General features: G+C 72.3%; 47 protein-coding genes (1 of these 47 running past the window's edge). 21 read left to right on the top strand and 26 right to left on the bottom strand.

The window, feature by feature from the left end; translation table 11 throughout:
- On the bottom strand, positions 1-3,092 hold the 5' portion of the coding sequence (locus ACFYO5_RS33345; protein WP_388716470.1) for a GH92 family glycosyl hydrolase. The gene continues 649 nt to the left of window position 1, outside the view; only the first 3,092 of its 3,741 coding nucleotides appear in the window; the start codon lies at positions 3,090-3,092; its stop codon lies off the left edge, out of view.
- Positions 3,093-3,706: 614 nt separating this feature from the next.
- On the opposite strand from ACFYO5_RS33345, the gene ngcE reads away from it, so the two are divergent.
- The 9 genes from ngcE to ACFYO5_RS33300 all read left to right on the top strand — a co-directional run bounded on the left by ngcE (position 3,707) and on the right by ACFYO5_RS33300 (position 15,975).
- Entirely contained in the window at positions 3,707-5,173 is a 1,467-nt protein-coding gene (gene ngcE, locus ACFYO5_RS33340) for an N-acetylglucosamine/diacetylchitobiose ABC transporter substrate-binding protein (RefSeq protein WP_388716072.1), read from the top strand.
- Positions 5,174-5,201: 28 nt separating this feature from the next.
- Complete coding sequence (locus ACFYO5_RS33335) at positions 5,202-6,128, top strand: sugar ABC transporter permease (RefSeq protein WP_356562320.1); 927 nt, start codon at positions 5,202-5,204, stop codon at positions 6,126-6,128.
- A 2-nt stretch (positions 6,129-6,130) separates the two neighbouring features.
- On the top strand, positions 6,131-7,048 hold the full coding sequence (locus tag ACFYO5_RS33330; protein ID WP_388716069.1) for a carbohydrate ABC transporter permease: 918 nt from the start codon (positions 6,131-6,133) through the stop codon (positions 7,046-7,048).
- A gap of 214 nt (positions 7,049-7,262) precedes the next feature.
- The gene (locus ACFYO5_RS33325; RefSeq protein WP_356562324.1) at positions 7,263-8,462 is read left to right on the top strand and encodes an ROK family transcriptional regulator; all 1,200 of its coding nucleotides are present in this window, start codon (positions 7,263-7,265) and stop codon (positions 8,460-8,462) included.
- A gap of 122 nt (positions 8,463-8,584) precedes the next feature.
- Positions 8,585-9,676, top strand: a complete 1,092-nt coding sequence (locus tag ACFYO5_RS33320) for a sugar ABC transporter substrate-binding protein (protein WP_388716066.1) — start codon at positions 8,585-8,587, stop codon at positions 9,674-9,676.
- A gap of 276 nt (positions 9,677-9,952) precedes the next feature.
- Positions 9,953-10,744 carry an ATP-binding cassette domain-containing protein gene (locus tag ACFYO5_RS33315; RefSeq protein WP_356562326.1) on the top strand — a complete coding sequence of 264 codons (792 nt, stop codon included), beginning with the start codon at positions 9,953-9,955 and terminating at the stop codon, positions 10,742-10,744.
- On the top strand, positions 10,741-12,087 hold the full coding sequence (locus ACFYO5_RS33310) for a sugar ABC transporter permease (RefSeq protein ID WP_388716063.1): 1,347 nt from the start codon (positions 10,741-10,743) through the stop codon (positions 12,085-12,087). Before ACFYO5_RS33315 ends, ACFYO5_RS33310 begins: the two co-directional genes overlap by 4 nt.
- 274 nt (positions 12,088-12,361) lie before the next feature.
- Entirely contained in the window at positions 12,362-14,281 is a 1,920-nt protein-coding gene (gene dxs / locus ACFYO5_RS33305; protein WP_356562330.1) for a 1-deoxy-D-xylulose-5-phosphate synthase, read from the top strand.
- Positions 14,282-14,451: 170 nt separating this feature from the next.
- Positions 14,452-15,975 (top strand): amino acid permease, encoded by a 1,524-nt coding sequence (locus ACFYO5_RS33300; RefSeq protein WP_388716060.1) that lies wholly within the window; start codon positions 14,452-14,454, stop codon positions 15,973-15,975.
- Between the two features lie 105 nt (positions 15,976-16,080).
- On the opposite strand, the gene ACFYO5_RS33295 is transcribed toward ACFYO5_RS33300, so the two are convergent.
- Positions 16,081-16,455 (bottom strand): NTP pyrophosphohydrolase, encoded by a 375-nt coding sequence (locus ACFYO5_RS33295; protein ID WP_356562334.1) that lies wholly within the window; start codon positions 16,453-16,455, stop codon positions 16,081-16,083.
- A gap of 551 nt (positions 16,456-17,006) precedes the next feature.
- Here ACFYO5_RS33295 and ACFYO5_RS33290 point away from each other — a divergent pair.
- A complete protein-coding gene (locus ACFYO5_RS33290) occupies positions 17,007-18,023 on the top strand; it encodes a hypothetical protein (RefSeq protein ID WP_388716056.1) in 1,017 nt (338 codons plus the stop codon).
- Between the two features lie 101 nt (positions 18,024-18,124).
- On the opposite strand, the gene ACFYO5_RS33285 is transcribed toward ACFYO5_RS33290, so the two are convergent.
- The 5 genes from ACFYO5_RS33285 to ACFYO5_RS33265 form a co-directional block, all read right to left on the bottom strand.
- Positions 18,125-20,263, bottom strand: a complete 2,139-nt coding sequence (locus ACFYO5_RS33285; protein WP_388716053.1) for a 3-hydroxyacyl-CoA dehydrogenase NAD-binding domain-containing protein — start codon at positions 20,261-20,263, stop codon at positions 18,125-18,127.
- Positions 20,260-21,477: an acetyl-CoA C-acyltransferase gene (locus ACFYO5_RS33280; RefSeq protein ID WP_356562339.1), complete on the bottom strand. Its 1,218-nt coding sequence runs from the start codon at positions 21,475-21,477 to the stop codon at positions 20,260-20,262. Before ACFYO5_RS33280 ends, ACFYO5_RS33285 begins: the two co-directional genes overlap by 4 nt.
- Positions 21,478-22,207: 730 nt before the next feature.
- Positions 22,208-23,596, bottom strand: a complete 1,389-nt coding sequence (locus tag ACFYO5_RS33275; RefSeq protein ID WP_388716050.1) for an HRDC domain-containing protein — start codon at positions 23,594-23,596, stop codon at positions 22,208-22,210.
- A gap of 205 nt (positions 23,597-23,801) precedes the next feature.
- Positions 23,802-24,464 (bottom strand): response regulator transcription factor, encoded by a 663-nt coding sequence (locus ACFYO5_RS33270; RefSeq protein ID WP_356562343.1) that lies wholly within the window; start codon positions 24,462-24,464, stop codon positions 23,802-23,804.
- A gap of 642 nt (positions 24,465-25,106) precedes the next feature.
- Positions 25,107-25,775 carry a DUF3000 domain-containing protein gene (locus ACFYO5_RS33265; protein WP_388716046.1) on the bottom strand — a complete coding sequence of 223 codons (669 nt, stop codon included), beginning with the start codon at positions 25,773-25,775 and terminating at the stop codon, positions 25,107-25,109.
- A gap of 186 nt (positions 25,776-25,961) precedes the next feature.
- Between ACFYO5_RS33265 and hemE the strand changes: the two genes are divergently transcribed.
- Positions 25,962-27,029, top strand: a complete 1,068-nt coding sequence (gene hemE, locus ACFYO5_RS33260; protein WP_388716043.1) for a uroporphyrinogen decarboxylase — start codon at positions 25,962-25,964, stop codon at positions 27,027-27,029.
- Positions 27,030-27,226: 197 nt separating this feature from the next.
- Here the strand turns inward: hemE and ACFYO5_RS33255 are convergent, their stop codons facing one another.
- On the bottom strand, positions 27,227-28,033 hold the full coding sequence (locus ACFYO5_RS33255; RefSeq protein WP_356562348.1) for a rhomboid family intramembrane serine protease: 807 nt from the start codon (positions 28,031-28,033) through the stop codon (positions 27,227-27,229).
- Between the two features lie 125 nt (positions 28,034-28,158).
- On the opposite strand from ACFYO5_RS33255, the gene ACFYO5_RS33250 reads away from it, so the two are divergent.
- Positions 28,159-28,428: a hypothetical protein gene (locus ACFYO5_RS33250; RefSeq protein ID WP_356562350.1), complete on the top strand. Its 270-nt coding sequence runs from the start codon at positions 28,159-28,161 to the stop codon at positions 28,426-28,428.
- Positions 28,429-28,668: 240 nt separating this feature from the next.
- Here the strand turns inward: ACFYO5_RS33250 and ACFYO5_RS33245 are convergent, their stop codons facing one another.
- Together ACFYO5_RS33245 and ACFYO5_RS33240 are read right to left on the bottom strand one after the other, a co-directional pair.
- The gene (locus tag ACFYO5_RS33245; RefSeq protein WP_388716467.1) at positions 28,669-30,075 is read right to left on the bottom strand and encodes an FAD-dependent oxidoreductase; all 1,407 of its coding nucleotides are present in this window, start codon (positions 30,073-30,075) and stop codon (positions 28,669-28,671) included.
- A 203-nt stretch (positions 30,076-30,278) separates the two neighbouring features.
- The gene (locus ACFYO5_RS33240; RefSeq protein WP_388716039.1) at positions 30,279-31,211 is read right to left on the bottom strand and encodes a DUF4349 domain-containing protein; all 933 of its coding nucleotides are present in this window, start codon (positions 31,209-31,211) and stop codon (positions 30,279-30,281) included.
- A 182-nt stretch (positions 31,212-31,393) separates the two neighbouring features.
- Between ACFYO5_RS33240 and hemG the strand changes: the two genes are divergently transcribed.
- Positions 31,394-32,848, top strand: coding sequence for a protoporphyrinogen oxidase (gene hemG, locus ACFYO5_RS33235; RefSeq protein WP_388716036.1), 1,455 nt, complete (start codon positions 31,394-31,396; stop codon positions 32,846-32,848).
- A 5-nt stretch (positions 32,849-32,853) separates the two neighbouring features.
- The gene (gene hemQ / locus ACFYO5_RS33230) at positions 32,854-33,585 is read left to right on the top strand and encodes a hydrogen peroxide-dependent heme synthase (RefSeq protein ID WP_388716033.1); all 732 of its coding nucleotides are present in this window, start codon (positions 32,854-32,856) and stop codon (positions 33,583-33,585) included.
- Here the strand turns inward: hemQ and ACFYO5_RS33225 are convergent, their stop codons facing one another.
- The 13 genes from ACFYO5_RS33225 to zapE form a co-directional block, all read right to left on the bottom strand.
- Positions 33,586-35,199, bottom strand: coding sequence for an alpha/beta hydrolase (locus tag ACFYO5_RS33225; RefSeq protein WP_388716030.1), 1,614 nt, complete (start codon positions 35,197-35,199; stop codon positions 33,586-33,588). It abuts the gene before it with no gap.
- 227 nt (positions 35,200-35,426) lie between these two features.
- On the bottom strand, positions 35,427-36,215 hold the full coding sequence (locus ACFYO5_RS33220; RefSeq protein WP_388716027.1) for a TIGR04222 domain-containing membrane protein: 789 nt from the start codon (positions 36,213-36,215) through the stop codon (positions 35,427-35,429).
- Between the two features lie 104 nt (positions 36,216-36,319).
- The gene (locus tag ACFYO5_RS33215; protein WP_388716024.1) at positions 36,320-37,102 is read right to left on the bottom strand and encodes a DUF4142 domain-containing protein; all 783 of its coding nucleotides are present in this window, start codon (positions 37,100-37,102) and stop codon (positions 36,320-36,322) included.
- Between the two features lie 254 nt (positions 37,103-37,356).
- Complete coding sequence (locus tag ACFYO5_RS33210; protein ID WP_388716021.1) at positions 37,357-38,778, bottom strand: DUF692 family multinuclear iron-containing protein; 1,422 nt, start codon at positions 38,776-38,778, stop codon at positions 37,357-37,359.
- A gap of 276 nt (positions 38,779-39,054) precedes the next feature.
- Positions 39,055-39,756 carry a peptidyl-tRNA hydrolase gene (locus ACFYO5_RS33205; protein ID WP_356562366.1) on the bottom strand — a complete coding sequence of 234 codons (702 nt, stop codon included), beginning with the start codon at positions 39,754-39,756 and terminating at the stop codon, positions 39,055-39,057.
- 136 nt (positions 39,757-39,892) lie between these two features.
- Positions 39,893-40,081: a hypothetical protein gene (locus tag ACFYO5_RS33200; RefSeq protein ID WP_388716018.1), complete on the bottom strand. Its 189-nt coding sequence runs from the start codon at positions 40,079-40,081 to the stop codon at positions 39,893-39,895.
- Positions 40,082-40,109: 28 nt separating this feature from the next.
- Positions 40,110-41,027: a polysaccharide deacetylase family protein gene (locus ACFYO5_RS33195; protein WP_388716015.1), complete on the bottom strand. Its 918-nt coding sequence runs from the start codon at positions 41,025-41,027 to the stop codon at positions 40,110-40,112.
- Between the two features lie 95 nt (positions 41,028-41,122).
- Positions 41,123-42,493: an alkaline phosphatase PhoX gene (locus tag ACFYO5_RS33190; protein WP_388716012.1), complete on the bottom strand. Its 1,371-nt coding sequence runs from the start codon at positions 42,491-42,493 to the stop codon at positions 41,123-41,125.
- 90 nt (positions 42,494-42,583) lie between these two features.
- Positions 42,584-43,441: a slipin family protein gene (locus tag ACFYO5_RS33185; RefSeq protein ID WP_388716009.1), complete on the bottom strand. Its 858-nt coding sequence runs from the start codon at positions 43,439-43,441 to the stop codon at positions 42,584-42,586.
- A gap of 170 nt (positions 43,442-43,611) precedes the next feature.
- Positions 43,612-45,069 (bottom strand): SulP family inorganic anion transporter, encoded by a 1,458-nt coding sequence (locus tag ACFYO5_RS33180; protein WP_388716006.1) that lies wholly within the window; start codon positions 45,067-45,069, stop codon positions 43,612-43,614.
- Between the two features lie 8 nt (positions 45,070-45,077).
- On the bottom strand, positions 45,078-45,659 hold the full coding sequence (locus ACFYO5_RS33175) for a carbonic anhydrase (protein ID WP_388716003.1): 582 nt from the start codon (positions 45,657-45,659) through the stop codon (positions 45,078-45,080).
- Between the two features lie 83 nt (positions 45,660-45,742).
- Positions 45,743-46,168, bottom strand: a complete 426-nt coding sequence (locus ACFYO5_RS33170; protein WP_388716000.1) for a hypothetical protein — start codon at positions 46,166-46,168, stop codon at positions 45,743-45,745.
- Positions 46,169-46,369: 201 nt separating this feature from the next.
- A complete protein-coding gene (zapE, locus tag ACFYO5_RS33165; protein ID WP_388715997.1) occupies positions 46,370-47,476 on the bottom strand; it encodes a cell division protein ZapE in 1,107 nt (368 codons plus the stop codon).
- 36 nt (positions 47,477-47,512) lie between these two features.
- Between zapE and ACFYO5_RS33160 the strand changes: the two genes are divergently transcribed.
- The 4 genes from ACFYO5_RS33160 (at position 47,513) to msrB (ending at position 51,278) form a co-directional block, all read left to right on the top strand.
- Positions 47,513-48,358 (top strand): pyrimidine reductase family protein, encoded by an 846-nt coding sequence (locus ACFYO5_RS33160; protein ID WP_388715994.1) that lies wholly within the window; start codon positions 47,513-47,515, stop codon positions 48,356-48,358.
- A gap of 223 nt (positions 48,359-48,581) precedes the next feature.
- On the top strand, positions 48,582-49,055 hold the full coding sequence (locus ACFYO5_RS33155) for an indole-3-glycerol phosphate synthase (protein ID WP_356562386.1): 474 nt from the start codon (positions 48,582-48,584) through the stop codon (positions 49,053-49,055).
- 412 nt (positions 49,056-49,467) lie between these two features.
- Entirely contained in the window at positions 49,468-50,856 is a 1,389-nt protein-coding gene (gene murC / locus ACFYO5_RS33150; RefSeq protein WP_388715990.1) for a UDP-N-acetylmuramate--L-alanine ligase, read from the top strand.
- Positions 50,857-50,870: 14 nt separating this feature from the next.
- Positions 50,871-51,278 carry a peptide-methionine (R)-S-oxide reductase MsrB gene (gene msrB, locus ACFYO5_RS33145; protein ID WP_388715987.1) on the top strand — a complete coding sequence of 136 codons (408 nt, stop codon included), beginning with the start codon at positions 50,871-50,873 and terminating at the stop codon, positions 51,276-51,278.
- A gap of 60 nt (positions 51,279-51,338) precedes the next feature.
- On the opposite strand, the gene ACFYO5_RS33140 is transcribed toward msrB, so the two are convergent.
- The 3 genes from ACFYO5_RS33140 to ACFYO5_RS33130 form a co-directional block, all read right to left on the bottom strand.
- A complete protein-coding gene (locus ACFYO5_RS33140; RefSeq protein WP_388715984.1) occupies positions 51,339-52,364 on the bottom strand; it encodes a YbhN family protein in 1,026 nt (341 codons plus the stop codon).
- A 385-nt stretch (positions 52,365-52,749) separates the two neighbouring features.
- Positions 52,750-54,186, bottom strand: a complete 1,437-nt coding sequence (locus ACFYO5_RS33135) for a sensor histidine kinase (protein WP_388715981.1) — start codon at positions 54,184-54,186, stop codon at positions 52,750-52,752.
- Positions 54,183-54,872: a response regulator transcription factor gene (locus ACFYO5_RS33130; RefSeq protein WP_356562395.1), complete on the bottom strand. Its 690-nt coding sequence runs from the start codon at positions 54,870-54,872 to the stop codon at positions 54,183-54,185. Before ACFYO5_RS33130 ends, ACFYO5_RS33135 begins: the two co-directional genes overlap by 4 nt.
- Positions 54,873-55,023: 151 nt before the next feature.
- Here ACFYO5_RS33130 and ACFYO5_RS33125 point away from each other — a divergent pair, with 151 nt between their 5' ends.
- Genes ACFYO5_RS33125 through ACFYO5_RS33115 form a run of 3 tightly spaced genes read left to right on the top strand, consistent with a single transcriptional unit; the run spans position 55,024 to position 57,542 of the window.
- Positions 55,024-56,361, top strand: coding sequence for a ferredoxin reductase family protein (locus ACFYO5_RS33125; RefSeq protein WP_356562397.1), 1,338 nt, complete (start codon positions 55,024-55,026; stop codon positions 56,359-56,361).
- Positions 56,362-56,371: 10 nt separating this feature from the next.
- On the top strand, positions 56,372-56,788 hold the full coding sequence (locus tag ACFYO5_RS33120) for an FMN-binding protein (RefSeq protein WP_388715977.1): 417 nt from the start codon (positions 56,372-56,374) through the stop codon (positions 56,786-56,788).
- Position 56,789: 1 nt separating this feature from the next.
- A complete protein-coding gene (locus tag ACFYO5_RS33115) occupies positions 56,790-57,542 on the top strand; it encodes an FAD:protein FMN transferase (RefSeq protein ID WP_388715974.1) in 753 nt (250 codons plus the stop codon).
- Positions 57,543-57,671: the final 129 nt, after the last annotated feature.

Below are 57,671 nucleotides of genomic sequence, written 5' to 3'. Positions count from 1 at the left end.
AGGGCGGAGAAGAGGTACCAGGCCGACTGCTCGCCGTTGTCCTCGTCACCGTGGTACCCCTGCCCGATCGCGCTGCCGGTGTACAGCCGGGCCAGCGCCTCGCGCACCCTGGCCTGCGCCTTCCAGGGCTGCCCGGCCGCGTCGTACATGTAGATCGCGTGGTGGGCCACCTGGTTGGAGTGCCCGTACATGCCCATCCGGACATCCCGCGCCTCCGTCATCTCGTGGATCACGCCGCCGTAGGAGCCGACGAAGTCGGGGGAGGCGGTTTCCGGGGTCGTGAAGTAGGTGTCGAGCTTGTCGGCCAGGCCGGCGCGGCCGCCGTAGAGGTTGGCCAGGCCCCGGCTGTCCTGCGGGGCGGTGAAGGCGTACCCCCAGCCGTTGGTCTCGGTGTAGTCGTGACCCCACACGCGAGGGTCGTAGGCCGACGACTTCACCCGCCAGTCGCCCTCGGCGTCCCGGCCCTGGAAGAAGCCCGCCGTCGAATCGAACAGGTGCACATAGCCCTGTGCGCGGTTGAGGAAGTACGCCGACTCGTCCCTGTAGCGCTTCTCGCCCGTCCTGCGGAACAGTTCCTGGCCCATCCGGGCGATTCCGTAGTCGTTGAGGTAACCCTCCAGGGCCCAGGACAGGCCCTCATGGGTGTCCGTGGCGGTGTAGCCGAGGAAGGGCGAGGTCGCCATGCCCTTGCGGCCCACGCCCGACGAGGGGGGCACGACCGTCGCGTTCTTCACCGCCGCGTCGTACGCCGACTCCGCGTCCAGGCCGACTCCCTTGACGTACGCGTCCGCGAAGGCGACGTCCGAGGAGGTGCCGGTCATCAGATCGGCGTACCCCGGAGACGACCAGCGCGAGGTCCAGCCGCCGTCCCTGTACTGCTGCACGAACCCGTCCGCCAGCTCGGCCGCCCGGGTCGGCGTCAGCAGCGAGTACGCCGGCCAGGTCGTCCGATAGGTGTCCCAGAAGCCGTTGTTGACGTAGACCTTGCCGTCCACGATCTTCGCGCCGGTGTGCGTCGGGGTGTCCGGGCCCGGCATCGGCGAGAAGGGCGAGGCGTATCTGTCCGTCGAACCGACCCTCTCGAAGCCCGAGTTGGGATACAGGTACAGCCGATAGAGGTTGGAGTACAGCGTCGTGAGCTGGTCCGGGGTGGCGCCCTCGACCTCCACCGTGCCCAGCAGCTCGTCCCACTGCCGCTGGGCACGCCGCTGGACCGTCTCGAAGGCGGTTCCCTCCGGGATCTCCCGGCGCAGGTTGTCGCGGGCCTGGTCGACGCCGATCAGGGAGGTCGCCAGCCGCAGGGTCACCGAGCGGTCCGCGCCCGCGTCGAACCGCAGATAGCCCTTCACCCCGCTCGACGATCCGTCTGTCACCGGCGCGTCGAACTCGCCGTACACGAACAGCCGGGTGGCGCCCGTGGACAGCCCCGACTTCACGTCGGAGTAGCCCGTCACGACGCCGTTCCCGGTGTCGAGCGTCAGGCCGGCCTGGTCGGTCACGTTGTCGAAGACGACGCCGGCGTCGTCGCCCGGATAGGTGAAACGCAGAGCGGCCGCGTGATCGGTCGGCGTCATCTCCGCCTTCAGGCCGTTCTCGAACCGCACCCCGTAGTAGTACGGCCGGGCCGTCTCGTTCGCGTGCCGGAACGGCAGCGCCCGCGCCGTCCGCCCGGTGTCCGGAACACCGGCCGCCGCCGACGGCATGACCTGGAACGTCTGACGGTCGCCCATCCAGGGACTCGGCTCGTGGCTCGCGCTGAACGCCTGGATCGTGGGCAGGTTGCCGGCGTCGTTCGCGCGGGCGTAGTCGTAGAGCCAGCCCAGCGTGGACGCGTTGGTCACCGGGGTCCAGAAGTTGAAGCCGTGCGGCACGGCGGTCGCCGGGAAGGTGTTGCCGCGCGAGAAGCTCCCGCTGGAGTTGGTGCCGCGGGTGGTCACCGCGTAGTCCGACACATGCGCCTTCGGGGCCTCGGGCGCTGCCGTGCGCAACGCGATGTCGTCCACCCAGCCCCGGAACCGCGCGGGCCCGCCGGGGGAGTCGTACCCGACGAGGATCCGGTCGACCGTCTTCCCGGCCGCGACCGAACCGATCCCCGCCACCACGTCGTTCCACTGGTTGACGTACAGCGACTTGGCCGCGCCCTGTCCGCGCGGCGACAGGGCGAAGCCGTACTGGTCGGTCGCCCCCAGCCCGCTCAGATACGTCCCGTCGGTGAACGCCAGATCCACCGACACGTGCGTCGCCGCGTAGTCCGTGTCCCCCTCGGCCATCGCCGGGAAGATCTGGTACGCGAGCCGGGTGCGCGAGGAGACCCGCACGTTCACGTCGAAGACCTTGTTGTAGGAGTAGCCGCGCCCCTCGGCGGTGTGGCGCCCGGCGTAGCGCAGGGCCCGCAGCCCGGTGAAACCGGCGCGCGCCTTGGCGGTGGGCGAGCCGCTCGGACCGCGGTCGACGACGGTCAGCATGTCCGGCGGCACGGGATCACCGCTCCCGCCCGTGCCGAACCGCACATCGGCGAGCTGGAGGATCCCGGAGCCGTGGTTCTTCGTCACCTCCAGCCGGAAGTGCCGGTAGGAGGCGGGGGCACCGAGCGGGTACGTCCTCGTCTGCAAGCGCTTGTCGAAGCCCTCCCCGGTACGGCTGTCGACGGTCGTCCAGTCGGCCCCGTCCGCCGAGCCCTCGAGGATCCAGTCCGCCGGGTCGCGCTCGGCCGCGTCGTTGGCGGAGGTGAGCGCGTACACGGTCACCGCCACCGGCTCGGGCAGGTCGAACTCCACCCAGCCGGAGGCCTCGAAGGCCAGCCACTTGGTGCCCGGCTCGCCGTCGACGAGGTTCTCCTTCACCTCGCCGCCGGCCGTGTTCTCGGCGCTCGCCCGAACGTCCGTCACCCGGTCGGTCACCTCGCCGGGGAGACCGCCGCCGTAGCCGCCGTCGACCCCCGACGCCCGTGCGCCGCCGCCCGGCACCGACTCGACGGTGCTCCGCCAGTCGGGAGCGCGCTCACCGGTCTCGAAGGAGGACGCGAACTCCCGGTCGGCCGCCGGCCCCCGGTCCGGCAGGGCCACCGCCGCTCCCGGAGCCCCCGCCGCCATGACGAGAGCGGCCGTGCACACGACCGCCCGTCTCCATCCGATCCACCTCGGCCGAGCCCCGAAGCGCTGCATACGCGAGCACCCTCCCTGCGCCGGACAACGTTGTCTTCATCGATGCGCAGGAACAGTAGGTGGCCAAGTGCCGAGTGGTGTCAAGGACGTTGACTGCGCCATCCGAGTGCCGGGAGGTCGGTTCCGCAGGTCCCGGGAGGTTGGTTCCGGCGGTCCCGCGAGGTCGGTTCCACCGGTCCCGCGAGGTCGGCTCCGCAGGTCCCGCCAGGCCGACTCCGCAGCACCACGAGGCGTCCGTTGCGGGGCCGTGGTGGGGTCCGTCGCGGAGCCCGTGGTGGGCCCGTGGTGGGCCCGCCCCCTTCCCTCGGGGGCCCATGTCCGGCGATTTTCCGGTGAGTCGATCGCGGTGTGCTCATATTTCCGCCAGGTCTCAACTCGGAAAAGACCCATGGCCAACCTTGCATTCGATCTTGTCCGGTGACGGGAAGTGGACTATACCTGTCGGCGATTCACCCGATCCGCACGACCCTGCTTGACCTGACCGCGGTGCCGGGAAGGATCCCGTTCACCGCCTGAGTCCTGGAGAAGGCGAGGACTTGAGCATGGGATCCACTTCTGCGTCCGATTCGGCCGAGAATCGCGTGGCGAACCGTGTCGGCCGCCGTGATCTGATCAAGAGGTCGGCCGCGCTCGGACTGATCTCCGTCCCCACGGTGGGTTTCCTCTCCGCCTGCGCCAGCAGCGGCGGTGACGGCGACGAGGGCAAGGCGAAAACCGGCAAGAGGACCGAGAAGAACCCGCTCGGCGTGAATGACACCGCACGGATGGAATTCGTCCTGTTCGACGGCGGTTTCGGCAAGGAGTACGCCGAGGACGCCGTGAAGATCTACGAGCAGCACTTCCCGAAGGCCGAGGTGAAGTTCTCGGCGACCCAGAAGATCCAGTCCACCTTGCAGCCCCGCTTCAACCAGGGCACCCCGCCGGACCTCATCGACAACTCCGGCGCCGAACAGATGGACATGGGCGTCCTGGTCGGCAAGGACCAGCTGGCCGACCTCACCTCGCTGCTGGACGCCCCGTCCTACGACGACCCGGCCAAGAAGGTCCGTGACACGCTGCGCCCCGGCATCGTCGAGATGGGCCAGTTCGACGGCGACCCGGTCTGGATCATGTACTACGCCTACACCGTGTACGGCGTCTGGTACTCGCGGAAGGCCCTGGACTCGCTGGACGCGACCTACCCCGAGACCTGGGACGAGATGCTCGCGGTCTGCGAGAAGGCCAAGAAGAAGGGGATGGCGGGCTGGACGTACGCGGGCAAGTACCCGTACTACGTCCCGTTCGCCCTGTATCCGATGATCGGCAAGGTCGGCGGCCGCGAAGTCCTCGACGCCATCGACAACCTCGAGCCGAACGCCTGGAGGCACCCGGCGGTCAAGGCCTGTTTCGAGGCCTACTACGAGCTGTACAAGAAGGGGTACATCCTGCGCGGCACCCCCGGCCTGGACCACATCCAGTCACAGACCGCGTGGGCCAAGGGCAAGGCCCTGTTCCTTCCCAACGGCTCCTGGGTGGAGAACGAGTCGGCCAACGTCATCCCCGCCGACTTCGACCTCGCCGTCTCCGCGCCCACCGGCATCGACAGCTCCGACAAGCTGCCGTTCGGCACCATCTGGGCGTCCGGCGGTGAGCCGTTCGTCGTCCCGGCCAAGGCGAAGAACCCGGCCGGCGGCATGGAGCAACTGCGCATCATGCTCAGCGAGGCGTCCTCGAAGAACTTCACCTCCAAGGTCAAGTCGCTGACCGCGTACAACGGCGGCACCGACGGCATCACGCTCACGCCCGGCCTCAAGTCGGGTGTCGCAGCCCTGGACAAGGCCGGTCAGAACGTGGTGAATCCGCGACTCCAGGACTGGTACGTGCAGTTGCAGAAGGAGAAGATCGGGGTGTCCGGTCTCGGCGAGATGATGGCCGGCCGCATCACCCCGGCGGAGGCGATCAAGAAGATCCAGGATTACGCCGACGAAACGGCCAAGGATTCCTCCGTCAAGCACTACAAGCACCAGTAACCGGCATTATCACGACACCGGAGTGGCGATGCAGCACGGCAAGTACCGGTTCATCGTGGGGTTCCTGGCGCCGCCCCTGGGACTGTACGCGCTCTTCGTGGTGTGGCCGTTCATCCAGTCCATCTACTACTCGTTCACGGACTGGACCGGTCTGAGCCCCGAATTCACGATGGTCGGCCTGGACAATTACCGGAGGATGCTGGACGACGAGATCTTCTGGAAGTCCTTGCGGCACAGCTTGACGTTCGCGGCCGTGCTGCCGCTGGTGACGATCGGTCTGGCCCTGTTCCTCGCCTTCATGATCAATGTGGGTGGACGGCGGAGGAGGGGCGGCCCGGTCATTTCCGGCGTACGGGGGTCGTCCTTCTACAAGATCGTGTATTTCTTCCCGCAGGTGCTCTCGATCGCCATCGTGGCCCTGTTGTTCGCCTTCGCGTACAACCCCGACAGCGGCGCCGTGAACGCGTTCCTGCGGGGGATCGGCGTGGACGGCGTGCAACCGCTGTGGCTGGGCGATCCCGACCTCGCGCTGTGGTGCGTGATGGCGGTGCTCGTCTGGTCCACGGTCGGCTTCTTCGTGGTGCTGTTCTCCGCCGGCATGGCGTCGATCCCGGTGGACCTGTACGAGGCGGCGCTGCTCGACGGCGCCGGCCGGGCCACCATGTTCTTCCGCATCACCCTGCCGCTGCTGTGGGACACCGTGCAGTCCGGCTGGGTCTACCTCGGCATCCTCGCGCTCGGCGCCGAGTCGTTCGCGGTGGTCCAGATCATGACGACCGGGCCGGGCGGTCCCGACTACTCGACCACCGTCATGGTCCTCTACGTGTACCAGAAGGCGTTCCGCGACGGTCAGGCCGCCTACGCCACCACCATCGGAGTCGCCCTGCTCGTCGTGACGCTGGCCTTCGCCGCGCTGGTGATGCGGCTGGGCCGGCGCGAGCGGCTGGAGTACTGATCATGAGCATCGAGAAGACCGCCGAGCCCCCGGCGCCCGTTCCGGTCACCAAGGCGGCCGCGCCGGCCGCCGACGCGCCGCCCCGGCGGAAGAAGGAGGGGCAGGTCCTCAACGCCTTCTCGCACGGCATCCTCGTCCTCTGGGCGGTGATGGTCGTCCTGCCGCTGCTGTGGGCGGTGATGACCTCCTTCAAGGACGACGGCTCCATCTTCGGATCGCCCTGGTCGCTGCCCGACAGGCTGCACGTCGACAACTGGTCGCGGGCCTGGACCGAGGCCAACATGAGCGACTACTTCCTCAACACCGTGCTGGTGGTGGGGGGTTCGCTCATCGGCACGTTGGTGCTCGGCTCGATGGCGGCGTACGTGCTGGCCCGGTTCGACTTCCCCGGGAACCGCTTCGTGTACTACCTGTTCGTCGGCGGTATGAGTTTCCCGATCATGCTCGCCCTGGTGCCGCTGTTCTATGTGGTGAACAACATGGGCCTGTTGAACACCATCCACGGCCTGATCCTGGTGTACATCGCCTACTCGCTGCCGTTCACGGTGTTCTTCCTGACGGCGTTCTTCCGCACGCTGCCCTCCTCGGTGGCGGAGGCGGCGTTCGTCGACGGCGCCTCGCACAGCCGCACGTTCTTCCAGATCATGCTGCCGATGGCCAAGCCCGGCCTGATCAGTGTGGGGATCTTCAACTTCCTGGGCCAGTGGAACCAGTACATGCTCCCCACGGTTCTCAACACCGACCCCGACAAGCGCGTCCTCACCCAGGGACTGGTCCAGTTGGCCGTCAGCCAGGGCTACAAGGGTGACTGGTCGGGCCTGTTCGCGGGGCTGGTGATGGCGATGCTGCCGGTGCTCGCCGCCTACGTCGTCTTCCAGCGACAGGTCGTGCAAGGGCTGACGGCGGGGGCCCTCAAGTAACGCTCACTTGATCACTTGGACGCCCCGGTAGCGCTCCGCAGCCACCTGGACGCGTGCCGTTCCCGACACCGGGGACGGCACCGTTCGGTGTGTGCACGAACGCGATTAGTGTTCAACCTCTTGACGGGAGGCGACCCGAACAGCTCAGCTTAGAGTTCACTAGTTGGACATAGACGGGGCCTCATCGAAGCGGTCCCGCGCGCAGGAGGTCGTCGTGGAGACTCCGGGGTCGCAGTCGTCGCTGCACCGAGCCAACCTGGAGCGGGTCGTACGCGCCGTGCGTCTGGCCGGATCCCTCACGCAGGCGGAGATCGCCCGGTCGACGGGGTTGTCCGCGGCGACCGTGTCCAACATCGTGCGTGAGCTGAAGGACGGCGGGACCGTCGAGGTCACGCCCACCTCGGCGGGCGGCCGCAGGGCCCGCAGCGTCAGCCTGAGCGGGGACGCCGGCATCGTCATCGGGGTGGACTTCGGCCATACGCACCTACGGGTCGCCGTAGGCAACCTCGCCCATCAGGTGTTGGCCGAGGAGTCCGAGCCGCTGGATGTGGACGCCTCCTCGACACAGGGCTTCGACCGGGCGGAACAGCTGGTCAGCCGCCTGATCGAGGCCACCGGGGTGGACCGTTCGAAGATCGCCGGAGTGGGGCTGGGCGTCCCCGGTCCGATCGACGTGGAGTCCGGCACGCTCGGCTCCTCCGCGATCCTGCCCGGGTGGATCGGCACCAGGCCCGCCGAGGAGCTGCGGGGGCGGCTCGGCGTGGCCGTGCACGTGGACAACGACGCCAACCTCGGCGCCCTCGGCGAGATGGTCTGGGGCAGCGGCCGAGGCGTTCGTGATCTTGCTTACATCAAGGTCGCGAGCGGTGTCGGCGCCGGTCTGGTGATCGACGGGAAGATCTACCGGGGGCCCGGCGGTACTGCGGGAGAAATCGGACATATTACACTCGATGAGTCCGGCCCCGTCTGCCGTTGCGGAAACCGGGGCTGCCTGGAGACCTTCACGGCCGCCCGCTATGTGCTGCCGCTCCTCCAGTCCAGCCACGGCACGGATCTGACCATGGAGGGAGTCGTGCGGCTGGCGAGGGACGGAGACCCGGGCTGCCGTCGGGTGATCGCCGACGTCGGCCGACATATCGGCAGTGGAGTCGCCAATCTCTGCAACCTGTTGAACCCGAGCCGGGTGGTCCTGGGCGGTGATCTCGCCGAGGCCGGCGAGCTGGTGCTCGGGCCGATCAGGGAGTCCGTCGGCCGCTACGCGATCCCCAGTGCGGCGCGGCAACTCACCGTTCTTCCGGGGGCACTTGGCGGCCGCGCCGAGGTGCTCGGAGCGCTCGCCCTCGCACTCAGCGAGATGGGCGATTCGACCCTTTTGGACGGCACTTTGTCGGCCGCCGCGCCTGCCTTCACTTAGAGAACGAATGACGCCGTTGCCATCTCGTTAAGTATTTACTTCTTGACGTCGCACGTGTGGCCGAGTTGACTTCCAGCCACCTCGGCCGCAGCGTTGCGGCCCTGTCAGGGAGGCACACCCCAATGAACGCAACGATGCGTAGAGTCGTGATCGGCGCCACCGCTGTTTCCATGGCCCTGTCCATTGCCGCTTGCGGCAAGGCGGGCGACGACGACTCCGACAGCAGCAGCTCCGACAGCAAGTCCATCGGCCTGCTGCTCCCCGACAGCGTCACGGCGCGCTACGAGAAGTTCGACAAGCCGCTCTTCGAGGCCAAGGTCAAGGAGCTGTGTTCCGACTGCGACGTGCAGTACGCGAACGCCGCCGCCGACCCGGCCAAGCAGGCTCAGCAGATGAGCAGCATGGTCACCAAGGGCGTCAAGGTGATCGTCGTCTCCGCGCAGGACTCGGCCGCCATCAAGTCCTCCATCCAGTCCGCCGTGGACAAGGGCGTCAAGGTCGTCGCCTACGACCGCCTCGCACAGGGCCCCGTCTCGGCGTATGTCTCCTTCGACAACGTCAAGGTCGGCGAGCTGCAGGGCCAGGCCCTCCTCGCCGCGCTCGGCTCGAAGGCCACCCCGTCGGCGAACGTCGTCATGATCAACGGTGACGACGCCGACCCGAACGCCGGCCAGTTCAAGGAAGGCGCCCACAAGGCCCTCGACGGCAAGGTCAAGATCGCCTACGAGCAGTCCGGCCTGTGGAAGGACACCGTCGCCGCGCAGAAGATGTCCGCCGCGATCACCCAGCTGGGCGCGAAGAACATCGTGGGCGTCTACGCCGCCAACGACGGCATGGCCGGTGGCATCGCCAACACCCTCAAGGGCGCGAAGATCAGCGGCATCCCGCTGACCGGCCAGGACGCGGAACTGGCGGGCATCCAGCGCATCGTCGCCGGCACCCAGTCCTCCACCGTCTACAAGGCCTTCAAGCCGGAGGCGGACGCCGCCGCCCAGCTCGCGGTCAACCTGCTCGAGGGCAAGGACATCAAGTCCCTGGCCACCCAGACGCTGACCAGCGGCTCGGGCGACAAGGTGCCCTCCCAGCTGCTGACCCCGGTGTCGGTCACCAAGGCCAACATCAAGGACACCGTGATCGCGGACAAGCTGTACACGGTCCAGGAGATCTGCACCGCCGAGTACGCCGCCGCCTGCAAGGCCGCCGGCCTCCAGTAGCCGTACAGCGCCCCGCGCGCATCCGGCTCGGGTCCCGGCACGGGACCCGGGCCACCGGCCGCACAGCGGCCTCGTGAGACCCCTCCGACGCCCGCCCCACCTTCACACCCCGCTGCCGGGGCGGGCGTCGGATGGAACCGTTGCCAACCGCGACGGACTCGCGCATGTTCATCCTGTAAACCTCGTGCGTCGACGCCCCGTACCCGTGGGCGTCGCGCACACCCTTCCGCGCCTGTCCCACGGCGCGGCATCCCCGCCGGTCAGGCGGCGAAGGAGATGGTTCACGTGTCCGCTACGCCCGTGCTGGCGTTGCGCGGAGTCTCCAAGCGATTCGGTGCGGTGCAGGCACTCACCGACGTCGAGCTGGAGGTTCACGCCGGAGAAGTGGTCGCCCTGGTGGGCGACAACGGCGCAGGAAAGTCCACCCTGGTCAAGACGATCGCGGGTGTCCACCCCATCGATGAGGGCGTCATCGAATGGGAGGGCAAGCCGGTCAGCATCAACAGGCCCCACGACGCGCAGGGCCTCGGTGTCGCGACGGTCTACCAGGACCTCGCCCTCTGCGACAACCTCGACGTCGTCGGCAACCTCTACCTCGGCCGCGAACTGCTGCGCCGCGGCGTCATCGACGAGGTGACGATGGAGAAGAACGCCCGCGAACTGCTCTCCACGCTCTCCATCCGCATCCCGAGCGTGCGCATCCCGATCGCGAGCCTCTCGGGCGGTCAGCGCCAGGTCGTCGCCATCGCCCGCGCGCTGATCGGCGACCCGAAGGTCGTCATCCTCGACGAGCCCACCGCCGCCCTCGGTGTCGAGCAGACCGCGCAGGTCCTCGACCTGGTCGAGCGGCTGCGCGAGCGGGACCTCGGCGTCATCCTCATCAGCCACAACATGGCCGACGTCAAGGCGGTCGCGGACACCGTCGCCGTCCTGCGCCTGGGCAAGAACAACGGCTCCTTCCCCGTGAAGGACACCAGCCACGAAGAGATCATCGCCGCCATCACGGGTGCCACGGACAACGCCGTGACCCGTCGTGCGGGGCGTCGCACCGCGGAGGCGGCAAAGTGAGCGACACGTCCAAGACCGTGAAGAGCGACACCACCAAGGCCGAGAAGACCGGGGGCGTGGTGGAGGAGCAGAGCACCGTCGCCCCGGCCGACGACCCCACGGCCGCCCCGGTCTCCGTCGTCGACCCGCGCCTGCTGGTCCGCGAGGAGGGCCTCAAGGGCTACGTCACCGAGTTCAAGCGCAAGGTCAAGGGCGGCGAGCTGGGCTCGCTGCCGGTGGTCATCGGCCTGATCGTCATCTGGACGATCTTCCAGTTCAAGAACGACCGCTTCCTGAGCGCCGAGAACCTCTCGAACATCAGCTTCTTCCTCTCGGCCACCGGCATGCTCGCCATCGGCCTGGTGTTCGTGCTGCTGCTCGGTGAGATCGACCTGTCCGTCGGTTCCGTCAGCGGCCTGGCGTCCACCCTGTTCGCGGTGTTCGTGGTGGACCACACCATGAACCCGTGGCTGTCGCTGCTGCTGACGATCATCACCGGCGTCGCCATCGGCGCCCTGCACGGCTGGTTCTTCGCCAAGATCGGCGTACCGGCCTTCGTGGTGACCCTGGCCGGCTTCCTCGGCTGGAACGGCCTGATGCTGTGGCTGCTGGGTTCCAGCGGCACCATCAACATCCCGTCCGACTCGGGTCCGGTCCACCTGCTCGGCCAGAACTCCTTCTTCATGGACCAGGCCATCATCGGTGCCTACGTCCTGGCGGGCCTCGGTGTCGGCTCCATGCTCATCGGCTCCTTCGGTGAGCAGCGCCGCCGCCGGATCGCGGGCGTCCCGTACCGGCCCACCAGCGAGATCCTGCTGCGCGTCGGCGCCCTCGCCGTCGCGTCCTTCACCGCCGCGGCCGTCCTGAACAACGCGGCCGGCGTCTCCAACGCACTCGTCATCTTCCTGGCCGCGCTGGTCATCGTCGACTTCGTCCTGCGCCGTACGACCTTCGGCCGTCAGGTCTTCGCGGTCGGCGGCGGCATCGAGGCGGCCCGCCGCGCCGGTATCAACGTGCCGATGATCCGCATCACGGTGTTCGCCATCGCCGGTGGCTTCGCCGCGGTCGGCGGTATGTTCTTCGCCGGCCAGACCGCGAGCGCCACCCTGAACGCCGGTGGCGGCAACACGCTGATGCTGGCGATCGCCGCGGCCGTCATCGGCGGCACGAGCCTCTTCGGCGGCCGTGGCACCGTGTGGTCGGCCCTCCTGGGCATGCTGGTCATCCAGTCCATCCAGACCGGTCTCGACCTGCTGAACATGAACACCTCGATCCAGTACATGATCACCGGCGGTGTTCTGCTCGGCGCGGTCGTCATCGACTCCATCTCCCGCAAGAGCCAGAAGGCCGCCGGCCGCGGCTGACGGTTCACGGACGCGTCGTACGGCGCGCCCGCCGCAGCACCCGACCGTGCCCGGCACTGCGACAGTGCCGGGCACGGTCATGTCGTACAGCCCTCTCGTACAGCCGTTTCGCACAGCCGCGCCGATCGCACGGTCATGTCATAAGAAGCCCGCATGGTGGGTACGGCCGATCCGTGACGTACGACGCACGGGGCGGGCGCCGGCCGCCGGACCGGAACATTAGACTCGACGAGCCCGGCAACAGCTCGATCAGCTCTACAGCAAGGAGGCACGGGTGCCGCTGCTGACCCGCATCAGGGGACCGCGCGATCTGGACCGGCTCAGCCTGGAGGAGCTGGACCAGCTGGCAGGGGAGATCCGGACCTTCCTCGTCGACGCCGTGTCCAAGACCGGCGGCCACCTCGGCCCCAACCTGGGCGTGGTCGAGCTCACCATCGCCCTGCACCGGGTCTTCGAGTCGCCGAAGGACAAGGTGCTCTGGGACACCGGCCACCAGTCCTACGTGCACAAACTGCTCACCGGCCGGCAGGACTTCTCGCGGCTGAAGATGAAGGGCGGCCTGTCCGGCTACCCCTCGCAGGCCGAGTCCGAGCACGACGTCATCGAGAACAGCCACGCCTCCACGGTGCTCGGCTGGGCCGACGGCATCGCCAAGGCCAACGAGATCCTGGAGCGGGACAGCCGTGTCGTGGCCGTCATCGGTGACGGCGCCCTGACCGGCGGTATGGCCTGGGAGGCGCTGAACAACATCGCCGAGGCCAAGGACCGTCCGCTCGTCATCGTCGTCAACGACAACGAGCGGTCCTACGCGCCGACCATCGGCGGCCTCGCCAACCACCTGGCGACCCTGCGCACGACCGACGGGTACGAGCGTTTCCTCGCCCGGACCAAGGACATCCTCGACCGCACCCCGGTCGTCGGAAAGCCCCTCTTCGACACGTTGCACGGCGCCAAGAAGGGCCTCAAGGACTTCATCGCGCCCCAGGGCATGTTCGAGGACCTCGGCCTGAAGTACGTCGGCCCGATCGACGGCCACGACATCGAGGCCCTGGAGTCGGCGCTGGCCCGGGCCAAGCGCTTCGGCGGCCCCGTCATCGTGCACTGCCTCACCGAGAAGGGCCGCGGCTACCAGCCCGCCCTCCAGGACGAGGCCGACCGTTTCCACGCCGTCGGCAAGATCCACCCCGACACGGGGCTGCCGATCGCCAGCAGCGGGGCCGACTGGACCTCCGTCTTCGGCGAGGAGATGGTCGAACTCGGCTCCGAGCGCGAGGACATCGTCGCCATCACCGCGGCCATGCTCCAGCCGGTCGGCCTGGACAAGTTCGCCAAGGCCTTCCCCGAACGCGTCTACGACGTCGGCATCGCCGAGCAGCACGGCGCCGTCTCCGCGGCGGGCCTCGCCCACGCGGGCGTGCATCCCGTCTTCGCGGTCTACGCCACCTTCCTCAACCGCGCCTTCGACCAGGTCCTCATGGACGTCGCCCTGCACCGGTGCGGGGTCACCTTCGTGCTGGACCGGGCCGGTGTCACCGGCACCGACGGCGCCTCCCACAACGGCATGTGGGACATGTCGATCCTCCAGGTCGTGCCGGGCCTCCGGCTGGCCGCCCCGCGCGACGCCGACCAGGTGCGCGCCCAGCTGCGGGAGGCCGTCCAGGTCGACGACGCGCCGACCGTGGTGCGCTTCTCCAAGGGCGCCGTCGGACCCGCCGTACCCGCCGTGGGACGCGTCGGCGGCATGGACGTGCTGCGGGAGCCGGGCACCGACCGGCCCGACGTGCTGCTCGTCTCCGTGGGCGCCCTCGCCCCCATGTGCCTGGAGATCGCCGCCCTCCTCGACCGGCAGGGCATCTCCACCACCGTCGTCGACCCGCGCTGGGTCAAGCCCGTCGACGAGGCCATGGCCCCGCTCGCGGAGCGGCACCGCGTCGTCGTCACCGTGGAGGACAACTCGCGCGTCGGCGGCGTGGGCTCCACGATCGCCCAGGCGCTGCGCGACGCCGGCGTCGACGTACCCCTGCGCGACTTCGGCATCCCGCCCCGCTTCCTCGACCACGCCACCCGCGCCGAGGTCATGGCCGAGATCGGACTGACCGCCCCCGACATCGCCCGCCAGGTCACCGGCCTGGTCTCCAGGCTCGACGGGCGGTACGACAGCACGGCCGCCGAGGTCGAGCCCGCACGCGACTGACCGGACCGAACGGGACCGACGGGACCCGTGCCGACCCGCCCGACGGGCCGGTTTCACCGCTGATTGAGTGGTGAAACCGGCCCATTTGCGTGAATGAGCCCGCGCCGGGGCATACGCAATAGGCCCCCTCTCGATCATGTCGGGGACGACACAGCGTGGGAGGTAAACCCGTGAGCAGCAGCCTCTTCCGGACGAAGAAGGTCGAGCAGTCCATCCTCGACACCGAGGAACCGGAGCACGCGCTCAAGAAATCGTTGTCCGCGCTCGATCTGACGGTCTTCGGCGTGGGCGTCATCATCGGCACCGGCATCTTCGTCCTGACCGGCACGGTCGCCAAGAACAACGCCGGCCCCGCCGTCGCCCTGGCCTTCGTGGCGGCCGGCGTCGTCTGCGCCCTCGCCGCGCTCTGCTACGCCGAGTTCGCCTCCACCGTCCCGGTGGCCGGCTCCGCGTACACCTTCTCCTACGCCTCCCTCGGGGAACTGCCCGCCTGGACCATCGGCTGGGACCTGGTCCTGGAGTTCGCGCTGGGCACGGCGGTGGTCGCGGTCGGCTGGTCCGGTTACATCGCCTCGCTGCTGGACAACGCGGGCTGGCATCTGCCGGAGGCCCTCGGCGTCCGCGACGGGGCCGACGGCTTCGGTTTCGACATCCTCGCCGCCGCGCTCGTCCTGGTCCTCACCGGCATCCTCGTCCTGGGCACCAAGCTCTCCGCGCGCGTCACCTCGATCGTCGTCGCCGTCAAGGTGACCGTCGTCCTCGTCGTGATCATCGCGGGCGCCTTCCTCATCAAGGGCGACAACTACGACCCGTTCGTCCCCAAGGCGCAGGCGGTGCCGGCGGGTGACAGCCTCCAGTCCCCGCTGATCCAGCTGATGTTCGGCTGGGCGCCGTCCAACTTCGGCGTGATGGGCATCTTCACCGCCGCGTCCGTGGTCTTCTTCGCGTTCATCGGCTTCGACGTCGTCGCCACGGCCGCCGAGGAGACCAGGAACCCGCAGCGCGACATGCCCCGCGGCATCATCGGCTCCCTCATCATCTGCACCGCCCTCTACGTGGCGGTGTCGATCGTCGTCACCGGCATGCAGCACTACACCAAGCTGTCCGTCACCGCGCCCCTCGCCGACGCCTTCAAGGCCACCGGACACCCCTGGTACGCGGGTTTCATCAGCTTCGGCGCCGCCGTCGGCCTCACCACGGTCTGCATGATCCTGCTGCTCGGGCAGACCCGCGTCTTCTTCGCGATGAGCCGCGACGGACTGCTGCCGCGCTTCTTCTCCCAGGTCCACCCGCGGTTCAAGACCCCGCACCGGCCGACCATCCTGCTCGGCGTGCTCATCGCGATCCTGGCCGGCTTCACGCCCCTGAGCGAACTCGCCGAACTGGTGAACATCGGCACGCTCTTCGCCTTCGTGGTCGTCGCGATCGGCGTGATCATCCTGCGCCGCACCCGCCCCGACCTGCCCCGCGCCTTCCGCACGCCGTGGGTGCCGATCCTGCCGATCCTGTCGGTGCTGGCCTCGCTGTGGCTGATGCTCAACCTGCCCGCCGAGACCTGGCTGCGCTTCGCGATCTGGATGGTGATCGGTTTCGTCGTCTACTTCCTGTACGGCCGTTCCCACAGCCGTCTGGGACGCGGCGAGGGGACGCCCGTCGGCCGGGTGATCAAGCCCGACCCCGGCGAAGGCCGCTGAACACCCCGTCACACGGCCCCGTGTGTCCCGCCCCGGCGGTGACCGCGGGGCCGGGCTCGGTTCGGCCGCGTACGACCGTCCGAGGGGTGCGCGGGGCGCGGCCGCTCACGCCCGGATCGTGCGGGGCCCCGTCACCTCGGCGCCCAGCGCGGTCACCCGTCGGCGCAGCTCGCGGTCGGCGGTGACGACCAGGCGGGGGCGGTCGCCGAACCGGGCCACCAGGTCGACGATGTGGTCGTCGCCGCTGCCGGGCGCCGACTCCACCCGCACGCCGGAGACCGGTTCCACACCGCGTGCGGCGCCCTCGACGACGAGGACCACCTCCACGGGCCCGGAGTGCCCCGGCAGCCCGTCGGCGGCCAGCCGGTCCCGCAGCCGCTCCGCGGCGCCCCGCCGGTCGCGCCACCACCCGTCGGGCACCGACCCCACGACGTTCGCGGCGTCGACGATCAGGAGGAGCGGGCCGTTGTCGTCGTCCATGGCGCCCAGGGTGCCACGGACGAACGCCCCGGAGGGCGGCCTCGCGCGACGGCCCCGCGACGACGGCTTGCGACGACGGGGTCGGACCCGGTCCCGCGCGACGGCCACGGGTGACGGCCCGCGACGACGGCCCGCGATGACGGCTTGGGCGACGGCCCCCGGTCGACGGCCCTTCGATGACGGCTTCGGACACGGCCGCGCGACGACGGCCTGCGATGACGGCTTCGGCCCCGGTCCTGGGCGACGGCCTTGGGCGATGGCCTTGGGCGATGGCCTCCGACGACGGCCCCTCGACGGCAGCTTCGGACACGGCCCCGCGACGACGGCCTGCGATGACGGCTTCGGAGCCGGTCCCGGGTGACGGCCACGGGCGACGGCCCCGCGCGACGGCCTTGCGACGACGGCTTCGGACGCGCCCCCCCGCGACGACGGCCCCGCGACGACGGCCTCGGACCTGGCCCCGCACCGCGGCCCCGCACCCGCCCGCGCACGACGGCCTCCGACCTGCCCCGCGCGCGGGCGTCCGGGGACGGCCGTCATACAGTGATCGGGTGAACGGCGAATGGCTCGTACGTGGCCGCGACGGGCGGCTCTGTGTCTACCTGACGTCGGACGACGCGGTCCTGTGCCGCGCGGAGCACACCCCCGGCGGCACCTGGGACCCACCCCGCAAAGTCGGCGGCGACCAGAAGGTGCATCCCGTCCTCGCCGTCGGCCGGGGGCGCGACGCGTACGCCCATCTGGTCTCCTGGCGGCCCACCGCGGCGGGCCAGGCGGGCCTGGTGCACTCCGTCCACTTCCGGCCCCTGCTCGCCGCCCTCGACTGGGCCCCGGTCGGCCACCCGAACGCCAAGGGCGACCGCACCGGCACCCCCGCCGTGGCGGTGGACGCCCAGGGGCGGGCGCACGTCTTCGTGGCCCGCGCCGGCACCGGACTCGGCATGGCCGCCCAGAAGGAGAAGGGCGGCTGGGACCCGTGGCGCGACCTGAAGGGGCCGGACGTCGAGGGAGCGCCGGTGGCGCTCGCGGGGGAGTCGGGGCGCGTCGAGGCGTACGCGGCCGTCCCCGGCGGGCTCCAGCACTGGCGGCAGGAGCAGCCGGGCACCCCGCCCGTCCTCGGGGAGTCACTGGAGACGCCGGTCCGCCCCGGCACCCTGCGGGCCCTGGCCACCTCGCCGCAGCGCACCACGCTGTACTACACCGACCACTCGGGCGACCTGTGCGCCTGGCGGCCCGGCGGCAAGCCCGTCGCCCTGCTCGCCGCGGCGGGCCCCGGTCCGGTGGCCGCCGTGCGCTGTGAACTCGACGGCCACGACTGCACGTTGCTCGCCCAGCGCTCGGCCGGCGGCCGGGTCGCCTTCGCGGCGTACCCCACGGAGGAGGAGGGCGCCGGCGCCTGGTGGACCGAGTCGGGACCCCGGCTTCCCGCCGACGCCGAAGTGGCCCTCGCCCGGGACCACGAGGACCGGGTGGTCGCGGCGAGCCTGTCCCCGTCGGCCGGCCGGCTCCTCGTCACCCGCCGCAAGGACGAACCGGGACTGGCGCTGACGGCGTGGCAGGAGGTCTGACGGGTCTCGGCCCACCCGCACGGACAGGAAGAGGGCCCCCGCCGACCGGCGGAGGCCCTCTTCTCACGCGTACGCGTACGCGTCCCTGCTGTGCGTCCGTGCTACGCCGGGATCGACGCCACGCCCGGAGCCAGGAACTTCTTGCCGTTCACCCGCTCCGACACACCCTCACGGTCCAGGTACGGCGTGATGCCGCCGAGGTGGAAGGGCCAGCCGGCACCGGTGATGAGGCAGAGGTCGATGTCCTGGGCCTCGGCGACGACGCCCTCGTCGAGCATGAGCCCGATCTCCTGCGCCACCGCGTCCAGGACGCGCTCGCGGACCTGCTCCTCGGTCAGGACGGTGTCGCCCTGCTTCAGCAGCGCGGCGACCTCCGGGTCCAGCTCCGGCTTGAAACCGTTCTCCGCCGAGTAGACGTAGAAGCCGCGCTTGCCCGCCTTGACGACGGCCGCGAGGTTCGGGGAGACCGTGAAGCGGTCCGGGAAGGCCCGGTTGAGGGTCTCCGAGACGTGCAGGCCGATCGCGGGACCGACCAGCTCCAGGAGGACGAGAGGCGACATGGGCAGGCCCAGGGGCTCCACCGCCTTCTCCGCCACCTCGACCGGCGTGCCCTCGTCGATGACGTTCTGGATCTCGCCCATGAAGCGGGTGAGGATCCGGTTGACGACGAACGCCGGGGCGTCCTTCACCAGCACCGCGGTCTTCTTCAGCTTCTTGGCGACGGCGAACGCCGTGGCCAGGGAGGCGTCGTCGGTCTGCTCACCGCGGACGATCTCGAGCAGCGGCAGGATCGCGACCGGGTTGAAGAAGTGGAAGCCGACGACCCGCTCGGGGTTCTTCAGCTTCGACGCCATCTCGGAGACGGACAGCGAGGAGGTGTTGGTGGCGAGGACCGCGTGCGCCGGGGCGACCGCCTCGACCTCCGCGAACACCTGCTGCTTGACGCCGATCTCCTCGAACACGGCCTCGATGATGAAGTCCGCGTCCGCGAAGCCCTCGGCCTTGTCCAGCACACCGGTGACCAGCGCCTTGAGGCGGTTGGCCTTGTCCTGGTTGACACGGCCCTTGCCGAGCAGCTTGTCGATCTCGGCGTGGACGTAGCCCACACCCTTGTCGACGCGCTCCTGGTCGATGTCGGTCAGCACGACCGGCACCTCCAGGCGGCGCAGGAACAGCAGGGCGAGCTGCGAGGCCATCAGGCCCGCGCCCACGACGCCGACCTTGGTGACCGGGCGGGCCAGGTTCTTGTCCGGGGCGCCGGCGGGACGCTTGGCGCGCTTCTGCACCAGGTTGAAGGCGTAGATGCCGGCGCGCAGTTCGCCGCCCATGATCAGGTCGGCGAGGGCCTGGTCCTCGGCGTCGAAGCCCTGCTGGAGGTCGCCGTTCTTGGCGGCGGCGATGATGTCGAGGGCGCGGTAGGCGGCCGGGGCCGCGCCGTGCACCTTGCTGTCCGCGAGGGCACGGCCCTTGGCGACGGCCTGGTCCCAGGCCTCGCCGCGGTCGATCACCGGACGGTCGACGACGATCTCGCCCTTGAGGACGGACGCCGTCCAGATCAGCGACTGCTCCAGGAAGTCCGCGCCCTCGAACAGGGCGTCGGCGATGCCCAGTTCGTAGACCTGGGCGCCCTTGAGCTGCTTGTTCTGGTTGAGCGAGTTCTCGATGATCACCGAGACGGCCTTGTCGGCGCCGATCAGGTTCGGCAGCAGGGTGCAGCCGCCCCAGCCGGGGACCAGACCGAGGAAGACCTCGGGCAGCGAGAAGGCGGGCAGGGCCGCGGACACCGTGCGGTAGGTGCAGTGCAGACCGACCTCGACGCCGCCGCCCATGGCCGCGCCGTTGTAGTAGGCGAAGGTCGGCACGGCCAGGCCGGAGAGGCGCTTGAAGACCTCGTGGCCGCCCTTGCCGATGGCGAGCGCGTGCTCGTGCTCCTTCAGCAGCTCGACGCCCTTGAGGTCGGCGCCGACCGCGAAGATGAACGGCTTGCCGGTGACGCCGACACCGACGATCTCGCCGGCCGAGGCCTCTTTCTCGACCTGGTCGACGGCGGTGTTCAGGTTCGCCAGCGACTGCGGTCCGAAGGTGGTCGGCTTGGTGTGGTCCAGGCCGTTGTCGAGGGTGATCAGGGCGAAGCGCCCGGCACCCTGCGGCAGGTCGAAGTGGCGTACGTGCGCCGACGTGACGACCTCGTCCGGGAACAGCTCGGCCGCACCCTTCAGCAGCTCAGCGGTGGTGCTCACTTGTCCCCCTCGAAGTGCGGGTTCTCCCAGATGACCGTCGCGCCCATGCCGAAGCCGACGCACATGGTGGTCAGGCCGTAGCGGACGTGCGGCTGCTCCTCGAACTGGCGGGCCAGCTGCGTCATCAGACGGACGCCGGAGGAGGCCAGCGGGTGGCCGAAGGCGATGGCGCCGCCGTACTGGTTGACGCGCTCGTCGTCGTCGGCGATGCCGTAGTGGTCCAGGAAGGCCAGGACCTGGACGGCGAAGGCCTCGTTGATCTCGAAGAGACCGATGTCGGAGATGGACAGACCGGCCTGGGCCAGTGCCTTCTCCGTGGCCGGGATCGGGCCGTAGCCCATGACCTCCGGCTCGACACCCGCGAAGGAGTAGGAGACCAGGCGCATCTTGACGGGCAGGCCGTTCTCGCGCGCGAAGTCCTCGGAGGCGATGAGGGAAGCGGTGGCGCCGTCGTTGAGACCGGCCGCGTTGCCGGCGGTGACCCGGCCGTGGACGCGGAACGGGGTCTTCAGCCCGGACAGGTTCTCCAGGGTCGTGCCCGGACGCATCGGCTCGTCGGCGGTGACCAGGCCCCAGCCCGTCTCACCGGCCTCGGGGCTCGTCCGCCGAACGGAGACCGGGACCAGGTCGGCCTGGATCTTGCCGTTCGCGTAGGCCTTGGCGGCCTTCTCCTGGGAGCGCACGGCGTACTCGTCGGCGCGCTGCTTGGTGATCTGCGGGTAGCGGTCGTGCAGGTTCTCCGCGGTCATGCCCATGAACAGGGCGGACTCGTCGACCAGCTTCTCGCTGACGAAGCGCGGGTTGGGGTCCACGCCCTCACCCATGGGGTGGCGGCCCATGTGCTCGACACCGCCGGCGATGGCGATGTCGTAGGCGCCGAAGGCGACGGAGCCGGCGACCGTGGTGACGGCGGTCAGGGCGCCCGCGCACATGCGGTCGATGGAGTAACCGGGCACGGAGGTCGGCAGACCGGCCAGGATGCCGGCGGTGCGGCCGATGGTCAGGCCCTGGTCGCCGATCTGCGTGGTCGCGGCGATGGCGACCTCGTCGACCTTCTTCGGGTCGAGACCGGGGTTGCGGCGCAGCAGCTCCCGGATCGCCTTCACGACGAGGTCGTCGGCCCGGGTCTCGTGGTAGATGCCCTTCGGGCCCGCCTTGCCGAACGGGGTACGGACGCCGTCTACGAAGACGACGTCCCTGACGGTACGAGGCACGATGGCTCTCCTCCAGGTGCGGGATGGCACTGCTGCGTTGCGCAAGCGCTGAGCGCGCGCTCAGAACCCATGCTACTTGTGGGTAACGTAGCTGCACAGCCCTTGCGGTGGGAGCGGCGAATGTCACACGTCCGGCGGAGCGGTCGAGCCCCGCGGCGTCGCACGGTCGCGGCCTCCCGACGGCTTCGCGGACCGTCTCCGGATCGGAGAACGGTCCGTCCCAGGGTCGCAGGAGGGGTCCGTCTCCGGATCGCAGGACGGTCCGCCTTCGGTGTTGAGGCCCGAACAGCGTACGGGCCGCCTCCGCGCCCTGTCCGCGCACGTCGCCGCTGATCGTCGTGGCTGATCCCGGTGAGCGTCGGACGATCAGCCGGCACGGCCGGGAGTCGTCCCGGACCGACGCCGACACGTCCCGCGCGCGACACGCCCGCCCCGCCCCCGCTCGGTCGCCGCGCCAGCCCGGCCCCCCGCTCGGTCGCCGCGCGAGCCCGGCGGCGGCCGACGGCGTGCACGTCCGTCGCCGACCGGTCCGACCGGGTGTGCGTGAGCACCGCCGTACGGGATCTTGGCGCGATTTCGACGTCGCTGTTCCCCTTCGCGGGCCCCTGAGCGGCCCACGGGAGGCGACTCTCGGCAGGAGCGGCGATCAGGTGAGGCCGCCGACAGGGGGGCGGGCACGAGCCCGCTCACGGCCGCGGCGGTCGCCGTATGACAGCGATGTCCACGGCGGTTAGGCGGGTCCCCGCGCCCCGGTCTCCTCCGCGCCGGTCTCCTCCACCCCGGCCACCGGTGACCCGGACCCGGCCTGGCGCGTGCCGCTTCCCTGTTCGCCCGTCCCCTTCGCCGACAGTGCCGCCGTCAGCACCGGCGTCACCTGCTCGACCTGCCAGGGTCGTGCGCCGAGGGCCGTCAGGGCCGACGCGATCGACTCCGTGTCGACGGGCTGCGGCGGCTCCCAGCAGACCCTGCGGACGGTGTCGGGGGAGATCAGGTTCTCCTGCGGCATGTTCAGCTCCTCGGCCACCGCCGAGACGGCCGACCTCGCCGCCGAGAGGCGGGCCGCCGCCTCGGGGTCCTTGTCCGCCCAGGCCCGCGGCGGCGGGGGCCCCACGACCGACTGCCCCGGCTGCGGCAGCTGCGACTCGGTCAGTGCCTTGGCCCGGTCGACGGCCGCCTGCCACTGCTCGAGCTGGCGCCGGCTCATCCGGTGCCCGAAGCCGTTGAGCGCGGCCAGCGCGTGCACGTTGACCGGCACGGCGAGCGCGGCCTCCACGATCGCCGCGTCCGACAGCACCTTGCCGGGCGACACGTCCCGCCGCTGGGCGATCCGGTCACGCGTCTGCCACAGCTCCCGCACCACACCGAGCTGGCGGCGTCGGCGCACCTTGTGCATTCCGGACGTACGGCGCCAGGGATCCTTGCGGGGCTCGGGCGGCGGCGCGGAGGCGATCGCGTCGAACTCCTGCCAGGCCCAGTCCAGCTTGCCCTGCCGGTCCAGCTCCTTCTCCAGCGCGTCCCGCAGGTCGACGAGGAGTTCGACGTCCAGGGCGGCGTAGCGCAGCCACGGCTCGGGCAGCGGACGGGTGGACCAGTCGACGGCCGAGTGTCCCTTCTCCAGGACGAAACCGAGGACGCCCTCGACCATCGCGCCGAGGCCGACGCGGGGGAACCCGGCGAGCCGCCCGGCCAGCTCGGTGTCGAAGAGGCGGGTGGGCACCATGCCTATTTCCCGCAGGCAGGGCAGGTCCTGGGTGGCCGCGTGCAGGACCCACTCCACGCCGGACAGGGCCTCGCCGAGCCCGGAGAGGTCGGGGCAGGCGATGGGGTCGATCAGTGCGGTGCCGGCGCCCTCGCGGCGCAACTGCACCAGATAGGCGCGCTGGCCGTAGCGGTAGCCGGACGCGCGTTCGGCGTCCACGGCGAGGGGACCGGAGCCGGCGGCGAAGACGGCGATCATCTCGGCGAGCGCGGCGTCGTCCGCGATCACGGGGGGAATGCCCTCGCGCGGTTCGAGCAGTGGTGTCGGCGCCCCGGTAGCAGTCGATCCGTCGTCTTCCGGAGGGGCGCCCCCGGTGGTTCGCAGTGAGCTGGCTGCTGCGGTTTCTTCGGCGTCGGTCACCTGTCAAGGGTATCCGTGTGTGGACGGAGCCCGCCGACGGAACGTTCCGTCGGCGGGCTCCGCGGGGTCGCAAACCAGTCAGGTCGGTGAAGGGGAAGGCGTGGATCGGGCGGATCGAGGGGGAGAGGGGTGGATCAGCGGCCGATCGGGGGAGGGGCGGGATCGTGCTTGACATGGGGGCGGACCCTCGGCCCGGCCGTGGTCCTCAGTGGATGATGCCGGTGCGCAGCGCCACCGCGACCATCCCGGCGCGGTCGCCCGTGCCGAGCTTGCGGGCGATGCGTGCGAGGTGGCTCTTGACGGTCAGGGCGGACAGGCCCATGGAGACGCCGATCGCCTTGTTGGACTGGCCTTCGGCGACCAGACGCAGCACCTCCACCTCGCGGCCGGACAGCTCGCGGTAGCCGCCCGGGTGGCTCGGGGCACCCGGGGGGCGGCGGTGGAGGCGGGCGGCGGCCGCGCCGATGGGGGCGGCACCGGGCCGGGTGGGGAGCCCGACGTTGGTGCGGGTGCCGGTGACGACGTAGCCCTTGACGCCGCCGGCGAGGGCGTTGCGTACGGCGCCGATGTCGTCGGCCGCGGAGAGGGCGAGCCCGTTGGGCCAGCCCGCGGCGCGGGTCTCCTGCAGGAGGGTGAGGCCGGAGCCGTCGGGAAGGTGGACGTCGGCGACACAGATGTCGCGGGGGTTGCCGATGCGGGGACGAGCCTCCGCGACGGACGAGGCCTCGATGACGTCGCGCACACCGAGCGCCCACAGGTGGCGGGTGACGGTGGAGCGGACGCGCGGGTCGGCCACGACCACCATGGCGGTGGGCTTGTTCGGGCGGTAGGCGACCAGGCTTGCGGGCTGCTCGAGGAGAACGGACACCAGGCCTCCTGGGAGGGGGACGACGGGGCCGGCTCGTGGGGATGAAGCCGGGACGAACCGTGCTTTCAAGGTCACAGTCGTCTTCGGCACCGAACCCTTGGTCCTTTAGAGAATGATCACGATCTAGTGAGTAACAATCCGTGCAATTCGGACGCGTGATCGATCATCCGAAGATCGAATCGGTTTGAGCGGGCGTTGTATGCGATCGAAAGTGGCCGTATCGACAAAGAGATGGTCAATCGAGGCGGCCGTTCGAGGGAGTCCGCGGTTATCGGCGCCGAACACGGCGCGTGAGCATGGCCGGTCGGCCGGAAAGCCCAGGGCGGCACGGCCGACCACAGGAGCGCGGAGACGCGGAGACGCGGAGACGCGGAGACGCGGAGACGCGGGAAGCCCGGTGGTCGGTGAGACCGGCGAAGGCCGAGAAGGCGGAGCAGGCCGAGAAGGCCGAGCAGGCCGAGAAGCCGGAAGGGGGTCAGCGAAGTCGGAGCGGCGGGGGCGGCCGGAGCGGGGCCGGGGCGGCCGGGGGAGGCGACGCGGGGGGAGGCGACGCGGCCGGAGCCGTCCGAGCGGCCGCGGGGGTGCCGGCGGTCGGCGAGGCGTGCGAGGGCGGGGTGCGGCGGGATCCGCCGGTGGGCGTGGTCAGTGCGACTGCGGGCCCCGCCGCTGCGGCAGCGTCACCACGGAGGCGTCCCCGGGACCGGCCGGCGGCAGCCCCGCGACCTGCGCCAGCAGATCGCACCAGGCCGCCATGTGCGCCGCCGTGTCCGGCACCCCGCCCAGCCCCTCGCGGGGCGTCCAGGAGGCCCGGATCTCGATCTGCGAGGACGGCGGACGTTCCGACAGCCCGCCGAAGTGGTGCGAACTCGCGCGCGTGACCGTGCCGCTCGGCTCGCCGTACGTCAGCCCGCGCGCCTGGAGCGCCCCGGTCAGCCACGACCAGCACACCTCCGGCAGCAGCGGGTCGACGGCCATCTCCTGCTCCAGCTCCGCCCGCACCAGGGTGACGAGCCGGAAGGTGCCGCGCCAGGCGTCGTGCCCGGCCGGGTCGTGCAGCAGCACGAGGCGACCGTCGGCCAGGTCCTGGTCGCCGTCCACGACGGTCGCCTCCAGCGCGTACGCGTACGGCGCGAGACGCCGCGGGGCCGGTGTCGGCTCGACCTCGATCTGGGGCCGCAGCCGGGCGGTCCTCAGCGCGTCGACGGCGGCCCGGAACGGCGGGGGATCCGCCCTGCCGCCCTCCCGGCCCTCCTCGTTCCCGTCATCCATCCCGCCCGTGCCGTCCGACAGTCGTCCCTGAGCCGCAGCCATGCGGGGAAGATTAAGGGGAACGGGAGCCTCGCGCAGGGCAAGACACCCGTGCGCGCACCTCGGACGGCTGCGCGCTGGGCGAACACGCGCACGGTCAGGGGGGTGCCGACGGGTGTGCCGCGGGCGGTGAGGGCGGCGGCCCCGCCGGTTTCCGCCGGGTTTCCGCGCCATGGGAGACTTGCCGTCGTGAGCGCGAACGAGAGCCCCGCGGGCCGGCAGCCGACAGCGACGTACGACAGCCCCTTCCTGAAGGCGTGCCGGCGGGAACCGGTGCCGCACACGCCCGTGTGGTTCATGCGCCAGGCCGGGCGCTCGCTGCCGGAGTACCGCAAGGTGCGCGAGGGCGTCCCGATGCTCGAGTCCTGCATGCGGCCGGAGCTGGTCACCGAGATCACCCTCCAGCCGGTGCGCCGGCACGGCGTGGACGCGGCGATCTACTTCAGCGACATCGTCGTCCCCCTCAAGGCGATCGGCCTCGACCTCGACATCAAGCCCGGCGTCGGCCCGGTCGTCGCCGAGCCGATCCGCACCCGCGCCGACCTCGCCCGGCTGCGCGACCTCACCCCCGAGGACGTCTCCTACGTCACCGAGGCGATCGGCCTGCTGACCCGCGAGCTGGGCCCGACCCCCCTCATCGGTTTCGCGGGCGCGCCTTTCACCCTCGCGAGCTACCTCGTCGAAGGCGGTCCGTCGCGCACGTACGAGAACGCCAAGGCGATGATGTACGGCGACCCCGGGCTCTGGGCCGACCTGCTGGACCGTCTCGCGGACATCACGGCCGCCTTCCTGAAGGTGCAGATCGAGGCGGGCGCCTCCGCGGTGCAGCTGTTCGACTCCTGGGTGGGGGCCCTCGCCCCGGCCGACTACCGCCGCTCGGTGATGCCCGCCTCGGTGAAGGTCTTCGAGGCCGTCGCCGGGTACGGCGTCCCGCGCGTCCACTTCGGCGTCGGCACCGGTGAGCTGCTCGGCCTGATGGGCGAGGCCGGCGCGGACGTCGTCGGCGTCGACTGGCGGGTCCCGCTCGACGAGGCCGCCCGCCGGGTCGGTCCCGGCAAGGCGCTCCAGGGCAACCTCGACCCGACGGTGCTGTTCGCGTCCACCGAGGCCGTCGAGACCAAGACCCGTGAGGTCCTCGACGCCGCCGCGGGCCTGGAGGGCCACGTCTTCAACCTCGGTCACGGCGTCATGCCGTCCACCGACCCGGACGCGCTGACCCGCCTCGTGGAGTACGTCCACACCCACACCGCTCGCTGACCCGCGGGGTCCGCCGCATCCGCCGCGCGCGGGGAGCCCGCGACCGCCGGTGCCGGGCCTGCCGAGGCCGGTCAGGTAGACGCCGGCCTGCCGTGGCACCGCCGAGGCCGGTCAAGCCCACGCCCTGCCCGGCCGGCGGCGCTTCCTCCACCTCGGGCCGTCCCACCCGGCCCGGGGCGGACGGCCGCCGCGGGCTCTCACCAGCCGGGCCGGGCTCTCCTGCCGAACAGCAGGCCGCGCGGCTCCGGGGGCGGCGGCGTGCCGCGTTTCAGGGGCCAGGCGAGCAGCATGCCCGCGAGGAAGCCGACGACGTGCGCCGCGTACGCCACCGTGCCCGCGTCGGAGACGCCCTCGCCGGACGAGTACACCGCCTGGAGGCCGAACCAGAACCCCAGCACCACCCAGGCCGGCAGCCGCAGCGGCAGGAAGATCAGGAACGGCACCAGGACCCACACCCTGGCCTTCGGGTACAGCACCAGATAGGCGCCCAGCACCCCCGCGATCGCTCCCGAGGCACCGATCAGCGGGTCGGTCGAGTCCGCGTTGACGAGCGCGAAGCCGTACGACGCCGCATAGCCGCAGGCGACGTAGAACAGCGCGAAGCGGACGTGGCCCATGCGGTCCTCGACGTTGTTGCCGAAGATCAGCAGGAACAGCATGTTGCCCAGCAGGTGCAGCCAGCCGCCGTGCAGGAACATCGCGGTGAGGACGCTCAGCGCCGGGGACTTCTCGTAGTCCGGTGGACCCGCCAGGCAGCCGCCGCCGCGGACCTCCCCGGTGGGGACGAGCTGCGGCAACTGATGGTGGATCAGCTCGCGGGGGACGGCCGCGTAGTGCTCCAGGAACGCGTGCAGATGGCAGGTCTGCGCCAGCGTGCTGTCACCGGCCACCGAGCCGGACAGGCCCGGCATGAACAGGAACACGAAGACGTTCACGGCGATCAGCGCATACGTCACCACGGGAGTGCGGCGCACAGGGTTCACGTCATGGACGGGGATGACCACAAGGAAGTACTGCCCCCGATCCGTTGGGTGAATCGGTGAACGGGGCTCCCCGCGGACGCGTATGAACCGGCAACCGCCCGCGGCACTGGGAAGGCGGGCCGCGGGAACGACGTGAGGAACAGGCGATGAACGACCGGGTTACTCCTCCGATGCACGCCACACCCGACGGCGAGGCGGAGATCGCGCTCGTGATCCGGCTCCCCTGGGAGGACGTGGCACGGCTCGGCCAGGAGGCGGGGCGGCTGGCCGCGCAGACGCAACGGCCGGTGACGCTCGACGAGGCCGTCAGCCACCGGCTGCGGTCGCGGCCCGCGCCGGCGGCGCACGCCAAGCCGGCCGAACAGCCGCCCTCGGCGGCGGTCTCCGCGTTGCCGCGGCTCAGCGGGACGGCGTAGGCCCGGTCGTCGCCATCCCGTCCGCCGGGCCACGCCCGGCACGCGCTCCCGCCGCACCGGGCGAAGGCCCGCGTACCTCCGGGACGAGGCCGTCCGCCCGGCACACCACGATCAGGCACCGGACGCCGCCCGGCCCGTCGTGCGGCCCGTCACCCGGCCCGTCGTGCGGCCCGCCGTGCGGGCGGACGACGGAGAGGCGGCGACAGGATCGGGGCGCGTCGCGGGTGCGGCTCGGTGCGCTCACGAGGCCCGCACCTTCGACGCCGCCTTTCGCGCCGCCACCAGTACGGGATCCCACACCGGGCTGAACGGCGGGGCGTAACCCAGGTCCAGGCTCGTCATCTGTTCGACGGTCATGCCCGCCGTCAAGGCCACCGCCGCGATGTCGACGCGCTTGGCCGCGCCCTCCCTGCCGACGATCTGCACGCCGAGGAGACGGCCCGTGCCGCGTTCGGCGAGCATCTTGACCGTCATGGGGGAGGCGCCGGGGTAGTAGCCGGCCCGGCTGGTGGACTCGATGGTGACGGTCACGTGCCGGAGGCCGGCCCGGCGCGCGTCCTTCTCGCGCAGGCCCGTGCGGGCGATCTCCAGGTCGCACACCTTGCTGACGGCGGTGCCGACGACGCCGGGGAAAGTGGCGTGGCCGCCGCCGGCGTTGGTGCCGATGACCTGTCCGTGCTTGTTGGCGTGGGTGCCGAGGGGCACGTGGCGTTCCTGACCGGAGACCAGGTCCAGGACCTCGACGCAGTCACCTCCGGCCCAGATGTTCTCGTGGCCGCGCACCCGCATCGCCAGGTCGGTGAGGAGACCGCCGTGGGCGCCCAGGGGCAGGCCCGCCGCCTCGGCCAGGGTGGTCTCCGGGCGGACGCCGATGCCGAGGACCACCACGTCCGCCGGGTACTCGGCGTCCGGTGTGACGACCGCCCGCACCCGGCCGTCGTCGTGGGTGAGCAGCCCGGTGACCTCGGCGTCGTTCACCATGGTGATGCCGAGGCCCTCCATGGCCCGGTGCACCAGGCGGCCCATGTCCGGGTCGAGCGTCGACATCGGCTCGCTGCCCCGGTTGACGACCGTCACCAGGTATCCGCGCTTGATGAGCGCCTCGGCCATCTCCACGCCGATGTAGCCCGCCCCGATCACCACGGCATGCCGCCCACGCGCGCGTGCACGCGTGAGCGTGTCGAGCAGCTCCTGCCCGTCGTCCAGCGTCTGCACCCCGTGCACGCCGTCCGCGTCGGCCCCCGGCATCTCCGGCCGGATCGGCCGGGCTCCGGTGGCGATGACGAGCTTGTCGTAGGACGCCCAGGAATCCGCCCCGGAATCGACGTCACGCGCGTGCACCCGCTGCCGGGCCAGGTCGATCTCCGTGACCTCGGTGCGCAAGCGCAGGTCGATCCCCCGCGCGCGGTGTTCCTGCGGGGTGCGGGCGACCAGTTCGTCCCGCTCGGCGACGTCACCGCCGACCCAGTACGGGATGCCGCAGGCCGAGTAGGACGTGAAGTGGCCCCGCTCGAAGGCCACGACGTCCAGTTCTCCGGGCTCCCTCAGCCGACGGGCCTGGGACGCCGCGGACATGCCCGCGGCGTCCCCGCCGATCACGACCAGCCGCTCCCGCCCGGCCGCCCCGCGGCCCGTGCTCTCCCTCATCCTCATGCCGACACGCTACGGCGCACGGGGATGTGGGCCTGGCCTGGCCCTGCCGGTCCCGGTCCTGCGCGGCCTGTCCCGGTCCGGCCTGCCCCGGTCCGGTCCGGTCCTGCCCGGCCGGGTGCCGTCCGGGCAGGTTCCGTCCGGCCCGGTGCCGTCCGGCCGGTTCCGCCGGTCCCTCCGAGGTCCGGCCGGCGACGGGATCAGTCCTCTTCGGTCCCTTCCCGCTCGGCCTCGACCGCCCGCGCGGGTCGGCGCCGGGGCCGCAGCAGCCGCAGCCACACGAACAGGAGCACCGCGAGCACCGCGGCGAACGGCAGCACCGCGCCGAAGACGACCGCGATCCAGCGCAGCATCGTCACGAACGCCTCCCAGCCGCCGGCCAGCGCGTCCACGAAGCCGGGGTCGTCGTCCTCCGCCTCGACCGGCACGGGCTTCTCCGACAGGGTCAGGGTGATCGTGGCCATGCTGGTGCGGTCCTTCAGGGACGCCTGCTGGGCGAGGAGGGCCTCCAGGTCGGCCTCCCGGCGGCCGAGTTCGCCCTCCAGGGTGACCACGTCGCTGAGCTTCGTCGCCCGGTCCATCAGTTCGCGGACGCGGGTCACGCTGGCGCGCTGCGAGGTGATGCGGCTCTCCACGTCCACGACCTGGTCGGTGACGTCCTGGGCCTTCGCCGTGCGCTCCAGGAGCTTGCCCGCGCCCTGGAGGCCGGCGAGGACGTCGTCGTACTTGTCCACCGGCACCCGCAGGACGACGTGGGTCTGTTCGCTGCTGTCCGTGTCATGGACGGTCGTCTCGTCGCTGACGTAACCGCCCGCGTTCTCGGTGGTGGTGAGGACCTGACCGAGGGCCTTGGGCACGTCCTTGACCTGGACGGTCAGGGTGGCGGTGCGGATGATGCGGTTCGCGGACGGTTTCGGCGCCGTGGTCGCCTTCGAGCCGCTCGCGCCCGCACCGGCCTTGGCGTCCTCGGCCGGCCGCGCGACGCCGGCCTCCGGGCCGGCCGCCTTCCCGGAGCCGCTGCCGCTGTCCGCCGTGTCGCCGGCGCCGGCGCCGCATCCGGTGAGGGCGACGGCGGCGGCGAGCAGGATGCCCGTCAGGGCGTGGGCGGGTCGTACGGAACGTCGTGTGCGCATGTGGGCGTACCCCCGGGGTTCGGCGACGGCTGTCGGTCCTTCGACGCGCGGGCGGTCCGGGACGTTGGCCTCCAACGGTTCCGAACAGGTCACGGTCGGGACGCGGGAAGGACACCCGGGGACGGACACGGGGCGATCGGGGGCGCGATCGGGGCGTCGGTGCGGTTTGAGAGAGTGGGGACATGAGCGCAACGGGTACGAGCACGGGGCACGTCGTCGTGGTGGGAGCCGGTATCGCGGGGCTGGCGGCCGCCCACCGGCTGCTGGAGCGCGGCGCGCGCGTGACCGTCCTGGAGGCGTCCGACCGGGTCGGCGGCAAGCTGCTGCCCGGTGAGATCGCGGGCGTCCGGGTCGACCTGGGCGCCGAGTCGATGCTCGCCCGCCGCCCCGAGGCGGTCGCCCTCGCGCGCGAGGTGGGCCTCACCGGCCGCCTCCAGCCGCCGGCCACCGCCACCGCCTCGATCTGGACCCGCGGCGCCCTGCGCCCCATGCCCAAGGGCCATGTCATGGGCGTCCCCGGCACCGCCTCGACGCTGGCCGGCGTCCTCTCCGACGAGGGGCTCGCCCGCATCGCCCGCGACGCCGACCTGCCCCGCACCGAGGTCGGCGAGGACGTGGCGGTCGGCGAGTTCGTGGCCGCCCGCCTGGGCCGTGAGGTCGTCGACCGCCTGGTGGAGCCCCTGCTCGGCGGGGTCTACGCCGGCGACGCCTACCGCCTCTCGATGCGTTCGGCCGTCCCGCAGCTGTTCCAGGCCGCGCGCACGCACCGCTCGCTCACGGAGGCGGTCCGCGAGATCCAGGCGAAGGCCGCCGCGAACCAGCAGACCGGGCCGGTCTTCATGGGCGTCGAGGGCGGCGTCGGCTCACTGCCCCTCGCGGTGGCCGCGTCCGTCGAGGCGCGCGGCGGCGAGATCGTGACCCGCGCGCCGGTGAGCGCGCTGCGCCGCGAGCCGGCCGGCGGCTGGCGCGTCACCGCCCGCGACCGGGTCCTGCACGCCGACGGGGTGGTCGTCGCCGTCCCCGCGCCCGCCGCCGCCGCACTGCTCGCCGCCGAGTCCCCGGGGGCCGCCGCCGAACTGCGCACCGTCGAGTACGCCTCGATGGCCCTGGTCACGCTCGCCTACCGCCGCTCCCGGGCCGTCCTGCCGGACGGCAGCGGATTCCTCGTCCCGCCCGTCGACGGCCGCACCATCAAGGCGGCCACCTTCGCGTCGCGGAAGTGGGGCTGGATCGCCGACGAGAACCCGGACGTCACCGTGGTGCGCACCTCCGTCGGACGGCACGGCGAGACGGAGATCCTTCAGTCCTCCGACGCCGAACTCGTCGACGTCTCCCGGCACGACCTGGAAGCCGCCACCGGCCTGGACGCCACGCCCCTCGAAACCCGCGTTACCCGGTGGACGGACGGCCTGCCCCAGTACCCGGTCGGCCATCACGCGCGCGTGGCCCGCATCCGCGAGCACGTCGCGAAGCTCCCCGGCCTCGCGGTGTGCGGCGCGCCCTACGACGGCGTCGGCATCCCCGCCTGCATCGCGAGCGCCTACGCGGCGGTCGACCGGATCGGCGGCGACGACAGCGCGGGACGGGAGCTGACGGCCGACCCCGTGCAAAGTCTGCACGGCGGGGCGGGAGAATGAGAACCATGAGTGACGACGCCCCCACCACCGAGCCCGGCAGGATCCCGAACAAGGGCAAGCTGGCCAAGGACCTCAACGAGGTCATCCGCTACACGCTGTGGTCCGTCTTCAGGCTGAAGGACACCCTCCCCGAGGACCGCGCAGGTTACGCCGACGAGGTCCAGGAGCTGTTCGACCAGCTCGCCGCCAAGGACGTGACGGTCCGCGGCACCTACGACGTGTCCGGTCTGCGTGCCGACGCCGACCTCATGATCTGGTGGCACGCCGAGACCAGCGACCAGCTCCAGGAGGCGTACAACCTCTTCCGCCGCACCCGCCTCGGCCGCGCCCTGGAGCCGGTGTGGTCGAACATGGCGCTGCACCGCCCCGCCGAGTTCAACCGCTCCCACGTCCCGGCGTTCCTGGCCGACGAGACGCCGCGCGACTACATCAGCGTCTACCCCTTCGTGCGCAGCTACGACTGGTATCTGCTGCCCGACGAGGACCGCCGCCGCATGCTCGCCGACCACGGCAAGATGGCCCGCGGTTATCCGGACGTCCGCGCCAACACCGTCGCCTCCTTCTCCCTCGGCGACTACGAGTGGATCCTGGCCTTCGAGGCCGACGAGCTGTACCGCATCGTCGACCTCATGCGTCACCTGCGCGCCTCCGAGGCCCGTATGCACGTCCGCGAAGAGGTCCCGTTCTACACGGGCCGCCGCAAGGACATCGCCGAGCTGGTCGCCGGACTCGCCTGATCAGCGCGCCGGCCGGGCGGCCGCCGTCCTCTCGGCGGGGTCGGCCGGCCGCGGTTCCGCGTGCGGCGCGCACGCCGCGTGCCGCGCCGGCAGCCGCCCCTCCAGCAGGTAGGCCTCCAGATGGCCGTTGACGCAGGGGTTCGGCCCGCCCGCGATGCCGTGGGTGCCGGCGTCCCGTTCCGTCACCAGCACCGACCCCGTCAGCCGCCGGTGCATCTCCAGGGCGCCGTCGTAGGGTGCGGCGGCGTCCCGTTCGGCCGCCAGGATCAGCGTCGGAGGCAGCTCGCCGGGCCCGGTCCGTACGTCCAGGGGCTGTTGACGGGGTGCCTGCCAGTAGGCGCACGGCAGGTTCGTCCACACGTTGTCCCAGGTCTCGAACGGCGCCACCCGCGCGAGCCGCGTGTTGTCCCGGTCCCACACCCGGAAGTCCGTCGGCCACGGCCCGTCGTTGCACTCCACGGCCGTGTAGACGGCGTTCGCGTTCTCCGCCGCCGCCGCGGCCGCGGCCTCCCGGGGCGGCGCGGCGAGCGCGACCAGCGGCTTCGGATCGCCCTTCAGGTACGCCGAGAGCGCCTCGGCGCGGGACGGCCAGGAGTCGTCGGAGTACCCGGCCTGGAGGAACGCCCCCTGCAACTGCGCGGGCCCCACCCTGCCGTCGGCCGGCTCCGCGGCCAGCTTCTCCTGCGCCCGCTCGTAGCCGCGCAGCACCGCCTGCGAGGTCCTGCCCAGCCTGTACACCCGGTCGTGCCGCGCGACCCACTCCCGGAAGTCCTCCCAGCGGCTCTCGAACGCCGCGGACTGGCCGAGGTTGTTGCGGTACCAGATCCGCGCCGGATCCGGGTTCACCGCCGCGTCGAACACCATCCGCCGCACGTGCGAGGGGAACAGCGCCGCGTACAGCGCACCGAAGTAGGTGCCGTACGACGCGCCCATGAACGTCAGCCGGTCCTCGCCGAGCGCGGCCCGCAGGACGTCCAGGTCACGGGCGTTGTTGAGCGAGTTGTAGTGCCGCAGCGCCTCGCCCGTGCGCTGAGCGCAGCCGCGCGCGTACGCCTTGGCCCGCGCCACGCGCTCCCGCTTGTACGCCTGTGAGGGGTGCGTCGGCGCCGGGGCGGGCCCCTTGAAGAAGGTCTTCGGGTCCTCGCAGGACAGCGGGGCCGAGCGGCCGACCCCGCGCGGGTCGTACCCCACCAGGTCGTAGGCGGCGCCGACGCGCTTCCACTCGGGGATGGTGCCGATCAGCGGGAAGAAGAGTCCCGAGGCGCCCGGCCCGCCCGGGTTGAAGACCAGCGAGCCCTGTCCGGGCACCCGGCGCTTGCTGTTGCGCGGGTCGCGGTGGGTGGCCCGGATCCGGCTGACGGCCAGCTCGATCCGCCTGCCGTCCGGCCGCGCGTAGTCGAGCGGCACGCCGACGGTGCCGCACTCCATGCCTTCCGGCGGATCCGGCAGGTACGAGCAGGCCCCGAAGTCGACGCCCTCCGCCGCGGCCCGCTCGACGGCGAGCACGACGCCGGGGACTGCGCCGGGGACGGCGTTCGGGGTCCCGCCCGCCGGGACCGCGGACAGGGTGGTCAGGAGCAGGGCTCCCGCGGCCGAGTAGACGGCAGCTCTCATCGGGCGTCCCTTCGAGGCGTGGCTACGACAAAGGGGATGCTTCGTCCGCCCCCGGCCGAGGGCAAGCACCACGGGAGGGTGTCGGCACCAATGCCCCCTGTGCGCCCCCGCGGTACGCGTACGCGCCGGGGGCCGGCGAGGCTCGGCCGGGCCCCGCCCCGAGGCGCGCCCGCGCCAAGGAGGTTCCACGGGGCCTGCCGGATGCCCGGTCGGCGCGACCGCCGACCTCAGTCGCCCCCGTACGCCCCGTGGCCCGGGTCCCGGTGGGCGAACGCCGCTCGGAGGTCCGGTTCGGGTGCCGCGCGGATGCCGCGGACGGCGATGGAGGTGAGGTACGTGCGATCGTCGCTCGTGGCCGTGGTGCGCAGGGGCAGGGCGGCCAGCAGGTGCTGTCCCGCCGGGGAGGCCCAGCGGGAGTACGGGTGCGCCTCGATCCGGGCGAGGGCCAGGCAGCTCAGGGTGAGCGCGAGCGGCAGCCCGAACCAGGCGGCGACGAGGGCGCGCGGCAGGTCCGACGGGATCGGCGTCAGCAGCGCGGCCGTACCCAGCGCGAGGACGGCCAGGGCGGCACCGCGCACCTGCCGGACGCCCGCCGCCACCGTCGTACGGGCGCCGTCGGGCACCGCGAGGCCGGCGCCGACCAGGCGGTCGGCGAGTCCGCGCACCGCGTCGGCGGCCGCCGCGGCGGCCCGCACCGGGCCGATGCGCGACTGGCCCTGGGGGCCGATGGCCCCTATGACGGACCGTTCCATCTCGTCGCGTCCGTGCGGGTCCACGACCGTGGCCCAGCCGGTGTGGGCGAGCAGCAGCCGCCGCTGCCGGGCCATCGACACCAGGGTCAGCTCGGCGACCCGGCCCGGCCCGCCGGACAGGAACGCCGCCTCGTACAGCGTCAGGTCGTGTTCCCGATCCGGGGCCGCGTCGGCGGACGCCGCACGGACGGCGGCCAGGCACAGCCGGGTGCACGCGACACCGGCCACGGCCCAGGCCGACAGCAGCAGAAGGACCCAGAACATGACACGTTTCTATGCCGGAGGCATCGGGAGACGCCATGCCCTGTTCACCATCCGGACCGGGCGTGGTGGACAGGTGACGTTCCGTCCGCCTTCGTCCCGGCGGGTCAGGAGCCGTCGGACGGTGGCGGACCGGTCGCGGCCGGCGGGAGCGGATAGCCGGTGGACGGCGACGGCGTGAGCGGCACGACCGCTCCGGGGTCGGCGACCGGGCCGGGCGGTGCGGGGGAACGGGTGGCCGGCGGGGTGCCGCCGGTCGCCAGGTCCCGGGCCAGGCCGGCGAAGTCGACGTAGCCGGTGGCCTCCAGGATCTTGATGTGGTCCAGGACGGTGGTGTTCGCGTCGTCGGCGAGGTCGCGCACGAGCGCGTTCTGGGTGCCGGCCCGCACCTGGGCGACGACGGAGAACACCCGGCCGTGCGCCAGCCGCAGGATGTTGGCGAACGCGCGGTCGAAGTCCTCGCCGTCCGCCGCGTCCAGCCGCTTCAGCCAGTCGCTCTGCTGACCGTTGGGCTCGTTCGGCAGCGCCAGCCCGAGCTGCGCGGCGACCGTGCGCACCCGCTCGTCCAGGAAGGCGTGTCCCTCGACGAGATGGCGTCCCGCCGTCCGTACGGCCTCGGTCGTGCCCTTGCTCTGCGCCAGCCGGCCGGCCGGGAGTTCCCACAGCCCGGCCAGCCGCACCTTGGTGACGAAGTCGCGGTCGAGCCCGGACAGCGGCCCGTACTGCGTCGCCACGGTCTCCGCGTTCAGTACGTCGACGCCGGTGCCCGACCGATCCTCGTACGACCAGACCGGGAAGATCAGCGCGACGAGTGTCGCGGCCAGGCCGACGACGATGAGACCGGTCCCACTGAGGATGCCTCTGCCCTGGATCGGGGGGCGGGGTCGCATGGTGCCTCCTGCTCACGGCACCGCACGCTCGGGCTTCGGGTGCGGAGTTGGCATGCTACTTCGCCTGCGGGGCCGACTGCCGTACACGGGCGAAGCGTGGCAACTCGGACATCCGTGGAGGAAAAGAGGGCTGTGGGCAGGGGGTGAAAGGGGGGAAACCGTCGGTAATCGTCTGGCGGGGACGGTGGTCCGACGCCGGTGTTAACCCCGGCACACTTCACCCTGTGGCCGGCTCGACGCCTGCGCCGTCCGGGTCACCGCCCGATCAGCGACCGCCCCACCCGCCCCAGCCGGGACAGCGGCCTCGGCGCCGGACCCGAGCGGTCGAGCCACCAGCGGCGCAGCTCACGCCGGGCCCGCCCCTCCGCCAACCCGTCGCCGAGAAGCAGCCGCTCGGCGAAGTCCAGGGCGTCCTGCCGGTAGCCGCCGCGCATCGGGTGACCTTGGGCGTACGCGACGAACGCCGCCCGGTAGCCGGCGCCGAGGATCAGCGGCAGCTCCGGCGCCAGCTTCGCCACCACGTCCGCCCGCTTCGCGGCCAGCGCACGGGCCTGCACACCGAGCCGCACCCGGTCGAAGCCCTCCGGGACGGGCGTCCCGGCCACCAGCGCGGACAGCAGCGCGGCCTGCGCGAGCCCGAGCCGCTGCCGAGTGGCGTCCTCACCGGCCGACGGCCCGCGCTCGCCGGTGGCGCCGACGGCTGACGGCCCGGCCTCGCCGGTGGCGCCGACGGCTGACGGCCCGGCCTCGCCGGTGGCGCCGACGGCTGACGGCCCGGCCTCCGCAGTCCGCGGTGCCACGCCTCCGGTCCCTGCGGCGGGCGTGTCCCGAGGGGCCGGCCCCCGTTGCCCGGAACCCCGTCGCATCGCCTCCCGGATCCCGTCCAACTCCCGCTCCAGTTCGTCCGGTGCGGGGAAGTTCTCGTCGCGCTCCAGCAGGACGCCGGGTGGGGCCACGCGCGAGGTGAGGTCGGTCAGGATGTCGAGGACGGGACGCGGCACCGGATGCGCGTGGCTGTCGTGCCAGACGCCGTCCCGCTCGAAGCCGCCCGCGACATGGACGTACGCGATGGCCTCCAGGGGCAGTTCCGCGAGCGCCTTGGCGGGGTCCTCGCCGCGGTTGACGTGGTTCGTGTGCAGGTTGGCCACGTCGATGAGCAACCGGACACCCGTGCGGTCGGCCAGCTCGTACAGGAACTGCCCCTCCGTCATCTCCTCGCCGGGCCAGGCGAGGAGCGCCGCGATGTTCTCCACGGCGAGCGGTACGGGCAGCGACTCCTGCGCGATGCGCACGTTCTCGCACAGCACGTCCAGCGCGTCCCGGGTGCGCGGCACGGGCAGCAGGTGCCCGGCCTCCAGCCGGCGGGTGGCGGTCAGCGGGCCGCCCGCGCGGACGAACGCGATGTGCTCGGTGACGAGCGGCGAGCCCAGCGCCTCGGCCCGCTCGGCGAGCGCGGCCAGCCGCTGCCCGTCGGGCCGGTCGGCGCCGCCGAGGCCGAGCGAGACGCCGTGCGGGACGACGGTGACTCCCCGCGCGCGCAGCCGCAGCAGGGACTCGGGGAGGTGACCGGGGCAGACGTTCTCGGCCACGGCCTCGACCCAGTCGATGCCCGGCATGCCTTCCACGGCGTCCGCGATCTCCGGCCGCCAGCCGATTCCCGTACCGAGCAGCGTCATGGTCCCCTCCTTCATCGCCGACCCCCCTGCGTGGTGACGGGGATATGACCCCGCCGACCGGGCGCGAACCGCCGACGGCGCTCCTTCAGAGCAACATTTGAGGTTCGGCCGCGCGCCACCGCACGGCCCGCCCGCCCCTGGAGGTACGCGCGGCGGGCCCGCCCGGTTCAAAGGAAGGAAGGACACGAGGCAAGGGGGGACACAAGGCGGGCGCACAAGGCGGGGACACGGAAGGTCAGGACGCGGACGGTCAGGACACGGAAGGGGCCGGTGCCCTCACCGCGCGCGCAGCGCCGGATGCTCCGCGACCACCGTGCAGCTGCCCGGCGCGATCTCCGTGAACCCGGCGTCCCGCACCAGCGGCAGTCCGCTCGCGGTCAGCTCGCGCCAGCGCTCGGGACGCGCCGTGCGTACGGCCAGCGGGAAGCCCGCCGCACGCCAGGCCGACCGCTCCGCGTCCGTCAGCTCCCACCAGGCCAGCTGCGCGCCGTGCCCGGCCTGCGCCATGGCCTTGCCCGCGGACATCTCCACCTCTGGGCTCATCCACAGCACCGGCACCCCCGGGTCGGCCGGCGGCGGCTCCTGCGGGTCGTCGAGGTCGGTCCCCGACACCTGGAGCTTCGCCAGCTCCTTCGGCCACCCGTCCAACGGCACCGGCACGAACACCCGCACCTCAGCCGTCTTCCCGGTCACCGTGATGCCGGGCAGCTCCCCGGCCCGCCGCCACTCGGCCCCGCGGGCGCGCCGGACGACCTTGCGGATCCGGGCGTCCTGCCAGTCCTCCACGGCCCGCGCCCACTCGCCGTCCCCGAGGGCCCGCTCGTCGCTCAGCAGCACGAGCACGGCCCGGGCGGCGGTCTCCAGGGCGTCGGTACGGCCGGGAGGGTCGGCCTTCTCCAGCCGGACGACGAGGGGAAGGACGAACTGCGGCGCCTGATCACGCGGATTCGGCTCGGTCTGAAAGGGGCTCTCACTCACTTGGCGCAGGGTACTGGACCGGCCGATCGGACCGAGGCCCCGACGGTCCGCGGCCCGGTGCGGGGAGATGCCTCCACGGAACGCGCGCCACGTCCGGACGACGCCGGCCGCGGGGTGCGCGCCGCTCTCCCGGAGATCACCCCGAGCAGGCGGTCCGCTGGGCCTCCTGCCACTCGCAGACCGGGCACAGCGTGATCCCCTTGTACGACTCGGGGTACTCCGTCGGCTTGCGGCACAGCACGCACTCCGCGTACGGCGGCCCCTCGGCCGCGGGCGGCCCGCTCGCGTCGATCGGACGGGAGGCGTCGTCGCTGTCGTCGCTCATGGCTCCAGCGTACGAGAGTGCCGGGGCCTCAGCGGCGGCCGTCCGCGGCGCCGATCAGCTCGGACACCTTGACGAACCGGTAGCCCCGGCGGCGCAGCTCCGGCACGATCGCGCGCACCGCCCGCTCGGTGACCGGGGCGGCGCTGCGGGTGCAGTGCATGACCACCACGGACCCCGGTTTCACCCCCTCCAGCACCTGCCGGGCCACCGCGTCCGCGTCGGTGGCGAAGGCGTCGCCGCTCACCACGTCCCACTGCACCGCCGTGACCCCGGTGCCGCTCACCGCGCGCAGCGCCCCGCCGTCGTAACAGCCGCCGGGGAAACGGAAGTACGGCATCGCGTCGGGTACGCCGGCCGCGCGGAAGGCCGCGTACGCCCGCTCCACGTCCGCCCGCATCGCGCTGCGCGCCACGGTCGGCAGGCCGTAGCAGTCGTCGGTGAAGGCGTAGTGGCTGTAGGAGTGGTTGGCGACCTCGAAGAGCGGGTCCCGTCCGATGGCACGGGCCTGGAGCGGGTACTCCTCGGCCCACCGGCCGGTCATGAACACGGTGGCCGGCACCTTCAGCGCCCGCAGGGCCGTGATCAGCTCGGGGTTGTCGAAGCGTTCCCCGGCCGCCGCCCGCGCCCCCTGGCCGGCGGTCATGTCGGCGTCGAAGGTGAGGGCGACGGCCTTGTCGCGGGTGCGGGGGGCGTGCGCGAAGACGGGGGCCTGCCCGGCCGGGCCGGGCGCGAGCGTGGGCGGCCGGGAGACGGCGGTCGAGGGCTCGGGACTCGGGGGCCGGGCGCTCGGGGACAGGGCGGTCGGAGACTGGGCGGTCGGAGACTGGGCGGTCGGGGGCCCGGCGGGCCCCGGGCGGGCGGCGCGGGGCGCCTCGGCGGTGCCGCAGGCGGTGAGCACGGCACCGAGGAGGCAGACGGCGGTGAGACGGCGTACGGGAGGGATCACCGTATGAAAATACGAGCAGCGAACCCTGACTTGTGTGTCTGTATGTGCGCGCCTCGTGCCCCGTCACCCGCCCGGGTCACCGGACGCGGTCGGGCCTACCGCCGCCAGGGTCCCGTCACCGCGAAGGTCGTCCCCGGCGTGTAGCAGTTGAGGTACATCGTCCGGCCGTCGGGGGAGAAGGTCACGCCGGCGAACTCGCCCCACTCGGGCTCCTCCGGCGTACCGATGTTCTGCCGTCCGCGCGCCATCGCGTACACCTCGCCGCTCCGCGTCACGCCGAAGACGTGCTGGGCGCCGTTGCCGTCCTCGCAGACCATCAGACCGCCGCTGGGAGCCAGGCAGATGTTGTCGGGGGACTCGCCCGGCAGCTGTACGTCCGTGTCCGGGCCGAAGACGATCACCAGGGTCAGCCGGCGACGGGCCGGGTCGTAGCGCCAGATCTGGCCGAAGTGGTCGGCCGCCGAGCCGTCCGTGCCGCGCGCGAACGACGACACGAAGTACACGCACCGCCCGCCCCAGTAGCAGCCCTCCAGCTTCTGGGCGTGCGTGATGCCCCCGGGACCGAAGTCCTGGAGCCTGATCGGCGTCCCGGCGGCCAGCGGGTCCGGTACGTCGACCCACTCGACGCCGTCGAAGGCGGCGCCCGTCTCCTGGACCGAGGACAGGTCGGGCACGCCAGGCACGCGCATCGCCTGGAGCCGGCCGCCGGCGCGCAGCGAGCCCACGCCGCCCAGCGGCTTCTCCGGGAGGAAGCGGTAGAACAGGCCGAAGGGCTTGAGGAAGGCGTCCTCCGTCTCGTAGACGATCCCCAGGTGCGGGTCGACGGCGATCGCCTCGTGCTGGAAGCGCCCCATCGCGGTCAGCGGGACCGCTCCGGTGCGGCGCGGGTCGCAGGGATCGACCTCGAAGATGAAGCCGTGGTCCTTGGTGTATCCGTTGGTGCCGGCTCTGTCCTCGGTCTCCTCGCAGGTCAGCCAGGTCTGCCACGGGGTGGGCCCACCCGCGCAGTTGACGGCCGTACCGGCGATGGCGACCCGCTCGGCGAGCACCCGGTTGCCCGGGTCCAGCGTCAGGGCCGTACAGCCGCCCTTGCCGGCCGGGTCGTAGGTCAGGCCCTCGACGGTGGGGACGGGAATCGCGGCGGTGTGCCGGTTCTCGTGGTTGCGGACCAGGTGGACGCGGCCGTGGCGGCCGGACAGGGCCGTCATGCCGTCGTGGTTGGAGGGAACCGGGCCCTCCCCGGAGCGCAGCGGGTCGCCCTCGCGGGACAGCACGCGGTAGCGGAAACCTTTCGGCAGATCGAGCAGGCCGTGCGGGTCGGGCACGAGGGCGCCGTAGCCGTCGTGGCCGAGGTTCTGGGCGGCGGTGGCCGTCCCCGGGAAGAGTTCGGACAGCGCCCCGGAGAAGGCGATCCCGGCTCCCAGGGCACCGGTGCGGGCGAGAATCTGACGACGGGTCGCGGACATGGGGTGACCTTCCTGCTGGCGGACAGGGACGGTGACCCCGCCGTGTCTATCACCCGGCGCGCGCCTCGGGAACCACGCGCGTAGCTCGTGTCACCGCTCCACCGGTGGCGCAGGCGGCGGTGGGGCGGGCGGCGGTGGTGGCTGATGTCCGACTTGCGGGGGTGGTTGTGCCGGGGGCTGTTGCTGCGGCTGGGCGGCGCGTTCCAGGAAGCGCAGCAGTTCCACCGGGAAGGGCAGCACGAGCGTGGAGTTCTTCTCGGCGGCCACCGCCACCACCGTCTGGAGCAGCCGGAGTTGCAGCGCGGAGGGGGTGTCCTCCATCTGCTGGGCCGCCTCGGCGAGCTTCTTCGACGCCTGGAGTTCCGCGTCCGCGTTGATGATCCGGGCCCGCCGCTCACGGTCGGCCTCCGCCTGGCGGGCCATCGAACGCTTCATCGTGTCGGGCAGCGACACGTCCTTGATCTCCACCCGGTCGATCTGCACGCCCCAGCCCACCGCCGGGCTGTCGATCATCAGCTCCAGGCCCTGGTTGAGCTTCTCCCGGTCGGACAGCAGGTCGTCCAGTTCGCTCTTGCCGATGATGGACCGCAGCGAGGTCTGCGCCATCTGCGAGACGGCGAAGCGGTAGTCCTCGACGTTGACGATCGCCGCCGCCGGGTCCACGACCCGGAAGTAGACGACCGCATCGACCCGCACCGTCACGTTGTCGCGGGTGATGCCCTCCTGGGCGGGCACGGGCATCGTCACGATCTGGAGGTTCACCTTGCGCAGCCGGTCGATGACGGGGACCACCAGGGTGAAGCCCGGCCTGCGCACCTCGCGGGCGACCCGGCCGAGCCGGAACACGACCCCGCGCTCGTACTGCTTGACCACCCGCGCGCCCGCCACCACGTACGCGATCCCCGCGGCGCCGACCGCCGCGCCCGCCGCCAGCAGTTCCTCCACCATGACGACCCCCTCCGGCAGAGGTCCGAAATGTCTGTTCTGCAAAGATAGGCCCGCCGCCGGGTCCTGGGCCATGTGCGGGGCCCCGGAACCGGCGGCGGGCAGGTGGAGAGTGTGCGGCGAGGCCCTTCGCGACGTGTCTCCGCGAGCGCCGGCGACGTCCTCGGGTCGTCCTAGGCGGCCATCGTGACCCGCACCGGTTCGGTGCCGGCGTCGCTGTGCCGTTCGGCCCAGTTCTCCAGCGCCGTACGGCAGGCGTGGTCGAGGTGGTGCAGACCGGAGAGGTCGAGTTCGACCGGACGGTCCTGCGGCAGAGCCTCCAGACTGTCCAGGATCTTCGGCAGCCGCAGGAAGGTGGCGTTGCCCGAGAGGTACGCCAGGACGGGTCCGGCGCCCTTGTCGACGAAGTCGATCCTGATGTGCGAGGCCTCCCAGGCCGTCTTGACGACCGCCAGCGCGAGGCCGATCAGGACCCCCTCGAACATGCTGACCGCGACGATGGACACGGCCGTGACGACCAGTATCAGCGCCTCGCCCCGGTGCTCGCGCCACAGCGGCACGATCGCGCGGACCGGGATGAGCTTGGCCCCCGCGTGCACCAGGATGCCCGCGAGGGCCGGCAGGGGTATGTAGGCGAGCAGGTTCGGCAGGAGCGCCGCGAACAGCAGCAGCCAGATGCCGTGCAGCACCCGGGACGCCTTGGTGCGGGCGCCCGCCTGCACGTTGGCCGCGCTGCGCACGATCACCGCGGTCATCGGCAGCGCGCCGAGCACACCGCAGACGGTGTTGCCCGCGCCCTGCGCGAGGAGTTCCCTGTCGTACTCGGTGCGCGGGCCGTCGTGCAGCCGGTCCACCGCCGCCGCGCTGAACAAGGATTCGGCGGACGCGATCAGCGTGAACGCCACGATGGTGCCGAGCAGGCCGACGTTGGCCAGGTCGCCGAAGGCGCCCAGGGACGGCGGCTGTATCGAGCCGAGCAGACCCTGCACCTCGACGGTGGCCACGGGCAGGTCCAGCACCAGTGCGGCGAGGGTGGCGAGACCGACCGCGGCGAGCGGGCCGGGGACGGTGCGCGCCTTCGCCGGCAGCCGCTTCCACAGGACGAGGACGGCGACCGTGCCGACGCCGACGGCGAGCGAGGCGAGCGCCGCGGTGCTGCCGAAGGCGTCCACCAGGGCGCCCGGCAGTCCGGCGATCTTCTCCAGGCCGGACTCGGGCGCCTTGGTGCCGATCAGGGAGTACAGCTGTCCGGCGATCAGCACCAGACCGATACCGGCCAGCATGCCCTCGACGACGGAGACCGAGATGGCGCGGAAGTAGCGCCCCAGTTTCAGGGCGCCCATCGCGATCTGGAGCAGGCCGGTGGCGAGCACGATCACGCCGAGCGCGGGCAGCCCGAATTCCTGGACCGCCTCGAAGACCAGCACGGTCAGACCGGCCGCCGGGCCGGACACCTGGAGGCTGCTGCCCCGCATGAGGCCGGTGACGATGCCGCCGACGATGCCGGTCACGAGCCCCAGCTCGGCCGGCGCACCGGAGGCCACGGCCACGCCGACGCACAGCGGCAGCGCGACCAGGAAGACGACGAGGGAGGCGGCGAAGTCCTGCTTGAGGTGGGGGAACTTGGTCATCGGGGTCCTCACAGGGCCTCGAAGGAGTCGGATTCCACGCGGTGTTCGCGCACGGCACCGGTGTGCACCTCGTAGTACCAGCCGCGCACCCGCAGCCGGCCGTCCGCGAGCCGCTTCTCGACGCACGGGTAGGAGCGAAGCCGCAGCAGTTGCGCGAGGACGTGGTTCTGCACGGCCCCTGCGACGGTCGGATCGTCGGCGTCGGCGGCCGTGGGCTCGTCGGCGGCGTGCGCGAGCCAGGCGCGCACGGCGGGGACGGATTCCAGGTCGTCGCCGCGGACGAGGGCGCCGACGGCACCGCAGTGCGAGTGGCCGCAGACGACGACGTCGCGCACGCCGAGCACCTCCACCGCGTACTCGATGGTGGCGGCTTCGCCGGTCGGGGGGGAGGAGACGTAGGGGGGAACGATGTTGCCGGCGGTGCGCAGCTCGAACAGCTGGCCGGGGCGGGCGCCCGTGATCAGGGCGGGGACGACCCGGGAGTCGGAGCAGGTGATGAACAGGACGTCGGGGGACTGGCCATCTGCGAGTTTGGCGAACTCCTCAGGGCGCTGTCCGAACGTACGGGCGTTGTCGATGAGGGGCTGCATGACGTGGTGACTCCTCCTGGCGCGCCGTGGGGGGCGCGTCGGACGTGCAGGACAGGTGGGGGAAGCGCTGTTCTGCTAGGCCCTCAGCAGCGGAAGACCTGGAGGGCCGCCGGTGAGTGGGCCGTCGAGGGTCTCGCCAGGTGCCGGCGGAGGTCGGCCGGGTCGGCGGGCCGGTGACCGGCCGCCGGGTCCTGGACCGTCCGGGTGCGCTCGGGGTGCTGCGGAGTCGGTGCGGCGGCGACGGTGGTGCGGTGCCGGTGCCGGTCGCGGGTGCGCATCGGGTCGAAGGGTTCCTCGGACCGGCCGCAGGGGCGGGAGGTGAGGATCTCCTCGCGCGCGGGCTCCGCGGAGGACTCGGCGGAGGGCTTGATCCCTGCCTGGGCTTTGGCCTCGGCGTGACGGACCGTGTGCGCATATGCGAAGGAGGACGTGACTGCGAAGAACGGGAGGGCGAGCAGGGCGGCGGCGAGGACGGAAACCACGGTCCGGGCCGTCGTGCCTCGGAACATGCGCCCCCCTCCCGGCATCCCGTGTCTCTAGTCCAGACCAAGGGTTGGTCAACCACTGGTCAAGAAACACGTTAACCCTGCGAACTTCTTTGCAGGGTTAACTCCACGTTTCGAAACCGACTGCGCCTCAAAAGTGAGGGGTGAGTGGCGTGAACCGGCCCCTGTGCGGGGTGGACGGGCCTCAGGCGGTAGGGACGGGCCTCAGGCGGGGTCGACGAGCCCCTTGGCGTCGCGGGCCAGCGCGGTCAGGCGGGATATCGCCCGGAAATACTTCTTGCGGTAGCCGCCGTTCAGCATCTCCTCGCTGAACAGTCGGTCGAACGGGAGGCCGGAGGCCAGCACCGGGACCTCGCGGTCGTACAGCCGGTCGGCGAGCACGACCAGGCGCAGCGCCGTCGACTGGTCGGGGACCGGCCGGACGTCGGTGAGGCAGACCACTTTCAGGCCATCGGTCAGCGCGCCGTAGCGGCTGGGGTGGACCCGGGCGAGGTGGTCGAGCAGGCCCGGGAAGTCGTCGAGCGAGGAGCCGGCGGTGGCGTACGCCGCCCTCGTCACCTGTTCCTCGGAGTAGGGCGCCGGTGCCTCGGGCAGGCCGCGGTGCCGGTAGTCCTCGCCGTCGATGCGCAGGGCACGGAAGTGCGCGGACAGGCCCTGGATCTCGCGCAGGAAGTCGGCCGCCGCGAACCGGCCCTCGCCGAGCTTGCCCGGGAGGGTGTTGGAGGTGGCCGCGAGGGCGACGCCCGCCTCGACCAGCCTGCCCAGCAGCGTCGAGACCAGGACGGTGTCGCCGGGGTCGTCCAGTTCGAACTCGTCGATGCACAGCAGCCGGTGGCCGGAGAGGGTGCGCACCGTCTGCTGGAAGCCGAGGGCGCCCACCAGGTTCGTCAGCTCGACGAAGGTGCCGAACGCCTTCAGCGCGGGCTCGGCCGGAGTGGCGTGCCACAGGGACGCCAGCAGGTGCGTCTTGCCGACGCCGTACCCGCCGTCCAGATAGACGCCGCGCGGGCCGGCCGGGACCTTCGGCGCCTTCGCCCGGCCGAAGCCGAGGAACCCCCGTCTGGCGGTGCCGGCGGCATGCGCCCCGCCGAGCCCCGCGGCGAAGTCCTCCAGGACCCCCACCGCCTGCGTCTGGCTGGGCTGGTTCGGATCCGGCACGTACGTGCCGAAACGCACCGAGTCGAACCGGGGCGGCGGCACCATCTCCGCGACCAGCCGGTCCGCGGGGACACGCGGCTCACGGGCGCAGAGGGACACGGGGGCCGCGTCGGCTGTCGGATCGAGGCCGGGGGCGGGACGGGAGGACGACACGGTTCCCCATGGTAAGCGCCGTGCCAGACTGCCAGCATGCGACGGCTGTTCCCTGTGACCGACCAGACAGTGGCCGACACCCCGGGCGAGGGGGGTCCGGCGCCCGGCGCTCGTGGGCGGGGCCCCGACGGGCACGAGCGGAGCCTCGACGGACGCGAGTGGAGCCTCGACGAGATCGCCGACGCCTACGCCTATCCGGCACCCGGCCCCGGTGAGCCCGTGCCCTGGCTGCGCGCCAACATGGTCTCCACCCTGGACGGGGCCGCCCAGCACGACGGGCGCTCCCAGCCCATCTCCAACGCGACCGACATGCGCATCTTCGGCACGTTGCGGGCGCTCGCCGATGTGGTGCTCGTCGGTGCCGAGACGGTACGGCAGGAGCAGTACCGCCCGGCCCGCGCGCGTGCGGAGTTCGCGGAGCGGCGGGAGGCTGCCGGGCAGGGCGCCGCCCCGGCGATCGCGGTCGTCAGCGCCGCCCTGGACCTGGACTTCTCGCTCCCGCTGTTCACGTCCCCGCTGGTCCCGACCCTGATCCTGACCGGTGCGGCGGCGGCACCCGACCGGGTCGCGGCGGCCGAGAAGGCGGGCGCCCGGGTGGTGACCGCCGGGGACGGCATGGGCGTCGAACCCGCGCGGGCCGTCCGGGCCCTGGCCGGCCTCGGGCACACCCGGCTGCTCACCGAGGGCGGCCCCCGCCTGCTCGGGCAGCTCGTGGCCGCGGGGGTGCTCGACGAGCTGTGTCTGACGGTCTCCCCGATGCTCACCGCGGGCGGCGCGCAGCGGATCGCGGGCGGACCGACGGTCGCGGTTCCGCGGCGGTTCGCTCTGGTGTCCCTGCTGGAGGAGGACGGGTTCCTCTACAGCCGTTACGGGCGGGTCTGACGTGCCAGGTGGAAGGGGGTGTGACCGGGTGCCGCCGGGGAAGGCGGTGGCAACACCCCCGGAAGCCGAATCCGGTGGAATCTACCGCTCCGGTTAGCTTCGGGTGGGCAGACTAGGACACGCAGACCCCGTGCGAGCACGGGGAAGGACGGTTTCCGCAGGGCCTTGCCGGCCCACGGAGGACTGAGGGCCACGGGGGTCCTCGAAGGAGAATGAGGCGCTGGTGTTCACAAGCGTTTTGATGATCGAGAAGGCCCTGACCTCCGCCGACGTGGAGTTCGTCACCACTTTGCACGGTGATGAGCCGGTGTCGTTCCACGTGCTGCTCCAGCCGCGCGGCGATCAGGCGGACCGCTTGCTGCGGGCCATCGACGACGTCGCGCTCGGCGAGCTGGACGAGGCGGCGAAGGAGGGCGGGACGCCCGAGGGCGAGGAGGCCAAGGGGTTCGGTGTCCGGGCCCTGGACGTCTCCTTGCAGGCGCTGCACGCCGCCGGCAACGAGGCGGTGGGACGGCTGGTGGAGGACCATCCGCTGGACGCGCTGAAGGCGCTGGTCGAGGAGACCGGGGCGGACGAGGTGATCGTCCTGACCGATCCGCACTACGTGGAGGAGTTCTTCCACCGCGACTGGGCCTCGCGGGCCCGTCACAAGGTGGGGGTCCCGGTGCTGAAGCTGTTCTCGCACAGCAAGGCGTGACTGCCGTCGGCCGGGTGGGGTGACTCGGCCGGGTGGGTGGTGAGGTGCCGTGGTGGGGCGGCCGGCGGTCGTGGGTGGCTGGTCGCGCAGTTCCCCGCGGGGTGACTGCCGTCGGCTGGGTGGGGTGACTCGGCCGGGTGGGTGGTGAGGTGCCGTGGTGGGGCGGCCGGCGGTCGTGGGTGGCTGGTCGCGCAGTTCCCCGCGCCCCTGGGGGCCTGTGGTCGGGGCCCGTGGAAAGGGGCGGGTCGGTGGCGGAGAGGTGTGGGTGGCGGCCGTTCGTGGTCGGCTCGTGCCCGTGGGGGCCTGTGGTCGGGCCTGTGGGACGGGGGGCCGTGCCCCTGGGTCGGTCGGGGGGGTTGTGCGGAATAGGGTGGGGGCCGTCACCGTCGTACCGCATCTGGGAGAGACACGCATGGCACCCGGCCTTCCTTCCGCCATGGACCGACCGCACTTCATCGGGATCGGCGGGGCCGGGATGTCCGGGATCGCCAAGATCCTCGCCCAGCGTGGGGCCGAGGTGGCCGGCAGCGACGCCAAGGAGTCGGCGACCGCCGAGGCGCTGCGGGCGCTCGGGGCGACCGTGCACATCGGGCACGCCGCCGCGCACCTGGCCGACGACGCGAGTTGTGTCGTCGTGTCGTCGGCGATCCGCGCGGACAACCCGGAACTGGCCCGCGCCGCCGAGCTGGGCATCCCGGTCGTCCACCGCTCGGACGCCCTCGCCCGGCTGATGGACGGCCTGCGGCCGATCGCGGTCGCCGGCACGCACGGCAAGACCACCACGACCTCCATGCTCGCGGTCTCGCTCTCCGAGCTGGGCCTGAACCCGTCGTACGCCATCGGCGGCGACCTCGACGAGCCCGGGTCCAACGCGCTGCACGGCGACGGCGAGATCTTCGTCGCCGAGGCGGACGAGTCGGACCGCAGCTTCCACAAGTACGCCCCCGAGGTCGCGATCGTCCTCAACGTGGAGCTGGACCACCACGCCAACTACGCGTCGATGGAGGAGATCTACGAGTCCTTCGAGACGTTCGCCGGGAGGATCGTGCCCGGCGGCACGCTGGTGATCTCCGCCGACCACGAGGGCGCGCGGGAGCTGACCCGGCGGGTCGAGGGCGTGCGGGTGGTGACGTACGGCGAGGCGGAGGACGCCGACGTGCGCGTGCTGTCGGTGGTGGCGCAAGGGCTGAAGAGCGAGGTCGTCGTCCTGCTGGACGGGCAGGAGCTGACCTTCGCGGTCTCCGTGCCCGGCCGGCACTACGCGCACAACGCCGTCGCCGCCCTGGTCGCCGGCGTCTCGCTCGGGATCCCGGCCGCCGAGCTGGCGCCCGCCCTGGCCGCCTACACCGGAGTCAAGCGCCGCCTCCAGCTCAAGGGCGAGGCGGCCGGTGTGCAGGTCATCGACTCCTACGCGCACCACCCGACGGAGATGACGGCCGACCTGGAGGCGATGCGCGCGGCCGCCGGCGACGCCCGCATCCTCGTCGTCTTCCAGCCGCACCTGTTCTCCCGCACCCAGGAACTGGGCAAGGAGATGGGGCAGTCGCTGGCCCTCGCGGACGGCTCCGTGGTCCTCGACATCTACCCGGCCCGCGAGGACCCGATCCCGGGCGTGACCAGCGAGCTGATCATCGACGCGGGACGGGCCGCGGGCGCGACGGTGACCCCGGTGCACGACCAGGACGAGGTGCCGTCGGTGATCGCGGGAATGGCCGGGCCCGGTGATCTCGTTCTCACCATGGGCGCGGGCGACGTGACGGACCTGGGCCCGCGCATCCTGGACCGTCTCGCACAGAAGTAGAGAGGTTGGCCTTCATGTCGTACGACGTCGAAAAGCCCGACGAGCAGTGGCGGGCGGAGCTGACCCCGGCCGAGTACGCCGTCCTGCGCCGGGCCGGAACGGAGCCGGCGTTCGTCGGTGAGTACACCGACACCAGGACGACCGGTGTCTACTCCTGCCGGGCCTGTGGCGCCGAACTGTTCACCTCCGACACCAAGTTCGAGTCGCACTGCGGGTGGCCGTCCTTCTTCGACCCGAAGGACACCGACGCGGTGGAGCTGATCCAGGACCGCTCGCACGGCATGGTGCGGACCGAGGTGCGCTGCGCGCGCTGCGGCTCCCACCTCGGCCATGTCTTCGAGGGGGAGGGCTATGCCACCCCCACCGACCAGCGGTACTGCATCAACAGCATCTCCCTGCGGCTGACGCCGACCGAGGCCTGAGGCCGACCGAGGGCTGACGCCGACCGGCATCCGCAGCTGCGGCAGGTGCCCGCCGGCCCCTCACAGCGCCTTCCGCTGGACCAGCGCCGAGAGCACCAGCATCCCCGGCAGCAGGGGGAGCCAGACCGTCAGGACGCGGTAGCCGATGACGGTGGCCGTGGCGAGGGCGAGGGGCGTGCCGTAGCCGGCCAGGGTGAGGACCAGGGCCGCGTCGATCGGTCCGATGCCGCCGGGGGCGGGGACCGCGCCCGCGGCGGCGCCGGCGGCGAGGAACGCGAAGACCAGCTGCGGCCAGGACAGTGGGACGCCGAGCGCGGTCCCCACCGAGGCCACCACGCACGCCTGGAGCAGGGGCGCCGCCATCGCCCCTCCCCACAGGGGGAGAAGGCGGCCGGGACGGGTGTGCAGATGCCGGGCGTCGGTGAGGGCCGTACGGACGAAGTCCCGCGCCGGGCGGCGCAGCGGCCGTACCAGCGCCAGGACGACCGCCGCCGCGACCGGTACCAGGAGGACACCCCCGACGGCCAGGACCAGGGTCCGCCCGTCCGGGAGGACCGTCACGGGCGGTACGGCGGTGGGGGCGGCCAGGAGGAAGACGATCAGCAGCGGGATCTTCGCCACTGCTCTGACCAGGGAGTACAGGGCGATCGAGGTGGTCGCGCGGGGCAGCGGCACACCCTGGCGGAGCAGGAAGCGGACGGTGACCGCGTGGGCGCCGATGCTCGCGGGAAGCAGGTGGTTCGCGGCGCCCGCGGCGATCTGGGAGGCGAGCAGCAGACCCTTGGGCAGCCGGTCGGGGACCGCGCCCTGGCGCACGCAGGCGGCGGCGACCCAGCCCAGGCAGGTGAAGACGAGTCCGGACAGCAGCCACCACGGGTCGGCGGTGGTGAGGCGCGCGGCGCCGTCGCGGACGGCGTTCCAGTCGAGCGCCGCCCAGACGGCGAGCAGCAGGAGCGGGAGCAGGGTCAGGGCGTGCCGGGCGGTGGCCGAGCCGAGAGCGCGGCGGGCGGCCGACGCGGGCGGCGGGGGGCGGTCGTCCGCGTGGGGGAGCGGGGAGGCGGGACCGTCGAGCGGCAGCAGGGGCACGGCGCACGGCGTCCTTCCGCGTCACGCCCGCGCGCGGCGGGGTGACGGATCGTGGCGGGCCCGTCCGGCGTGTCCCCGCCGCCCTCCCGAGGGCGGGCGGCACGGCACCGGACCTCGGCGGGTGCGGGCGGGCCGGCGGCGACGGCCGGCGGGACTCGTCGGGTGGACCCTGGGCTGGAGGGGACGGGGAGAAACGTTCCCCTCCGGTGTGACGACGCGGTGTCCGCGAGCCGACGGTGGAGGGGGACCGGGGTGCTGGGGAATGTCTGCCCGGCGCACGGCCCGCTCATCCACGGGTCGTGCGCCGGGCGGCCCTCGGGTCCCGGTCCGCCCGGCCGGGCCGGTGGGCCGTCCGGTCGAGGCGACGTCCCGACCGCGCGGTGTCTCAGCGGACCGGTCCCAGGGGCAGTGTGAGGGTGAAGACCGTGCGGGCCGGGTTGTCGCCGAGGGTGAGGGAGCCTCCGTGGGCCTCGGCCAGGGAACGGGCCACCGCGAGGCCGAGTCCGCTGCCGCCGCGGTCGCGGCTGCGGGCCTTGTCCACGCGGTAGAAGCGGTCGAAGACGCGGTCGCGGTCGCCGGGCGGGATGCCGGGGCCCTCGTCGGTGACGCGCACCTGAGCCGTGTGCGGGGTCACCGTCACCTCGACGGACACCGCGGTGCCGGCCGGGGTGTGCACGGCCGCGTTGGTCAGGAGGTTGTCCAGGACCTGCCGGACGCGCTGCGGGTCCAGGCGCAGCGGGACCGCCCCGGGGCCGGGCGCCACCGACAGCGGATGGGCGGGGTGGCTCGCGCGGAACGCGTCGGCCGCCTGCTCGACCAGCTCCACCAGGTCCGCCCGCTCGGCCCGCAGCGGGGTCTCCACCTCGGCCGCGTCCAGCCGCGCCAGCATCAGGAGGTCGTCGAGGAGCACGCCCATGCGGGCGGCCTCGGCGCGCAGCCGGGCCAGGTGCTTGTCCCGCTCCTCGGGCGCGTTGGCGGCCGCGTACTGGAAGAGGTCGGCGTAACCGCGTACCGACATCAGCGGGGTGCGCAGCTCGTGCGAGGCGTCCGCGACGAAGCGGCGCAGGCGCTGCTCGGCCTCGGCGCGCACCGCGAGGGAGTCGTCGATGTGCTCCAGCATGGTGTTGAACGCCGTGCGCAGCTCCTCCACCTCCGGGCCGCCGCCGGGGGCGTCCGCGCGCACATGCAGCCGGGACGCCGACCCGGTGAGGTTGTGCGAGGCGATGCCGTGCGCGGTGTGCGCCATGTCGCTCAGCGGCTTCAGACCGCGCCGCAGCAGCGCCCGCCCGGCCACCACCAGCCCCAGCAGCGCCAGGCCGAAGGCGACGACCTGCACGGTGACGAGCTGCTCGATCGTGGAGTCGATGTCCTTCATGGGCGCCGCGCTGACGAGCACCACGCCGGGCTGGACCTCGCAGGCCCGCAAGCGGTAGACGCCCTCGCCGTCGAGCCTCACGGTGCGCAGCAGGTCGGTGTCCGAGTGCGCCATCTCCTCGGCGAACCGGGTGAGGGGGCGGGTGTCGTGCGGGATGTCGGCGGGCTGCCGCAGCACGGCCGAGCCGCCCGACACGTCGTACACCGCGGAGAACCAGCCCCAGTACGGCTTCTGCGTCACGGTGCCGTGCGCCTCGGCGTCCTTGGACTGCACGGTCTGCACGACCTTCATCTGGTAGCCCAGCTGGTGCTCCAGGTACTCCCGCATGTACGCCGTCAGCGCCGTGCCCACCACCGCGAACACCACCAGCGACAGCGCGCCGAGGCCCAGCGCGAGCCGGGTGCCGAGCCGCAGCCTGCGGTACGACCGCCAGGCGCGGCGGATCACTCGGCGGCCTGCCGGACGACGTACCCGAACCCGCGCACCGTCTGGATCAGCGGCTCGCCCGTCGCGTCGAGCTTGCGGCGCAGCCGGCTGACGACCAGCTCCACCACGTTGGAGCGGCCGCCGAAGCCGTACTCCCACACGTGGTCCAGGATCTGCGCCTTGGTCAGGACCGTCGGCGACTTGCGCATCAGGTAGCGCAGCACCTCGTACTCGGTGGGGGTGAGCGTCAGCATGCTGTCGCCGCGCCGCACCTCACGGGTGTCCTCGTCCATCGACAGGTCCCCGACCCGCAGCACGGACCGCTGGAACGCCGGACCCGCGCTGCGCCGCAGCACGGTCCGCAGCCGTGCCATCAGCTCCTCCACGGCGAACGGCTTCACCAGATAGTCGTCGCCGCCGCGGGTCAGTCCCGCGACCCGGTCGGCGACCCCGTCCCGGGCGGTGAGGAACACCACCGGCACCATCGTCCCCGAACGGCGCAGCCGGTCCAGGACGCCGAACCCGTCGAGGTCCGGCAGCATCAGATCGAGGACCACGATGTCCGGGCCGAACTCGGCGGCGCGTCGCAGCGCCTCCTCGCCCGTGTTCGCGGTGACCGCGTCCCAGCCCTCGTAGCGGGCGACCGTCGCGACGAGATCGGCGATCGGCGGGTCGTCGTCCACCACCAGGAGTCGTACTTTTTCCACTCGCTCATAGTGCGCCACGCACTCCCCGGCACCAGACCCCGGTGGCCCGCGGGACCACATCGATATCCTCTTGAAAGTTCTACGACAGGGTATCGACAGCAACGGGCGGCGAAGCTCTATGACCTGAGGACCCGATCAAGGAGTTCCGTCCGTGACGACCGTCCAGTCGCCTTCCGTACCCCCCACGGCGATACGTCCCAGAGTCGTGGCCCGCACCGGCCTGTACGCCGTGCTGGCCGCGAACGCGGCCGTCGTGACCCTCTTCGCCGTGCAGGCGGGCTTCGCCTCCAACGCCCTGGTCGTGCTCGGCCGCTTCGCCGGCCTCTACGCCGCCCTGCTGATGGCGTTCCAGCTGCTGCTGGTCGCCCGGCTCCCCTGGCTGGACCGCCGCATCGGCATGGACCGGCTCACCAACTGGCACCGCTGGACCGGCTTCGGCCTGCTGTGGACGCTGCTCGGGCACGTCGTGTTCATCACCTTCGGCTACGCCCGGTCCTCCACCATGGACCCGGTCAGCCAGCTCGTCGACCTCGCCGAGACCGTCGAGGGGGTGTTCCGCGCGGTCGTCGCACTCGGGCTGATCCTCGTCATCGGCGGCGTCTCCGCCCGCTGGGCCCGTCGCCGGCTGGCGTACGAGACCTGGCACTTCGTCCACCTGTACGCCTACGTCGCCGTGGTGCTGGCCTTCACCCACCAGGTGGCCGTCGGTACGACGTTCACCGCGTCGTCCGCCGCGACGGCGTACTGGTACGCGCTGTGGGGCGTCGCCCTCGGCTCGGTCTGCCTCGGCCGGCTCGTGCTGCCGCTGTGGCGGAACTGGCGCCACCAGCTGCGCGTCGAGGCCGTCGTCCCCGAGTCCGACAACGTGGTCTCCGTGTACATCACCGGCCGCGACCTGGACCGGCTGCCGGCCCGCGCCGGCCAGTTCTTCCTGTGGCGGTTCCTCACCAGGGACCGCTGGTGGCAGGCCAACCCGTTCTCCCTGTCCGCCGCGCCCGACGGCCGCACACTGCGCCTGACGGCCAAGGCCGCCGGCGACGGCTCCGCCGGACTGCGCCACCTCGAGCCCGGCACGCGCGTCTTCGCCGAGGGCCCCTACGGCGCCTTCACCGCGATGCACCGCACCCGGCCGGAGGCCGTCCTGGTCGCCGGCGGGGTCGGCGTCACCCCCATCCGCGCCCTGCTGGAGGAGCTGCACGGCCACGCCGTCGTCATCTACCGGGTGGGCTCCGACCGGGACGCCGTCCTCTACGACGAGCTGCGCGACCTCGCCCGCCTCAAGGGGGCCGAGCTGCACCTGGTGACCGGGCCGCCCGTGCCCGACCGGCTGGCCGCCGGGGAGCTGCTGCGCCTCGTACCGGACATCGCCGACCGGGACGTCTTCCTGTGCGGGCCGCCCCCGATGATGAACGCCGTCCTGGGCAGCCTGCGCGCGCTGGACGTGCCCCGGACGCAGATCCACTTCGAACGCTTCAGCCTGGCGGGATGAGAGAGACATCGTGAAGCGAGCCATACCCGTCCTGGTCCTGTCCGTGGCCGGACTCGTCCCCGTCTGGCGCTACGAGCCGTCGACGGGCGCGTCCTCCACGGAGGTCGCCGCGCCCGCGCCGACCGCCTCGCCCCCCGCCGGCTCGTCCTCCGGCTCCGGCGGGTCGGCCGTCGTCGTCAGGGGCACGACGGTGCCCACGGAGAAGGGGGACGTGCAGGTCGAGGTCACGTTCGAGGGTGACGAGATCACCGCGGTGCGGATGCTCAAGCAGCCCAACCATCCGCAGACGACGGCGGCCGTGCCGACGTTGGTGTCGGAGACCCTTGAGGCGCAGAGCGCGGACATCGACACGGTGTCCGGCGCGACGCTCACGAGCGAGGGCTACAAGGACTCCCTCCAGGCCGCGATCGACGCGAAGGGCGCCTGAAGTGCGCCGCGTCGAGCAGGTGATGGGGTTCCCGGTCTCCCTGCGCGTCGACGACGTGGAGGGCACCGACGACGGCGACGCGCTGTCCGAGGCCGGGGACGCCGTGTTCGCGTGGCTGCGCGAGGTCGACGAACGGTTCAGCCCGTTCAGAACCGGCAGCGAGGTGTCCCGGTACGGCCGGGGCGAGCTGCCCGCCTCCCGGCTCAGCGCGGACCTGGTGGAGATCCTCGCCCTGTGCGAGCGGTACCGGGTCGCCACCGGCGGCGCCTTCGACGCGCGGCTGCCGGGACGGGGGTTCGATCCCTGCGCGATCGTCAAGGGCTGGTCGGTCCAGCGGGCCGCTGAGCGGCTGGCCGCCGCCGGGGCGAAACGCTTCTGCCTCAACGCCGGGGGTGACGTCGTCGTCGGCGGGGGCCCGTGGCGGGTGGGCGTACGGCACCCGGAGATCGCCGACAGACTGTGCACGGTGCTGGAGCTGACCGACGGGGCGGTCGCGACCTCCGCGCGCTACGAACGCGGCGATCACATCGTCGACGGGCGGAGCGGGCTGGCGGCGACCGGGCTGCTGTCCGTCAGCGTGGTGGCGTCGACGCTGACGGAGGCGGACGCGGTGGCGACGGCCGCCTTCGCGATGGGCACGGAGGGCGTCGCGTGGGCGGCGGGCCTGCCGGGCTGCGAGGTGTACGCCGTGGACGCGGGGCGCTCCGTCGTACGGACGGCCGGGTTTCCGTCGGCGGGGGCGAGGGCGGCGTGAGCCGGGTCGGGACGGCGGCGCGAGCGGGGACGTGCGGCGGGGGCGAGGGCGGCGTGAGCCGGGTCGGGACGGCGGCGCGAGCGGGGACGTGCGGCGGGGGCGAGGGCGGCGTGAGCCGGGTCGGGACGG

The organism is Streptomyces sp. NPDC006259, from assembly GCF_042870975.1.
Classification (GTDB): domain Bacteria; phylum Actinomycetota; class Actinomycetes; order Streptomycetales; family Streptomycetaceae; genus Streptomyces.
This window is presented reverse-complemented; position numbering and strand designations above follow the sequence as displayed.

Excerpts from the sequence above, each read along its gene's own strand:
- ngcE (WP_388716072.1), top strand. The coding sequence starts at position 3,707 with ATGGGATCCACTTCTGCGTCCGATTCGGCCGAGAATCGCGTGGCGAAC.
- ACFYO5_RS33335 (WP_356562320.1), top strand. The coding sequence starts at position 5,202 with ATGCAGCACGGCAAGTACCGGTTCATCGTGGGGTTCCTGGCGCCGCCC.
- ACFYO5_RS33330 (WP_388716069.1), top strand. The coding sequence starts at position 6,131 with ATGAGCATCGAGAAGACCGCCGAGCCCCCGGCGCCCGTTCCGGTCACC.
- ACFYO5_RS33320 (WP_388716066.1), top strand. The coding sequence starts at position 8,585 with ATGAACGCAACGATGCGTAGAGTCGTGATCGGCGCCACCGCTGTTTCC.
- ACFYO5_RS33315 (WP_356562326.1), top strand. The coding sequence starts at position 9,953 with ATGGTTCACGTGTCCGCTACGCCCGTGCTGGCGTTGCGCGGAGTCTCC.
- ACFYO5_RS33295 (WP_356562334.1), bottom strand. The coding sequence starts at position 16,455 with ATGGACGACGACAACGGCCCGCTCCTCCTGATCGTCGACGCCGCGAAC.
- ACFYO5_RS33265 (WP_388716046.1), bottom strand. The coding sequence starts at position 25,775 with ATGGCTGCGGCTCAGGGACGACTGTCGGACGGCACGGGCGGGATGGAT.
- ACFYO5_RS33250 (WP_356562350.1), top strand. The coding sequence starts at position 28,159 with ATGAACGACCGGGTTACTCCTCCGATGCACGCCACACCCGACGGCGAG.
- ACFYO5_RS33245 (WP_388716467.1), bottom strand. The coding sequence starts at position 30,075 with ATGAGGGAGAGCACGGGCCGCGGGGCGGCCGGGCGGGAGCGGCTGGTC.
- ACFYO5_RS33240 (WP_388716039.1), bottom strand. The coding sequence starts at position 31,211 with ATGCGCACACGACGTTCCGTACGACCCGCCCACGCCCTGACGGGCATC.
- hemG (WP_388716036.1), top strand. The coding sequence starts at position 31,394 with ATGAGCGCAACGGGTACGAGCACGGGGCACGTCGTCGTGGTGGGAGCC.
- hemQ (WP_388716033.1), top strand. The coding sequence starts at position 32,854 with ATGAGTGACGACGCCCCCACCACCGAGCCCGGCAGGATCCCGAACAAG.
- ACFYO5_RS33225 (WP_388716030.1), bottom strand. The coding sequence starts at position 35,199 with ATGAGAGCTGCCGTCTACTCGGCCGCGGGAGCCCTGCTCCTGACCACC.
- ACFYO5_RS33220 (WP_388716027.1), bottom strand. The coding sequence starts at position 36,215 with ATGTTCTGGGTCCTTCTGCTGCTGTCGGCCTGGGCCGTGGCCGGTGTC.
- ACFYO5_RS33215 (WP_388716024.1), bottom strand. The coding sequence starts at position 37,102 with ATGCGACCCCGCCCCCCGATCCAGGGCAGAGGCATCCTCAGTGGGACC.
- ACFYO5_RS33210 (WP_388716021.1), bottom strand. The coding sequence starts at position 38,778 with ATGACGCTGCTCGGTACGGGAATCGGCTGGCGGCCGGAGATCGCGGAC.
- ACFYO5_RS33200 (WP_388716018.1), bottom strand. The coding sequence starts at position 40,081 with ATGAGCGACGACAGCGACGACGCCTCCCGTCCGATCGACGCGAGCGGG.
- ACFYO5_RS33190 (WP_388716012.1), bottom strand. The coding sequence starts at position 42,493 with ATGTCCGCGACCCGTCGTCAGATTCTCGCCCGCACCGGTGCCCTGGGA.
- ACFYO5_RS33185 (WP_388716009.1), bottom strand. The coding sequence starts at position 43,441 with ATGGTGGAGGAACTGCTGGCGGCGGGCGCGGCGGTCGGCGCCGCGGGG.
- ACFYO5_RS33180 (WP_388716006.1), bottom strand. The coding sequence starts at position 45,069 with ATGACCAAGTTCCCCCACCTCAAGCAGGACTTCGCCGCCTCCCTCGTC.
- ACFYO5_RS33175 (WP_388716003.1), bottom strand. The coding sequence starts at position 45,659 with ATGCAGCCCCTCATCGACAACGCCCGTACGTTCGGACAGCGCCCTGAG.
- ACFYO5_RS33170 (WP_388716000.1), bottom strand. The coding sequence starts at position 46,168 with ATGTTCCGAGGCACGACGGCCCGGACCGTGGTTTCCGTCCTCGCCGCC.
- ACFYO5_RS33160 (WP_388715994.1), top strand. The coding sequence starts at position 47,513 with ATGCGACGGCTGTTCCCTGTGACCGACCAGACAGTGGCCGACACCCCG.
- murC (WP_388715990.1), top strand. The coding sequence starts at position 49,468 with ATGGCACCCGGCCTTCCTTCCGCCATGGACCGACCGCACTTCATCGGG.
- msrB (WP_388715987.1), top strand. The coding sequence starts at position 50,871 with ATGTCGTACGACGTCGAAAAGCCCGACGAGCAGTGGCGGGCGGAGCTG.